We start from the raw sequence: 57,671 nt of genomic DNA, 5'->3' as shown, positions 1-57,671 counted from the left end.
CCGATAGACCGTTTTGTTATAAATGGATTTATTAAGAAGGTTGAAATCTACATCTTTACTCCGCCGCTCTTTTTTACAGTGCGGGTAGGACGTTGCGTTTCCTTTTGCTTCTCAGCCTGCTGTTGTGTCGGAGAAGTTTGGCCCTGCTTTATCGGTTCTTTTACATTTTTCAGACTCTCGCTGGTCTTACCCTGTGAATTGACAGCGACTTGTGTTTTGCTTTCTTCGGCAGGTTTAACCTCGGCTCCCTGTTTCTGAGCTTTATCCGGATTCCATCTGAAAAAGTCGAGCTTGCCCTTTTCATCATTTACTTTTACATAGGCATTGAAGGGTTGATCCTGCCCGTCTTTCATCATACCCTGAACATATACGGCTTTTCCTTCACGAAGTGAGTTTTGTTGTTTTTCATCCAGATTCACCCCCAGTAGTTTGTCAGGGATACGTACTTGCTGCTTTGGTTCCTGCTGTTCCGGTTTATTATTCTGCCTATATTTATTCCGGTCCAGTCCGTCATAGGAGAAATCAAGAGATCCTTTTGCCGCATTAAACTGGACATAGCCATCGAAGGGCCTGTCGTTTCTGGATGTCATGCCTTCCACTAATGTCTTTTTGCCTTCATACAGTGATTGTAATTGTTCTTTAGAAAGAGGGGCTTCTTTCAGAGTATCCTTAAAAGCAACGTTAGCCACAGGTATTGCTTCAAGTTGGTTTGTTAACTTATCCAGAGAAACGAAGGATGGAATTTGCTCACCTTTCTCTCCTGTAAGCTCAATGATTCTTCCGGCATTGGAGGTTTCAAGCAGGTTCTTTTTGTCTTGGTCGGTCAATGTCGCTCCGTGAAAGGGAATATCCAAAGTAGGAGCAGGTTGATAACTGTCCGCTTTCAAACGGATACTGCCATCGGGATTTTCCTCAAAGGATAATCGTACCTGTACCTGAAATGCAATCCCTTCGTAAGTTGGGTTTACCTGTATCAGGTTCGGTGATTTATGCCAGTTAAGCATAGCTTTAAGATTTCCCTGCTCTTCCAGCATCTCGCGGGTAACGCCGAGTTTTTCCAACTGTCCCCAATTGATACGGCTTTCATCCACAGGTTTGTACTCTTGGGACTGATCTTGTGTCTTTTGCTGTTTGTTGAAGTCCTCCGGATTGACACGGCTTTGGGATAAAAAAACGGAATTACCATCTTCATCTTTAAACATTTCCTTTAAAGCAGAAGCGATATTCTCAATTTTCTCGATAGGAGAACGGAAGAAATTGAAATGAGTCGGGTCTTGAAATTCCCTTTTGAGGTTAGAGAAAAAGTTTTCCAGAATACCTGCTTTCTCATCAATTTGAATAAATTCACCTTGATTCGTTGCTTTTGGATCAACAGATTCGAGATTACCCTGATTATCTACTCCCTTGACTGCTTTTACTTTATTGCCGTCACTTTTATTGACGACCAAAAGTGTTTCTTTGTTTTTTAATTTTTCGTCCATAATTTAATTGTTAAATTATTGCATCAATATAAATGCAGGACGAAAATAGTCAGATCGGATGGGGCTTATCCGATATATTAATTTGGTGGTAGTGAGTGGCTTCGAAATGGTAGGAAGTGGCGTTTAATCATTATCGTGCTTGAAAGGGAGTTTATTCAGTTTATTGTCTGGATCTAAACAAGTCACAAACGAACAAATGCAAAATGCCTATGGGTGCTTTATGGAAGGGTTAAGAACTGTCAGTCAATCCGAAAATAGCCTTTCGGAAACCTTTCGGATGCTGAATATTACTCGTGTTGAGTTAGTCGGTATGGAACCGCTTTATCGATATGGGCAAGGGGAAAAATGCCCTAGAATTTGCCTATCATAAAAAAGCGTTATCCCTTATTAATGCTGAATTAGAACTTCTGAACCTAAAAATTCGCTATCCTGAACAGTTCGAACAATTTGAGCTACAAACATTTCAATCCGACCTTTATATTCTCCCTAAGTCCAAAGATTTGGGGATTGTTGCTTTGGCGAAAATTGTAATAGCTCTTTTCTTTTCAAAAAAAGTATTCCAACGGAACAGTAAACCCGGACACCTGAACCAAATTGCAGATGCTTTTGAAAAAATATTCAATTGTTGTTTTGGGAGTATTTACGACCATCAAGAAAAAGTATTCGACCGTAAACCGTTCAATCGAATGAAAGCCCTTGACTTCTTACGAAATCTCATAATCCGAAAGGATAAAGAGGGTAAGAATAAACAAGATGAAAAATAATCTTTTTGCAACAAACTAAATAATAGGTCGTTATCAAAAACTTTCAGGGGAGTAGTTAACTACTCCCCTTTTTCTGCTTCTTCATTCTTCCATCCTTTGCTTCATCAATACATTGAAAATAAATAGTATCAATTAAAAAAATAAAGCAATATGTATATCAATATCTAATCCTTAAATCATCTCATCGTAAATCGGATAATCTGGCCACTAACATCTCAAAATGACGCTCTACGGTGGCTGCATCTGCATCCTTGAGCAGTATCCGTTTTTCCTTATCCAGCAGGTACAGATTTGGAATGGCTTTCAGGTCGTAAAGGGATTTACTCCTTACCGCATACTCCTTGTCATAGCCGTTGATCCAGGAAAGGGGCATTCCCTGCAAATGTTTCCGCCATAGCAGGTTGTCGCTGTCCGTGTACAAAGCCAGTATATCCAGTTTCCCGGTAAAGAGCAAATCATTTATCAGGGAGGACTCACGCAGGTAAGCCGTTGTCTCCCTGCAATTGGGGCAATCCGGGTCATAAAAGTAAAGCAGGGTATATTCGTTTTTCAATGCCTGCAGGTTGCCGCTGCTCCCGTCTGCAAAGGTATAAACGATATCGGCTGCAATGTTTCCTTTACGGTTTTTAAGCATCATCGACAGGTCGAACTTAGCCCGCTCTTTTGCCACCATATCACTGACAATATCAGTCGTAAGATATTCCGTCACCGGAATATAATACTCTTCATCGCGCAGCGGGGAGTTTGGATCATACAGGTAGTGCCTGTATAATGAAAGGAAATAAGGATATACCTTTCCGCCGGCATCCTCTTTCACCGCCCTGTCAAGCATAGCGGTAATGGACGCATATGCTTTCTCTTTACCGGCACGGGGCAGTATGTCCACATAATCGGCAAACGCCTGTTCGGTAACTTCCGGCAGGTGGATATAAGCAGTATCACCGAAATCGAAATGATCCCAGTAATGTGCGACCAGATAATCTGCCCTTTCAGCTGAAGTTTTCAATCCGTCGGGAACAGTAACCATTTGAAATTCTTTTTTTACGGGAGTATTTCCTGCCTCCTTCAGGTATGTTTCTTCCCGTTTTTTTTCGTTACAGCCGCAGCATGTGGAAAGTGTATAAATAAAACCCACAAAGAAAACGCACGGATAAACCACCCATATCAAAACTTTAACCCAATCTAATCTTTTTAATATATTCATAAATGATAACGATTTACGTTCTTATTCCTTATCCACGGTTATAGCCTTGTACCAATCCAGTCTCCGATAGGCTTCGTTGAGCGCCGGAAACCGTTCCTGCACGATATAGGCGGTCATTCCCGAATGTTTCCGGATGGTGAAGCCGTTATATCCATCCATAAAAGAAGGCGTGGATGCTTTCCACACCACACATCCGCCTATCAGCCGCAAAAGATATTCTTTTTGCATTTCCGTTTCAAGCAGGCCCGTATAGTATTCCCCGAAATCGGAAAACAAGCGGTAACTGCTCCGGTCGAAATGCTGAATATCCATTGCATTAATTTCTTTCTCTGAATTGCAATTTTTCCTGATATAATCAGCCAGGACGTCAAGAGCATCCGTTTTTATTACCGAAAATGTGGCAGAACGCATGTAGCCTTCCTGTTTATCGAAATAGTCGAATGCCGCTTGGATAAACTTTACGGGGTCGCCATATACCAGTTCGTTTGTATGCTGCCGGTAAATATCCGTAAAACCGGGTGAGACGATCTCTGCCGACGAAGCCAATACGTACTCCGCTTTATCCCTGAGCTGGTAAGCCACTTCCACGCCCGCCATGAAACAGGTTTCGAAAATGATATGCCTGAAAGCCCCGTCGGGTATGGCCCCGGCAAAATCGACCAGTTCCATCTCGTTACTGCCGTCAGTAATTACAGACCGGGGTTGCACCGCCGACCGGGGATTAATCAGCATACCCGCAGGCAGCCAGCCCGAAGCATGGGAAAAAACCAGCAGGTTGAAAACCGCTCCGGGATACATCGCTTTTGCTTCGGCGACCACACGCCGGAAAACAGTCGGGTCTGCCGAGTTTTCCGCTTCGTATTCCCTCAGAGGCACGGCGGTTGTATTACCGCTTATTTCAAGCAGTCGGGGAGCTGAGTTCCGCATATCGTGATAAACCAGCACTTTCGTTCCATACCGGCCGTCATAGCCTTGTTTAATGGCTTCAAGTTTTTCATTACTTTCGCCGGACAAGCTATTGTCGCCACCCAGGTAAACCAGCAATACCCGGGTTACAATATCCGGTTCCTGTTCTTTCCCGCACGAAACAAACAATAAGGCTAACGAAAGAAACGCCACCCGGAGCATTGCTTTTGTAAGGCTATCTTTTCCATGCATCCTTACTTGTCCTCCGCATAACAGGGCAATATGCTTTCTGCATGAGGAAACTGGTGCATCACCCGGCTCGTTATCAGCTATTACCCTGTATGTTATAATTTCCCTGTCCATATATTTTTCTGTATTTGCTTGAATAAATAAAAAAACGGGCCAGGCCGGCTTCCCAGCCAACATGGTCCTTAAGGAAAATCAAAAAGTATATATTGGGGAAATATATATTCCTCATAGCCGAATTCATACTGTTGATATTTTTTCGACTTGTGTGGGTATTTCTCTCTCTGCTCCTTTCCCATTATCCATTCATTCACCGGTAAACAATTCAAGGCTGCTGCCTGTTGTTTCTTCATCCCTCGCTGCACATAGGTAGGATGCACCCGATCCGGCGAGAACCTGCAAAATATTTTCGGCATATAATTTAAATCGTACCATGAATCAGATATATCGTTTCTTTTCGCTTTTATCATTGGTTTATCGTTTCTTATATTCTGTATAGTATCCGCTGGGGTTACTGTTTGCTTTATCTTGTTATTCCTTTATGCTAAAAAATGGCAGCCGGGCGAATTATCGCAACTCACAGGGCTGCCCCTTAACACAAACTTTACAAAACTACACTTGTATTTTTTTACTTCTTTATTCCACCACACAGCGCACGGCGTGAGCCCTGCACCGCCCTTCTGTATTATGGTAGATATTAATACCGCCGATCCAGCCTCCCAAGTTCGGGGTAAAACTCATTAAATATGAGTTCGTAACTCCCGGAGAAGCCGTCCAGTAATAGCTGCCATCATTAGTAGTATTACTCTGAACACTACTGCTACAATTACGCCAGTAAGAAGAAGGGAAAAAAGCTGCGCCTGTTTTATTGACACCTCTCTCCACAAGACTTGTTCCATAGGCATTATTAGCGGCATCCCCGGTTTGCAGGGAATAATCGCCGTTGAATTCACGTGAAGTGGGCATGCGCCATTTTTTTCCGGCAGGTGCGTAGCCCTTCTTCGTTAGCCACCTGCATATGTCTCCTTTCCCTGAGTTCCCATCCGTAACTTCGTACAGATAAGCCCTGTCCCTGTTATCAGATATATTCGTTGCATCGGAGATAAAAGGTATATCACCATATGCATATCCTCCTGTTGTTGTTCCTCCTTCAGGCGGGTAAAGCCTTGTGCCGGAAGAAGTATTGGTAGAATAACTGCCGTTTGGAGAAATGCCCCATAGGCTACCCCACTTGAAAACGACGCCATTGTAATACTGGTGGTCGGTTACGCCTACGTCATCGAAGGTCAGGCGTCCCAATCCCTCGTCGTAATAGATATTGCTGCCTGCCCAGCCTTTGTGTGCCGGTGGAGATATGATTTGTCCCATCAGGTTAAAGTTGACGGTTACATCATTGAACTTTTTTTGGGTTTCCGAGCTTTCGAGCACGACGGTTACCGTGCCGGATACAGCATCAGTGGGTCTGTTTTTTACTGTAAAACGTATCGGAGTATAGGTCAGGGAGATATTATTCCCGCCGACGGTTCCCGGTATTAAATTATCCTGCCCTTGCAGGGCAAGCAAGCCGCTGTTATCCGTCACCGACTTGATCCGCCATCCGGTATTACTTTCTATTGCAAACATATAATTGCTGCCGTCGAGGTGGTAAAACCCGTCGGCTGCAGTTACGATCAGGTTGTAAGTTGCCTGGCGCAGGAAGAGGCTCTTCATCATATAGCGTTGCCCGTTGGTTATCGTGAAATCGAACCTCGAGATCTTTTCCATAAAAGGATCATCCGCCACATCCGCACTGGTGATAGCGGTAGGAAAGATTGTGTTGTACCATATTTCACCGGAAGCATTACTGAATGTGGCCGGTACATCCGATTCCGGGGCAAGGGGAAAGGACGTCGTTCCTACCATCTGGCTACTCACCGTTACATCCGATGTTGCCGGGAACCAGAACAACGCGAATTTCTGCGCATCAGGCTGTACGCCGATCGGTTCCCGGAAGAACAGCTCGGAAATTTCATTTCCACCGGCATCTTTAATATAGAGGTCGATACCCGCCTCAGTGGTCTGCGTCACGGTTACTTTGTAAACCAGACGTCCTGCTTTCAGGTAGATATACGCCGTCCGGTCTGATCCCGTATTTTCCTCCAGGATCAGTTTTATATCCGTGGAACCGGAATTCCCCCCGGCAGAACTGACCGAAAGCCAGCTTACCGGATTGCCGCCATCTGTGATTTGCTCTACACTCCACCCCCCGGGGTAATCGGTTTTCACCGTCAACGTATTGTCTTTGCCCAAAGCCGTACGGTTGTCACGCGAAAAAGTGAAGGTTTCCCGGGATACGGCCAGCCTGTATTGCCCGTCGGATGCGATCCCCGTGATTTCCGCCTCATCCCAGGCAATGACTTCGGCTTCCATATTCACGGCTTTGGCGTTAAAGGCTTCCTCGGCCGTTTGGCATCCCTGTCCTTTTACTTTGGTAATCCTGACGGTATACCTGTGATTGCGCAGGATGTCCCGGGGAACGTTGTTGTCCTCTTGTTTCACAAAGTCTATCCTGTAATAAGTCGGGGTGGCGTCAGTGCCGTAAACACCACCGACCACCAGGCAGGTCATTTGATTGGTTACGGGAATACTGTTTTCATAAGGAACCTCCGATTCAAAAGTATAGATGCTGCTTTCGAGCGATACGTCATTCGACACGGTATAATCCAGGGGCCCTTTGACGACATTGCTGCCCGCAGCAAGCGTGGGCTTTTCCACTTTCGACAAAGAACCTGCCGCCAGGTTAACCGGATCGGGTGCGATACGCGCCTTTTGATGGCTGTTGTATAAGTGTACCGTTTTAAGTTTGAAATCCGGCTGGGCCTGATCGCCCACCATTACCTCTATCCCGGCTACCATACGCAATAGCTTCAGGCCTGTGACGGTCAGCCCCGGGGTAATTGTCTTGTCGCCCGAAGCTTCACCCCACATCGGGATGTCGCGGTAACCGTTGCTGCCCGGATCGTTGTTCCAGCGGGTAATGCCCGACAACTGCAACTGCGCAAGCATGGTGTTTTTTTCCACACCCTCTCCGGTACCGCCTTCAAACAGGGCGTCGACTTCCGGTTTCGCATTGCCCAGGAGGACGAACCTGTAAGCCTCATTCTGTTTCAGGCGGGTGAATGTTACCGTAAATTTCTTTTTGCTGATCTCTCCGTTATCCTGTATCGTGCCGGTTTCAGCCCAGTCATACAGCTTGTATTGACCACCCTCCGGTTTGAAGGCCAGCACGTATACGTGTGCAAGTTTGTTTTCGTCCGTTGCCGTCAGGGCATACGTCCCGGGTGAGGAAGCGGGAAGATTCACGCTGAAAGCCAGTTCTGTATTGTTCCTGCCGGAAATAGGGGTGATGTCCTGCTCTTCCGAGCATGAAGGCAGCATGCACCCCGCCAACAGGAATGCCAATATATATAAAATATGAATTCTTCTTTTTCTTTTCATCGTTATACGAGTGATTTCTTTGTATTGAATCTTGATACTTATTCCACCACACAGCGCACGGGGTGAGCCCTGCACCGGCCTTCTGTTTCATGGTAGATATCAGCGCCGTTGAATATACCTGCAAACTTATTGGAATATTTCATTAAGTATGCGTTTGTACCTCCCGGGGAAGCCGTCCAGTAATAACCGTTACCCGTACTGGCGCTCTCCTGTAGAGCTCCGGTACAATGGCGATAGTGAGACATGGGGAAGAATGCAGCAGTGCCCGTTTTGCTCACACCACTTCTCACAGCGCCTGTTCCATATTCATGATTACCGAAAGTTCCGGTTTGATATGTATAACTACCGTCGAACTCCCGCGATGTGGGCATGCGCCATTTCTTTCCGGCAGGCGCATAGCCTTTCTTCGTCAGCCACCTGCATATGTCTCCTTTCCCTGAGTTCCCATCCGTAACTTCATACAGATAAGCCCTGTCCCTGTTTGAGGGTACATTCGTTGCATCGGAGATAAAAGGTATATCATCATATGATCCTCCTGTCGTTGTTCCTCCGTCAGGCGGGTATCTTTTTGTGAGAACAGTATAATTTTGGATAGGTGAAATGCCATACAGGCTGCCCCACTTGAAGATAACGCCGTTGTAGTACATGTGATCGGTTACACCTACGTCATCAAAGGTCAGGTGTCCCAATGTCTGGTCATAGTAGATATTACTGCCTGCCCAGCCTTTGTGTGCCGGTGGAGATATGATTTGCCCCATCAGGTTAAAGTTGAGGGTTACGTCATTAAACTTTTTTTGGGTTTCCGTGCTTTCGAGCACGATGGTTACCATGTCGGATACAGCATCAGTGGGCCTGTTTTTTACTGTAAAACGTATCGGAGTGTAGGTCACGGAGGTATTATTCCCGTCACCGACTCCCGGTATTAAATTGTCCTGCCCTTGCAGGTTAAGCAAGCTGCTGTTATCCGTTACCGACTTGATCCGCCATCCGGTGTTACTTTCTACTGCAAACATATAATTGCTGCCGTCGAGGTGGTAAAACCCGTCGATTACAGTTACGACCAGGTTGTAAGTTGCCTGGCGTAAGAAGAGGCTCTTTGTCATATAGCGTTGACCGTTATATATCGTGAAATCGAATCTCGAAATACATTCCTTAAAAGGATCATCCGCCACATCCGCACCGGAGATAGCGGGAGGAAGGATTGTGTTGTACCATATTTCACCGGAACCATTATTGAATGTGACCGGTTTATCCGATCCTCCGGTAATGTCAAAGGTAAAGGGCGTCGTTCCTGCCATCTGGCTACTCACCGTTACATCCGATGTTGCCGGGAACCAGAACAAACCGAATTTCTGTGCGGCAGGCTGTACGCCGATCGGTTCCCGGAAGAACAGTTCGGAAATTTCATTTCCCCCGGCATCTTTAATATACAGCTCAATACCTGACGTAATGGTCTGCGTCACGGTTACTTTGTAAACCAGGCGTCCTGCTTTCAGGTAGATATACGCCGTACGGTCTGATCCCGTATTTTCCTCCAGGATCAGTTTTATATCCGTGGAACCGGAATACCCCCCGGCAGAACTAACCGAAAGCCAGCTTACGGGGTTATTGCCGCCATCTGCGATTTGCTTTGCACTCCACCCGCCGGGGTAATCTGTTTTCACCGTCAACGTATTGTCTTTGCTCAAAGCCGTACGGCTGTCACGCGAAAAAGTGAAGGTTTCCTGGGATACGGCCAGCCAGTATTGCCCGTCGGATACGATTCCGGTAATATCCGCCTCATCCAAAGCAATGACTTCTGCTTCTATATTCACGGCTTTGGCGTTAAAGGCCTCTTCGGCCGTTTGGTATCCCTGTCCTTTCACTTTGGTGATCCTGACGGTATACCGGTGGTTGCGCAGGATGTCCCGGTACGAGAGGGTGTTGTCATCCTCTTGTTTCACAAGGTCTATCCTGTAATAAGTCGGGGTGGCGTCGTTGCCGTAAACTCCGCCGACCACCAGGCAGGTCATTTTATCGGTTACGGGAATACTGTTTTCATAAGGAACCTCCGATTCAAAGGTATAGATGCTGCTTTCGAGCGATATATCATTCGAAACGGTATAGTCCAAGGGTCCTTTGACGACATTGCTGCCCGCAGCAAGCGTGGGTTTTTCCACTTTCGACAAAGAACCTGCCGCCAGGTTAGCCGGATCGGGTGCGATACGCGCCTTTTGATGGCTGTTATACAAGTGTACAGTTTTTAGTTTGAAATCCGGTTGGGCCGGCTCACCCACCGTGACATCTATCCTGGCTGCCATACGCAGGAGTTTCAGGCCTGCGACGGTCAGCCCCGGGGTAATTGTCTTGTCGTCCGAAGCTTCACCCCACATCGGGATGTCGCGGTAACCGTTGCTGTCCGGATCATTATTCCAGCGGGCAATGCCCGACAGTTGCAACTGCGCAAGCATCGCATTTTTTTCCGCTCCCTCTCCGGTACCGCCATCAAACAGGGCGTTAACTTCCGGCTTCGCATTGCCCAGGAGGACAAACCTGTAAGCCTCGTTCTGTTTCAGGCGTGTGAAGGTTACCGTAAATTTCTTTTTGCTGATCTCTCCGTTGTCCTGTATCGTGCCGGTTTCAGCCCAGTCGTAAAGCTTGTATTGGCCACTTTCGGCTTTGAAGGCCAGCACGTATACGTGTGCAAGTTTGTTTTCGTCCGTTGCCGTCAGGGCATACGTCCCGGGTGAGGAAGCGGGAAGATTCACACCGAAAGCCAGCTCCGTATTGTTTCCGGCGGAAGGGTGGAAAGTTTCCCGTTCTTCCGAACATGAAAACAGCATGCACCCCAGCATCAGAAATGTCAGAGTATGCAAAAAAGATATCATTTTTAATCTTTTCATTATTTTACAGTATTATATCCTGTGTGTTTATATTCCCAGACCGTACGTCGCCCGTTTGCTTATTAACCACGCAGATTATCTCGTCCCGCCTGGTTTTATACATACACACACTTTTACTTATAATGCTTTCTTTTTATATTTCATTCAGTGTTTCGTTAATTATCCATCCGTTGATGGAAACCTGCACATCCATGTCCGTATCCGATACTTTCATGAATTTCAGGTGGATGTCGTAGGTATGAATATCCTCCAGATCGACGGTTATCCCTTGCTCCCTGAGCTTGAGGATCAGTTCCACCAAATTTGCCGAAAAGAATATTTTACCGGTAATTTCGTTTGTCAGTACCAACTCCGGCGTGGGCCGCTGCTCGTTCAGGGAGAGTACGCGCAGAGAGCCGTAGGGTTGCCCGTCCTTATCTTTCGAGCAAGGTGATATATAGCGTAGCTTCGTAAGCGAAGCACAGGAATTGTCGAATGTATGGTCGCCGTTATCGTCTTCGATATACAGGCTGTAAGTATGTTCCGGGAAATCGATTCCCTCGGTGGTCACGTTGATCGTGTTGGTAATTTGTTTCAGGTCGAGTGTAAAGTTCATGCCCGGCCTGATTACTTCCGCAATGTCCAGCCTGGCGTAGAAAAGATGGTTCGGATGATGGTCTATGATGTTGCTTTCCGTCCTTTTCAGGCGCAGCATACACTCATTAATATCGGTCTGGCCCGGAATGAATGCTTCCGGATTTGCCTGGTAGCAATCCTGGGTGAATCCGCCCCAGCAGACAAAAGAATATGTTCCGTAGTCCAATGGAAGCTCCATATAATACAGAGGACTTAACGAGGGGCTTTCGTCTATCCATTCCCCGATGAATTTGCCATTCCCGTCGAAGACGAACAGGTTGAAGCGGTTCACTTCAGCCGGATCAAGCAATCCGGGAGAGTAGGTCGTCCGGTAAGCAAAATACACCCGTACGTTTTGGGGAGGGCAGTCCGTATTATCTTCACCGATACAGGAATGCAGCAGCAACAGGAGTACCGTGGTAAGATAAGAGAAAAAACGGAATACTCGTTTCATCAGTTTGTTCATTTCGTTATCTACTGGCATATATGGTTCCAGCGGTAAATATACCTGGCAAGGTCTGGCCCGCCATGCATTGGATTAATAGAAAATCGTATCAATAAAACGTCCGGCCCGAACAGCCTCCTGCATTTTACAAGGTTCGCCGTCAGCAGGGGAAGACTGATGGCCGGACAGTATTATTTGTTTGTTCTTTAGATTTCGTTCTCCTGAGTAACTATTGTCCAGGGTTCGATATCCAGTGTAACTGAGATATCGGTCGGCTCATCGATTTCTTCAGTGGGGTCTGTGATGATGTCTCCCGGTTTTCCCAGCCCGTTGATCTTGGTAATGGTCACCTTATAGATGTTATTACGCAAAACATCAAACTTATTTTCCTGGCCGCTTTGAGGCGCCGGATTCAGGAATATATTGTAATATGCCAATCCGTTGGTATATGTTATTGCGGATGTACCTTTGTCTGTGGCATAGGCAGCAGCATCTGTCGAGCTCTTAAAGAAATACTTTTGTCCACCGGCATTTACCAGATAGAATGTCTCTCCTGCATTGTACGAATCATCAGCAGTAAACCCTGAAGCTGCATCTCCGGCAGTGTTCAGCTTGACAATACTGGAAGGTGTGTATGTTGCACGCACGGAAACATAGGTATGATCACCCTGGGCATTTCCCTGTGAAGTATTCTCCGTCGTATAAACGGCGTCAGCAATAGTGATGGCTGTTGCATTGGGATTGATTGTCTTATAGTCACTGCTTTGTGCCGGGATAAAGTCCGTCAGTACACTCCAGGGGGATGTCCAGTTCGGGTCTCTGAAGGTTGACGACGGATAGGGGAAGAATTTCTTGTTGACATTGCTCACTGCAAACTGAAGGCCGGATACCGTACCTCCGGTTACGGATGAGGAGAATGGGTTCCCTTCCTGCACCACCACTTTTGCCAGGAGGCGGGCAACCGTTACCGTTACCGTATTTTCCGTGGCATAATCCGGATCGCCGGTCGTTACCAATGTGGGCGTTTTTACCAGGCGGCTGAACATGGCAAAGCCGGTGGTCGTATTACCCAGTTCGGTTGCTGCAGCGGTAATAGCCTGCTCAACAGCGCCTGGATCGGTATTGACAATCGCAGTAGCCAGCGTTGCCGGCAGGTTAACCCCCACATAGATATTCTTAGCCCCGGTAGTGGTGGCAATTTTTTTAGCATCTTTCAGTTGCCATTTGTTATCGCCCAGGTCATCGAAATCCGCAACAACCAGAGACTGCCTTTTGATAAACGCATTGGAGGCATCGTAGATATACACGTCCACGGTCTTTATGGTCACCTCATCGGCAGTGGCATTGGGATCGGCCGCATAAGTCACGGGCTGTGAAATACTCAGTGAAAAATTGGTAGGCGTCCCGGTTTCCGGTGTTTTGCCTGTTACTTCATCATCGCTTGAACAAGCGGTAAAACCTAGTAGCGAAGCTACTGTGAGTAATGTTGCATACTTAAATTTAGTTTTCATTTTCATTTTCTTTATTTAATTTTAAGAATAAAAAACTGGTTCTCAATATATTAAAGGTAACACCTGATCATATCCGTCTTATCTCATTTTTATTTTACAAACGTTTATAAGTTTTTACTATTCATTTATTTCTTCTTTGCCTTCCCCATATACCTTCACTTCATAATCGATCCGGTATTCGATCCGTCTTAAAGCCGGAAACATTTCTTTTAGCATCCTGAGGTAAGGAACGCCCTTGTCTAACCGCATTAAGGCCGACTCCCTGCCTTCGGCAACCGGTACAGTAGCTATTATGTCCAATATCCTGTCTTTTTGCGGCAAACTGCTTGCCCTGACCTGTTCCGTCAGGCCTTCCCAGTCTTCACCATGGGAAGTAACCCGCAAAAGGTTATCATCAATGGAAAATCGGCTTTTAATATACTCTTTCAGAGCATGGGCTCTCTCCCCGGCAAGGCGTTCATTGTGGATATACAAACCTTCAGGGGAAGCATAACCCTCTATATACAGGCCCAGCAAACGGGCATCCGGATTATCCTGAACTTCGCGGAGATTACATTCAATCTTTGCCAGTTCTATGGCGTTACGCATGAATCCCGGCAGGATCACAGAGTTATCAGCCGGAAAATCCATATACGCCTTGTCTCGACGGCGTTTTATGGCATATTTGTGAGAGGTGGGATGGACTGCAAGTGGTATATCTTCCGGGTGGAACACCGCATGTTGTTTTACTCCATTATTTAAGCGGTAAGCGATCAGGGTGTTTCTGCCCCGGTAGCCCGATGTCTCCTGCAGTACCTGCAAGCGGGCCGAATCCATCCATGAGGTGTAGGGAACTTTTGCCGCATAGGACAATACCGTGTCGTTGCTTATACGCGCAGATATGGAATTATCCGCCACATCCCGGTTAAAACGGGCTATCACCCTCCGTTTATTCTCACCCAGTACGATAACCGGCGGCAACGAAAGTAAGGAATCGCCTGCTTCTATTTGCGGACTGATACAAAGCCCCTGTCCTGCTTCTATCGAAAGGGGATTGATCCTGATCAGAAGATCGACTGAAAGACTGTCATCCCTTTTTCCGAACTCCCGTGCATCTACTATAATCAGACCCTGGGAAAATCCGGATAAGGAAATCAAAAACGAAAAAACAGTTAAAATATATTGCTTCATAAATCTATGCTTTTAAGTAAGCTATTATCTGTTTTCGAGGCTATCTGACCTCATTTGACGATATAGATTAGTGAAACACCCGCTTTGGTGGGGCCGAACCAGTGTTTGCTTCCCTCACTTGTTTTACGTCCGCAGGTGTGGCATTCGTATTTGCTGTAATCGGTATATACATACCCGAAACCAAAGGTGGCTTCCAGATTCCAACGACGGGAGAGTATCCACTGGTAGCCGTAGGAGAAGCCTGCGCCCCAGGCATGGCCCTGGAAACGGTAGTCTTTCAGTTCGGGAAATATATCAAGCGGCAAATCCAGGTTGCCGATATTGTAGTTGTTGTAGAGCAGGTGTGTTCCCAGATAATGCCCGTTGAACGGTTCATGAATCCAGTAGCGAAGCTCCGGTTGGATCAGCAGATGCTTCCATTTGCGGTTATCACTGAATGTCCAGGGATTGTAGCTTGCCGACAGATCCAGGGTCAGGTAGTCCGACAGGCGTGCCTCAGCCCCCAGGTTCATCGTTGCTGCGAGATCATGCAGCAGGTTGGTCTTGATACTCAACACGGGTAGCCTTGCCGGCAGTACCGTTCCTTCCGGCAGAAAAACATCCCGGCGCATTTCCTGAGAATACAGATTTGTTAAAATGGTAACTGATACTGCCAATAGCAATACGGTTTGCTTGAACATCCTATGTGAAGTTTTATATCTTTAGTAAATGCAATAAAAAGTACAAATATACTGTTTTGCAAAAGTATGTAAAAGGGATGATATAGGAAAGTCTAATGATAGTATATAGTAGTAAACTATCATCTTAATATCGTTGTAATCAGTTTGTGATGAAATACTTATTCGATTTATTTATTCATGTATTAGGGAACAGTCGCTGTGGCCTGATCAAATTTATACACATCCTTTTTTAGTATGATCATACTTTATTCAAAAGTTTTAGGAAATAAACCATATCGCCCGGATGAAAAGCTTTTACAGAAAATATCAAAGAATTACGTCCTTGTCAATGGGAACCTGCTCTAATCGCTTTAATATCAGATACCGTAAACGTTCCTGATGTTCATCTCCCCATTGCCCTAGCGCTGAAAGAACGGGAATTAATGTTTCGCCAAATTCAGTCAGGCTGTATTCAACCTTTGGCGGGACTACCGGATAAATCGTTTTCGTAATCAGTTCATGTTCCTCCAGCTCTTTCAACTGTATATTGAGGACTCTGCGGGAAGCATCAGGGATTTTACGTTGCAATTCACTCGGACGTTTATACCCTTCATGGATAAACCACAATAGGCGGATTTTCCATTTGCCGTAGAGGACTTCGCCAATCAGGTCGAGCCCGCAATTCAAGCTTAACGGTATCTTTCTTTCATACATGGTACAAATATATTCATATGTCCAAAATTGTACAATAGGAGAATAATTTATCCCTATCCGATTCGTTTTTCCGTACTTGTATAAATTCGGCATACATCCTAATTTTGTATCAAAAAAAACAAAGTATGAAACAGGAATTTAATTTTAAGAATGAGTTGTCTGGCAAAATAGCATTGGTAACAGGTGGAACCAAAGGTGCAGGAAAAGCAATCGCGGAACGGTTGCTAAAAGCAGGGGCAACCGTTGTCATTACGGCAAGAAATGAACCGGAAGAGGAAAACTCCAACCTGTATTTTATTCCCGCTGATTTAAGTAGGCCGGAAGGGACTCAAAAAGTGGTGGAAGGGGTTTTATTGAAATTCGGCAGACTCGATATTTTAGTAAATAACCTTGGTGCCTCAGAAACTCCGGGAGGAGGCTTTGCCGCTCTAACAGATGAAGATTGGGAAACGGGGATCAAGACCAATCTACTTGCGCCCGTCCGTCTAGACAGAGGCTTTTTACCGCAAATGATAGAACAGGAAAATGGCGTTATCATTCATATCGCATCCATTCAGGGAAGATTACCTCTGCATGAATCCACTCTTCCTTATGCAGCAGCCAAAGCCGGGTTGATTAATTACAGCAAAGGTCTGTCCAAAGAGGTTTCTTCCAAAGGAGTGCGTGTATTGACGGTTTCCCCCGGTTGGATTATGACCGGTTCTGCTACCCGGATGATGGAAAGAATCGCAGAAAGTTCAAACATCACGGTAGAGCAAGCCACACAGAGTGTGATGGATGCATTGGGAGGAATACCTATCGGAAGGCCTGCCCAACCCGAAGATATTGCGGAATTTGTCGGCTTTTTAGTCTCGCCCCGAGCCGGATACCTGACAGGAACAGAATATATAATTGACGGAGGGACTATTCCCACTATATAATAACTTAAAAAAACAAGAACAATGCATTTAAAATTACCGAAAGTCATATCAGACTTATTAGCAGCACAGAAAAATTATGACAGCGAGGCCTATGCCGACTGTTTCTCAGAAACAGCACTTGTCATTGACGAAGAAAAAGAATATAAGGGTCAAAAGGCCATAAAGAATTGGATTGAAGACGCCAATCAACAATTCAAGACAAGAATGAAGCCAACGAAATATTCAGGAACCGATTCAAAGGCTATTCTTACGGCTGTTGTCTCAGGAGATTTTGACGGAAGCCCGGTTGCTTTGGACTATCATATGGAAACAAAAGACAGCAAGATTACTCGTTTAGAAATTATTCTCAGCAATGAGTAAGACATGAATAAATTTAACAAATCCCCTGTGGCATCTAATGAAAATAAACAAGGCTGATATCCCATCAACCTTGTCTCAAAAAGTAGTGTTTGCATATAAAAACAAACTTCTTAAATGTTTTTATATAATATCTCAATGATCTTAGGGATTATTGTGTGCTTATTTTTGTACTAAATGCTGTTATGTATATTTTGAACAGATATTATTTTCGAAAGAGTATACACATACTGTCCGACAAAAATATGGAAAGGGATGAAAAAGGAGAGTCTTATAATAGTATATAGTAGTAAGCTATCATCTTAATATCGTTATAAGCAGTTTGTGATGAAATACTTATGCTGCTTGTTGTGTATATCAAAAGATACGGTATGCAGTCTTGTGAAATTTACACGCTCCGGATTGAAAACCTGAACCTTAAATCAGGTCAGGCTTTTATCGATTCATAAATGTGCAAGAACCGCTTCCTTAAAAATGGGATATCAGCCCCATCGGGACGGGCTAATCCCGTGAAGGCGGTTCCGTAATATGTGTCCTGGAGATTATGGGCGATAAAAGGAATGTCGATGTCTTTGCGAAGCTCTCCCGATTCAATTCCGCGCCTTAGGATATAACTCCAGATTTCCCTCTCTTTTAAAGAGAATTCGGACAATTTTTGCACCATGCCGGGATAGAAATAGGATGCCTGCATAGCTATGTTAACCACGGCGAGACTGTAGTTTTCCACTCCCATACTCCTGAATTCCCTTTTCCGGTTTTCCACCCAGTCACAATATATATGGATAAAACTCAGGAAACTCATCCCTATTTGTTCATTGTAGAGGTCGAATACCGAGTTGTTCTTGAAGACGTATTTGTCAACAACCTGTTCGAGAAGGGATAGTTTTGTCTTGAAGTGGTGCAGTATGGCGCCCCTGCTGAAGCCGGTGGCTTTTTCCAGATCCGTATAAGTTACCTTATCGTATGGTTTTGACAGGAACAGCCTGAAAGCTTCTTCCTGGATTGTTTCTTTGATATTCCTGCCTTTGGTCATTTTGTTGTATACTGAAAATAGAAGATACAAATATACTGTTTATTTTATATTTTTTATAATCGGCATGTATTCCGGCCAATAACGGGGTTTAACCAATCACTTGTCTTTCAAATAAACGGATTTACATATACATAGACTTGAAAATAAAAAGGATAACAGATTTTATCGAACTCCGCAAGGCTGTTATAAATCCGGGATTATGATGTAAATTTACTAAAAAATCTATCAAAGTACTTGTATAAACGAATAATTTTATATTTTTGCAAACAGTATATACGTACTGTTTTTCTTTTTTTTTGTATCTGTAATGCTTTCCGTGGTTATACCATAAGGCATGATATGGCCCAAGCATATGTAATTATGCTGCTTATAAAACGGTATTTATGAATTAATACATGTGCTTTATGGAATATCTTTTAGAAAAACTCCGGCACCGTATCAAAGGGGCGGCCATATACCAGTCGCCGTCAGGAACAAGACTATATATCCCGTATAGCCTTGATTGTCCTTACCCGGTTACTATAAAAGTATTCTTTGAGGTTATAAATGCCAGGTTGCAACTTTTTGTGAGGATACGTTCGGATGTCTATAATGAAAGCTGGTGCGACCGGGAGGCCGAACAGATAAAAGGGAACCTGAATGAACAGTTGTATGAGATCCTCCATGATTGTGAATTGCAATGCCGCAATATTCCGTTACACCTGCGCCTGAGGGATAACACCTCCCCCTTTTTGTCCGGCGCTTCCCAGGAAGAACGGGATGCAGTCCGTTTCCTCTGCACACGGAAAGCGGCAGCCCTGATCTCGGAATCCCGTTCTTTCAGGTGGTCTGCCGCTATCGGACTCGCCGGGAGCAGGCGCAGGGCCGGGCAAATACGCCGGTTATTTATCTTTCTTCCGCATGCCGACATAGAGCCTTTTAAAGAAAAGTTTTTCAGTCTTTGGGAAGACCTTTTCTTTCCGGTGTTTCTTGTCCCGATCGAAAGCCTTAGCCATAACATCCGGCGGTATCAACTCCTGGCTGCGGATGCCGATCCGGCGACGATGGTCATTATTGACAGTTGCCATCTCTTCAAATCCCCGCAGTCCGTGCGCTCCCGCCGAATGGAGGATATTACGGACAGGTGCAATTATAAATTGATCATGACCGAATCCATGATAGTGGGCAACATCCATGACGTGTATATGCAATACAACCTCTTGAGCCGTTTGATTCTCCGCTATTACCGCTGGGAAGATTTCGCCCGAATGCATATTATTTACGGCGGGTATGGCGGAACCCAGATACTCGGATATAAAAACCTTGCATACCTGGTCGAAAAAGTGAAGCCATATACCTATTACCGCGAAATTCGGCCTGAAAGCCAGCCGGATCAGCCGGTGAAAACCATCTGTTGCGAGCTGACCGAAAAACAGCGGTATTATTATTCCCGGAAAAAAAACGAACTGCTCACGATGATCGAGAAAAACGAACTGGGCCTTTATGATGTGTTCCGCATATTCATCCAGTTACAGAAGATCGTGTGCGGCTTTCCCTTAGCCAGGGGTTGTGATGTGCAAAGTTATGACACGAACAAACTCCCCCTGTTAAAGGAGCATCTGGAAGACAAAAGCATCATATTCTGTAAATTCCTGTTCGAGATTGACCTGCTGCGGATGTTTCTGGGTGCGGATAATTGCGCGGTCATCGGTAACAGGGGAAAGGGCTGTTTCACAAAGGAAAAAGAGCAATTTATGCTTGAAGGGAAAAAGTACCTGATATCCACGCTCTATTTCCCGGACTTCAGGTTGAGCGACATCCGGAATTTCAGTCAGATCCTGTTTTTCAGCCTCTCATTCCGTTATGCCGACTACCGCCGGTGCTTCACTTATATTGAGGATTGCGGAATGGCCGGCAATGTACCGGTCAAACGGTTTGTTACCAATTCCGGTATAGACCGGGCTATCGTCAGTAACCTGCAACGGAAAGGGAAGCTGGCCTATGAACTGAAGCAATCGCTTTCAGACAAATCAGAACTTATTCATTTTATAAAAAGCCTATGAGTACAATGATAAATACAGCAGAGGCAACCCTTCAGGAGGTACAGCGCATTGAAAAAATATGGGGCACGGACATACGGTTGCACAACCTGATAGGCCCTTTTGTAATGAACCCGGTGGTGATACGGATGAACGGGGGCTATCCGTTCAAGAACACGGAAGACCACCTGTGGTATGTATCCCTGAAAAACAGGAACCTGGTAACCGGATTCCTGTCTGTTTGCAACGGACATATATGTAATGATTTCACCTGGCAGGATAACGAGGTGCTGGAAATGCTGCTGGAGAAAGCCCTTCCGGATATGGAAAAAGGAATAGTCGTAACTTTCATGGCTGAAGAGCATGAGTTCCCCCTATTGGAAAAACTCGGCTTTACACTGGAAAGGAAGGCTGTCCGGTATGCCAAAATGGTAAAAGTTATCTGATCATGATGCAGGAAAAGGACGTGTATAGGAAAGCAATGGAGCGTATCGGCTATATCTTTTCCCGTTTCGATAACATATACGTATCGTTTTCGGGCGGCAAAGACAGCGGGGTGCTTCTCAACCTGGTGCTGGACTATATGCGGAGCCACCGGATAACCCGCAAAATATCGCTGCTGCATATCGACGTGGAAGCATCTTATAAAGCCACGATGGATTTTGTGGAAAAGATGTACATGGAAAACGCCGACCTGATCGAGCCGTACTGGGTGTGCCTACCCATGACAACCACCAATGCCGTATCCATGTACGAACCGTACTGGATATTCTGGGATCCGGACAAGAAAGAGAAATGGGTGCGCCCTATGCCGGAACATCCTTTTGTCATTGGTGAAGAAAACAACCCTTTCGGTTTCTATAAGCAAAATATGACTTTCGAAGAGTTTATCGCCCGTTTCGGGGACTGGCTCAATAGTTTTAAAAGTGCGGGGAGAACAGCTTGCCTGGTCGGTATCCGCTCGGATGAGAGCCTGAACCGCTACCGTGCTGTCAGCAGGGATGATAAAGTAACATTCGAAGACAAGAAATATTCCACACGCATATCGGATACGGTTTACAATTTTTATCCGGTATTCGATTGGAAAACTTCCGATATCTGGGTATATAACGGGAAATTCCGCAAACCGTATAACCGTATTTACGACCTGTTTTACAAAGCGGGAGTACCCTTATCAAAAATGCGTATATGCGAACCTTACGGGGATGAGCAGAAAGCGGGGTTGAACCTGTTCAAGGTACTGGAGCCGGATACATGGGTTCGGGTGGTGGACAGGGTCAGCGGCGCTAATTTCGGGAATATCTATTGTGGAACCAAAGCCACGGGTGCGCGAAGGATCACCCTACCGGAAGGCCATACATGGAAAAGCTACTGCAAGTTCCTGCTGGATACCCTGCCGGAAGAAACCCGGAATATTTACGTGACCAAGTTCATCCGCTTCATCCGTTACTGGAACAGGACGGGATGCCCGGTTGCCGACGAAGACATTGGAGAGCTTGACCCTGACACCATTGTTAATACCCGCACTTTCAGTAACCGGGGAAAAGGGGATAAGTATGTGGTAAAGTTCAAAACCATTCCCGATGTATTGCCGGGATTAGACAACAAGACGGATTTCCTCTCATGGAAACGCATGTGCATGGCCATATTGAAAAACGATATCACCTGCCACACGCTTTCCTTTTCCATCACCAGGCGCCAGATACTCAGACAAAAAGAATTACTGGATAAATACAGGAATATACTATGAAAGCAAATCAAACTATACAAAATTTAATTACAGAGCTTTGCCGTTTGGTAGCGGAAATACCTGATACGGAGGATAAGATAGACACTCTGAATTATGTGCGTATGATGTTGCACAAGGTTAGTCCGCTCAGCCATCAGCCCGTGGATTTTGTTGCCTGGGAGAAAACGGAAAATGTAGAAGGGAATGATTATAACCCGAACAGTGTAGCCCCTCCCGAAATGAAATTATTGATTACCTCCATTGAAGAAGACGGCTATACAATGCCGGTTGTTACCAGTCCCGAAGAAAACCTGTTCAGGATCGTGGACGGGTTCCACCGCAGGCAGGCGGAAAAATGTTCGAAAAAAATCTCCCAAAATACTTACGGACGCCTGCCGGTAACTTTTATCCGGGAATCACAACGCAAGCTGGACGACCGGATGGCTTCAACCGTCCGCCATAACCGGGCAAGGGGCTCCCATGACATCGACCTGATGGCAGGCATTGTCAGGGAACTGGTATCGATGGGGCGGTCTCCGGCATGGATATCCAAACACGTAGGTATGGATATGGACGAGATTCTCCGGCTGAAACAGCTTACGGGACTTGCTGCCTTATTTGCCGATAAAGACTTTTCATTCGGAAAGGAAGGATAAATGTAAATATATCATTGACAGATAGATCAAGGGAACAGATGAGCAAAGCCTCTCAGGTAAAAATAACATACAAGTTGATTTTTATAACGGATAATCCCATAGAAATCACAATAGAAGCTGATAGCCCGGTTGAATGTCATATAAAGGCGGTCCTCCATGCAAATGTCCATTATCCGGATTGGCATGGAATAAAAGAGATAAAAAAGCATCTGCTAAATGATATCATTATTTAGTAAATACTGGTAAAAACAAATAGGCTATTATTGACAATTTAAATTTATTCAATATGATGAAAACATTATTAGATACAGGATTCTTCTCTTATATTCAAGAGAATATGGAAGGAAATAAAATTTCTAAATCCAATCAAATAAAAGATGTATACGAAGATTTTATAAAAACATTATTTGCTTTTTGTAAATCATCGGGAGACAATATGTCTATTTGCTTTGTATTAAATTATACCCGTATAGAATTTGTATCCATACAGAAAAAAGCAACTGAATGCGAATCGGGGAAAAAATGAGATATTTGATTATATAGCCAAAGCTATCCAAATGCTGGACTGTGTAATTAATTGGGCTAGAACTGAAAATGGATCGATTCCACAAAAGAAGAATTCGAAGAAACACTCAAAATATCGATGGACAGCAGATATATCGAATCTTGTTGAACTTGCATATGCCATACTAGAAGCAGAATGTGTTAATAATGGAGATGCCGAGGTTATAGCTTTTGTCGAATTCTTAGGAGAAACATTCAACATAAAAATCGAACGATGTTCCGATTTTTACTATAAAATGCGTACAAAAAGCGGTAGCCGGACAGCCTTTCTACAGAAATTAATAAAAGCATTAGAGGCAAGAATGGATCGTGATGATGAGAAAAACAATCTAAAGTAACTAGCTATTACATCTTAACAGCAGGGTGATCGTTTGATCACCCTGAGTATTTATTTATCTACTATTCATCCTTCGGCAGTAATTTACTTAATTCCGGATCAGCTTTGATACGAATTAGCTCGTCTTCTACGATTTGTTTCGTTTCGGCTTTAATGCGATTGTAATTCTCTTGTATTTGCTCCTTCATACGATCCACGCCATTCTCATCTACAAAGCTGGTAATAACAGGAATCTTCTTATAGTTTTTCGTTTCTGCTGTTACTTTTTCATTATCGACGACAATTTCAGCATGGAATATTTTCTGCTCTATCCGTTCATCAAAATTATCTGCGACTGCTCCAACAAACATTCCCTGAGTCAAGTTACTAATTTTTGAGGCTGGTATCAGACTATCCATTTGTGTACTGATTGAAGTTGATTTGTCCTGTCGGTTAATTGTCATCGAAGATCGTTTTTGTAATACTTTACCAAAGCGATCCGACAATGTTTTAGCGGTTTCGCCAACTACCTGCCCACTGAAAACATTACCAATCGTATTCATGACTACAGCGGCTTCCCTATCACCATAATCACGCTTTAGCTGCGAGAAATCCTGAAAGCCTAGAAGAACGGCTACTTTATTACTGCGAGCCGTGGCAATTAAATTATCCAAGCCTTTAAAATAAATAGTCGGCAACTCATCAATTACAATACTACTTTTTAGCTGCCCCTTTTTATTCACGAGTTTCACAATACGGCTGTTATATAAACCGAGTGCCGCACCATATATATTCTGCCTGTCAGGATTATTGCCTACCACCAATATTTTGGGTTCATCCGGATTATTAATATCGAGGGTAAACTCATCACCCGACATCACCCAATAGAGTTGGGGGGAGATCATTCTGGAGAGTGGAATCTTAGCTGATGCGATCTGCCCCTGCAACTGTTCCATCGCACCGCCAAGCCATGCATCCATGAAAGGGCTCAGGTAATTTTCTAAATCGGGCTTAGATGTCAGTATCGGGAAAATATCTTCATATCGCTTGTTCAAAAATTCTATTGCATGGGGAAACGTGCAATATTTTCCATCCTCATAAATTCGTAGATACCAAATAATAGCCGCAAATAAAATTATTGGTGACTCTACAAAGAAATCTCCCTGCTTCTGGACCCACGTTTTATTTAAGTTAAGCATTATAGTATAGGCACTTTCGTAGGCATCTGAAATATCATTCATAAAAGAGGGATTGATGGGATTGCATCTGTGTGAACGGGACGGGTCATCAAAGTTTATCACATAGAATTTAGGCACTTTCTTGTATCCTTTCTGATTATTCAATAGATGGTTATATGCAATAGTGGAAAGATCCGGGAACTTGAAGTCATAACAATACATTGAAAATCCCTTTTCAATCTGCTGTTTTATATACGAATTAACGATCGCGTATGATTTACCGGAACCGGGAGTACCTAACACAATACTCGCCCTGAAAGGATTAACTACATTTATCCATCCGCGCCATATTTTCTTTTTATACCAGAATTTCGTCGGTAAATTAACTGAATACTCATTCTCCATCAAGCGGGTTTCCTGCATAAATGATTCGTTTTCTAAATTGAAAACGTCATCCATAAGCGTGTTTTTCAAAAGACGTGACATCCACGTACCTGCTACCAGTAAACACAAATAGCCACAGGCAAGCGTAAAAATATAAATAAGGCTACCGGAAGTGGATGGAAAAGGTAGTTCCAATAGCCACCAGTTCACAAAAAATAACAGGAAGCCGATCACAAGCAGCACATAAATCTTATTCCATGTAATCTTTTCTTCTTTTACTCCTTTGGTTCCCAGACAGGAAAGAGCAAGGAATAAAACAGAGAAAAGCTTTGTGAACAATAATGCTTTAAATAATCCAGTTGTTCGGTTAAAGTTCAGTAGAATTCTATCTACTACATCAATGTTGATTTTCCATTCGACTATTGACTCATAACAGAACCAATAAATATGGATAACGACAAATAAAATACTAATGGCCCGCATAAAGTCCATGACTTTTGCGAGTCCTCTTAAATCATCTTCTTGTTGCATACTATGTACTTTTAATTGGTAAAATGCAAAAATGAGGGATTAACATGCTATTATGCAGTTACTTATAGCTCGCTTGTAGTAAGTGGCGTTAGTATGGCAGTTAGTGGCACAAAAACTGAAAAGTTAAAGTAAAAGCAATCAACTACTTTATTTTAATTATATCTTTACAAAAGTTACATTAACAGAACCTATCATGTATACAGCCGGATATAAAGGAACAATTGTAAGTGTCCCCAAAGGAAAAGAAAAGTTGTTCTTTTCAGAAGGTGGAAAATTCGACCCTGATTTCAAATGTTTCTATTTTACAGACGATGACACTCCCGAAACTTTTGATCATTGGCTCCCTGAAAATACCGTTGCCATTATTAGCGAAGGGTTTTATATCCATGAAGCTCCGGTAATATGCAACCAATGCCGTAACAGAACTTCTGTAATATCTCTAGCTTCCCAATCCCTCCATATAAAGAAGGAACAGAATAAAAAGGGAGAACGTTGGGATGAAGGCGACGGCTTATATTCTTTCGATCATATCCGCTTTATACCGTTTCCCACAGCCCGGCTTATCCAGAAAGTATTTCCTCAATGGGATTATTTGCTGTCCCCGAAAAGACCGATTAAATATTGGAGTAATAAATGCCAACATTGCGGGTCCGTGCAGGATGAAGATTTTCTGGCTCGCACTGTATTTGGTACATTTAATAACGAACGCCCTCAAATGAAATGCCACTGTCATGAAAATAACGGCTATGGTTTTCCCATTATCGCCAGAATGAGCGAAGTTGACCTTTATGGATTTGATGATGGAGATGGAAGATATTCTTTTTATAGAAAAGAGTATAGCGGTTATGCTGTCGGGAGCTTATATCAGAACAAAGAAGGGAAATGGTATGAAGAAGATAGGTTCCGGTGAGTAGAACCTATCGTAAACAAATATTTTCATGCGAAAATTATAGGCTTCCAAGTCTTTACATCTGTCTGCCGTAACGTCTTTTTTTCTTCCTCTTCTTCAACTGTCGATTATTGGCATCCGGGTTAGCCGAGTTGTCAAATACAGGAATATCCAACACCGAATCGACCAGGCTTCCTATACTCTCCAAATTGACCGGACTGTTTATCGTTGACACATCTGCCGGTTGGATAGTTTGTGGTTGTGTATTATCTATATACTCATTGCTACTGAATTTTTCATTCAACACATTGGCAGAAAACTCCTTACCGAGCCGTGATCCATTGAGTACGCATCGGTTGTTATGATTGATAAAGGTAGCACCGTATATTCTTCCTTCATCATTACGCCTCAATACCAGATCAATATTTGAGGATTGGAGTTTTCGTCTGAATTCCCATTCATCTTGTGATGTAGTCAATGCACCGGATACTATTTTACGTGTCTGATCCCGAACCTTTCCCTCTTTTATCTTCAGAGAAGATTCTGTCATACGCTTTTCCAAACCATCAAAGCCAACTGTTTTACCGAAAACAGATGACTTCAAAGGCTTGCCGACTTTATTGCTGTCTCTTTTATGCTTGGAAAAGCCTAGAATGACGGTGCATTGTGTACTGCTTGCATAGTAATCGCTTTGGCTGTCGCTTTCGTCCTGCTTCAATCGGGCAACAATGAGTGCCTGTGCATCATCGGGCAGATTCTCCTGTAGCCATTTGCGACCGATTACCCTTACTGCTTCCCTGCGTTCCTCCTCTTTCTTCTGAGCATCCCTCTTCGCTTCTCTTTTTGCGTCTGCTTTGGCATAAAGTTCTGCTACTTCTGCTTCGGGCATAAATTCGATATTGTTTTCATCGTAATACATCCCGATACCAAACTTTTGGCTCAATGGTTTGATGATTCTTGACTGTTGCATATCAAGGGTGCGGAGGTTTATCAAATGATATTGGTAGCCGTAATCGTTGTGGATAATCTTGTGGATTACATAGCGGTCATAACTGTAGCCTTGCATCTGAACGACTTGGTTTACTTCTACTGCTTTTATGTTTGTATCGGTTGTTGTACCACCGAATAATGAATATAATTTTGTCATGATAATTTGCTTTTTAAGTTTTTAAGGGGTAATTAATCTATTCTGATATATCTCTTTAGTCTGTTGGAAAACCTTTGCTCATAGTCTTTTATCGCTTGCTTTAGCTTCTTGTATTCTTCGACTTCCTTATCATAGTTGAATGATATATCGTTTAGAATAGCTGTGATTTCGCTTATCAGGTAGTTTATTTCTTCGTTAATGGTTTCAATGGTCTTGACACTATCCAACCGTTTGTTTTCATCTGTTGAGATGGTAAAGTCACAGTTGGACTTATCTATATTACCGTTGCCCGGAGTATTCCCACTTTTGTACATCCTTGTCAGGCTATCTACACTAATACTGATCGTGTTACCCGACAAGCTGATATACACACCTTTGATAACTTCTTTTGCTGATTTTACCAACCTGACATTTACCACTTTACCGTCATATTGGGCAATTATGGGTTTAATGGCTTTTAGTGCTGTCACAAATAGTTGATATACTTTCTCCTGCTGTTGGTATTTGGCAGTAAATTCTATTTTCCTGTATGGTTCTGTGTAATACATATCTGTTGGTTTTAAAGGATAAATAATGCGATCAATGAAATCAGAAGAAGTAGAAAAAGGATAGAGAATATCAGTTTGATAATCAGCTTTATTATATGCCATATCAGACGGAATAGGAGATAAAAGGCAAACAGAGCCACCACCCACCCGAAAGACACTGTAACGGAAGCTAAAGCCCACACAAGGACACCTACCAACGCTACCACCAACACCAATTTTATGCTAGATGGAAAGTAGGAAATATTGTTTTCTTTATTTTTTTCTGTTCTTCTCATAATCATCGACTTTTTTTTTATGCCGGGACGGAGCCAGTGAGGTTTCTATTGTTTTATAGGCGGCAAAAGGTCAGATTGGCGGTATGACAAAATTTTTTGGGAATAAATACGCTCGCCCGGAGGGAAGGAAGAGGAAGATTTTTCACAAAACCCTTCAGGGCTTCAGAATTTTAGTTGTACCGGGAATATGGAATACCTTTGCCTATGAAAAATAGAAATCTCAACTGGCCTGTTCCTAGCCTAATGAGGAGATGGTTATTAGAGAAGGGCGGAAAAAATGGCCGTGAAACAAGTAGCTCAGTTTCACGGCATCATTAAAAATACGAAAAGCATTAGCAACCCTTATTAACAGGCTATAGGCAAGTGTACACCTACCGGATGTACTCTTGCTCTCTTATCCGAGAATGTATTTGTAGTGATTGATTATGCGGATGCAGCCGGAAGATATAGTAATAGTATATCTTTCTGCTGTGAGAAAGCATAGCAAGCGGAGAATATTTTCGCAGGATACATTCATATAAATACGAATAACAAGCTCCTTATCTACTTTTTCAGGATAATAAAAATGTAAAAAACTGTATTTTAAAATTAGAAGACTGATATTTTACGATTTCAAATAGTCTTTCTATCTTTGCATAGGTTTAGTCGGTTGACTAAAATTTTCAGCATGAATAAAGAAGTAGAACAGAAACTGATAGACGCTGCCCGTGAACTCTTTTATGAAAAAGGATTTTCGGGTACGACTGTGCGGGATATTGCGGGCAAAGCAGGGGTAAACTTAGCTTTGCTGCATTATTATTTCAGAACAAAAGACAAAATCTTTGAGATCGTTTTTCAGGAAGCCCTTTCATTATTGTTCGGCAAACTTAACAAAGCACTTATTTCTGATAAAAGCCTATTTGAGAAAATAGAAATGATGGTTGAAGGTTATGTTTCTATGGGTATGAAATATCCGCAGTTACCTTCATTCGTCATGCATGAATTGTCCGTAAATACAGACCTGATGCTGTCAATCATAAACAGTCATAAGGATAAATCGACTTTAAATAGCAATTTCGAGCTATTCTATCTTGAACTCGAAACAGCGATAGCCAACGGACTTATTAAGAAGATTAACCCAAGCGATATATGTACCGACATACAATCCCTGTCATTATATCCGTTTATTGCAAGAAATTGCCTGCTTCATTCTATTTATTCAGATAAGCGTTCTTACAACCGGATGCTGAAAGAACGTGTGAAGCATATTACAGAAACTATAGTAAACAATATCAAGTTATAATTTTATTTAATCCTATTTAGTCATTTGACTAAATTATATTTATAAATATCAAAATTATGGAGAAAGAACAATTCAGGACTTTAAATCAGTTTAAAGCATTATTGAGATTTAGCGGTTCATTTAATATCATCGCTGCGGGTTTATTTATATTTCCGGTTCTCTTCGAACATTACCTTCAATTTTGGAATACGCTGAACTCCTTATGTGGATTTGAAAATGCACTAATCACAATTCCTACCGATCCGTTCCATGCACTATTCATCAATACGGCGGGCATTGATCTGGTTCTGATAGGAGCTATCATCCTTTACGTATCGAAAGATCCACTTCGCAATAAGGGGATTATTATTATGAATGCTATAGGACGGACATTATTTACCATATTTACCATCTATTACCACATAACGGCTGATTTACTTTTCCTTTTCGTAATAATAGGCATTATAGATTTGTGTATATCGTTGGGATTTATTTACTTTCTATGGAAAATAAACAAGAACACAGCCAAACAACAAAATATAATACAGATATGAAAAAGGTAACACAAAATCAATATGGGGATACTTCTGTTCTCAAAATTATAGATTGTGACAAACCCCGGTTAACAAGCAAACGACAAGTATTGGTAAAAGTACAATATTCGTCCCTGAATGCGATTGATTGGAAAAACAGGAAAGGCTTGTTCCGTATATTCTCAGGATGGTTTTCTCCTCGCTCTCAACCGGGATTCGATATTGTCGGAAGTATAGTGGACAAATCGGATGATGTTAATGACCTGGAGATTGGAGACAAGATTCTTTCATTGCTGGGAACCCTTAAAGGAGGGGCATTCAGCCAGTATGTAATAATAAATGCTGGATATGCAATTAAGATAGATCCTTCTGCTGATGAAACGATCTTCGCCGGCTTGCCAATGGCAGCCTCTACCGCTTGGATGGCATTGGTAAGTCTCGGTAAAATAAAACAGGGGGATAAAGTCTTGATTAATGGGGGAAGTAGCGGAGTCGGTCATTATGCCGTACAGATAGCTAAATACTACGGAGCGGAAGTTACGGCTGTAACGAGTGGGAAAAATGAGGCTTTCTGTAGAGAATTGGGTGCTGACAATACGGTAAATTACCAAAACGAAAAATTTACCGAAAAAGCGGAACAGTATAATATCATATTCGATGTGGTATCTAATTCTTCATTTCATGCGATAAAGCCAATATTGGCTCCCAATGGCATCTATATAGATACGAACATGTCTTTGAGCCTTATAAAAGACCTATTGATACACAAACAGGTAAAATTCGTATCGGTGCATCCTGACCGAAAGGTATTGCAAGAGATTGTACAGATGGCAGAAACGGGAAAGCTCAAAACCCATATTGCTAAAGTTTATCCGATCAATGATGTTATCGAAGCTCACAAAGAGATGGAGCAATCCCGCACTGTTGGGAAAATAATTATGAAAATAGATTGGTGATTAATGTAATAAGCCTATAATAATCTAATATAAAGCCTTATGGAAAGAATTAACAAGAAAATACAAATGCCTCTTATTGCTTCTGATTTACGTAGCAGATGGAATGGACACTACAGCTTTCTCGATGATTGTACAGATGTTGAAATATTTTATGAATTTGAGGTATGCTTTTTCCCGGAACTAAATTTGTTTATGCCTCCCAGACGTGAAGATGGGCGTATTATCTTAAAATACACGGTGGATTCAAAAGTCAATGAGATTGATAAGAGCTATCTGCCTTTCTTTTTTGAATGTGACTATATCGATTTTATAAACAAGAAGGTCATCATTAGTCTTAAGGAAAAATACTTTGATAACTTTATTCATATTCCGGTAGTCAAAAGAATGCAGCAGTTCTTTGAGGAATATAAAAAGAAGGGAGACGAAAATATGGAAGCTATTTTAATAGCAATAGATCAAGAAGAAAAGTGACTTTTAGCTTATACCTCAATGAAAACAAGAAATTTCTGCAACCAATTATGAAAAAGAGGCTATTCCCAGAATAATAAATTACAAATAAATATGCCCGTTACTCTTTTGGGAGTAACGGGCATAATAACAGAATCGCTAGATTTCATACCTTTTAATTTAAAGAGAAAAGGGATAATTTATGAAGTTGATTAAACGCTGTTTTATTATCGTCCTCAACATTTAACCTACTTTTAACGTATTGCCGAATCACCTGTGCTCCAAACGAACAAATGCGGTAACATAATGCAATAATAACTTCAAAATTATAATAAACCGCAATGCATTCAGTATTTTGCCTTTTGTATCTGTACTCTCTGATAACATCTTTTTCATTCAAAATACCAGCCTTGAAAATTGCCCGTAAATTATTGCTTATGGTATTTTGATAAACCATAAGTAGTCGGGCTATTTCAGGTTTAGACATCCATATCTCTGAGCCTGCATCAGAAATAATCCTGACTGTAGGTGTTGATGCCAAATTTTCGACTATTGTGATGATGCTTCGTTTCATACTATATTGTTTTTATTTTAGTTACTCAATTTTTCATTTCTTCGGCTTTCGTTTTATGGTGTGTTTTACAGAGAGTATCGCAAGATTAAGTTCTACGGTCGTCTCCGTGTCCGTTGTTTCAAAGTCGCTGGAAATTATATCAGCAATGATCTCTCCGCTTTTCTGCAACATGGATTGACGGGTATTGTTGTCTTCCTGCTGATGTAATTCAGAGATATTTCTTGAAAGTTCTCTTACTTTAGCAAAAGTTTCAATGATAGATATTGTTGTTTCGGTTGCCTTTGGCGATTTCAGGATTGTGGCAATCATATATAGAGCCTTTTCTGTAAATGCTTTCGGAGAATATTTAGAATGCCCTCCACGTCCCGGATTCTTTAAGGTCGAAAATTTCGACCTTAAAGAATCTGCTTCATCATTTGACAGGTAAATAATATATCCTTCAGGGAATTTATCCGGATTATTCTTTACAGCTTCATTGACACGCTTTGTTTCAACGCCATACAACATTGCGACATCACTATCTAAAATGGTTTGTTGTCCTCTGACAATGACAATTTTATCTTTTATATTTTCTAAGTCCATAGCTTTTATTCTTAAATTGAATTTGTATTGATTCGCTTAAACAGCTAGGGTAGAACAATCTGGGTCCGGACCTTTAAGCCTCTTTGCCAGTTGATCCATATCATCACTTAGTTTTCTATCAATTATTCGGGCATAGATTTGTGTCGTTTTTATTTTTGTATGGCCCAATAATTTTGAAACGCTTTCAATAGACATTCCTTCTGTTAGACAGAGGGTTGCGAACGAGTGTCGGGCTACGTGGCAGGTGATTTTTTTATTTATACCGCAAAGATTAGCAATTTCCAATAAATATTCGTTCATCTTTTGATTGCTGATTACAGGCAGCAACTTGCCATCTTCCTGCAAATACTCATACTTTTTCAGGATAGCTACAGGTATATCCAACAGGCGTACTTTATAGGGCACTCCGGTTTTATTCCTTGTATCCATAATCCATAAGTTACCGTCAATACCTGTCTTTATTTCTTCTTTTGTCAGATTATACAGATCAGAATAAGATAAACCGCTGTAGCAGCAAAAAAGAAAAACATCCCGGACTCTTTCAAGTCGTTCCGAGCCGAATTTTTTATTGTATAATATTTCCAGTTCTTCTTTAGTCAGGTAGGAGCGTTCGATTTTTTCAAAACTGATTTTAAAATTGGCGAATGGATCTGCAAAATGCTCCCCTGTGTTTTTGATATAAAAAAATACTGCTCTGACATGTTGAATAGTCTTCATTGCATTATTATTTCCTGATTTATATTTATTCCGCAGGAATAAATAAAAGTCCTGAAGGAAAACCGTAGTAATTTCACGGTAAGGCATATCTTTTACCTTGCGTGTTTCTTCCATAAATTCACCCAACCTTTTTTGAGCCAGTTCATATCTCAAATAAGTGGTTCGTGTTACAACTGCTCCTACTTTTGACTTGTACTGTTCATTGAATTTGTTGAAGTAATACATGATCGTTTTACTCTTTTCTTCCAAACCGAACAAGGCATTTTTAATCTTTTCGGGGTGGGCATACCCATTTACATCCATCTGTTTGTTGTAATGCATGGTAGCTTTACCCCGAAAATTGTCTAACGCATTATTTATGCTTACAGCTTTTGCGTTATTGCCTTTTACTTTGCCGGATTTGTTATCCCAGACAGTAGGATTGATTTCTAACTTGGTGCTGAACTGAGAACGCTCTCCATCGATAGTGATACGTCCCATGATAACAACATTCCCATTTTTCTTTGGGTTACCTCTTTTTATATAAAAGAGGATTCTAAAAGTGCTTCGTTTCATACTCATTAATTTAAAATTGCAAAAATAGTTTCAATTTGTCCTGAAAGAAGGACAGATTGACGGACATTATGCGACAAATCAATGACTTAAGTAGGCGAATCGGTACCAATTTTAGGTGAATTCGAATAGGTACCCAGCGAGTACCGATTCGGTGTCTGTTAGTGGCTTTTCTTAGTCTGTTAACTGGAATGGATATTCAAAAAAAATAGCTTCCAATCTGTTGATTTGGAAGCTATTATCCTCATTTTTCTCTCTGATGTCTTTCAGAGGTTGAGCGAAAGACGGGATTCGAACCCGCGACCCCGACCTTGGCAAGGTCGTGCTCTACCAACTGAGCTACTTTCGCAATTGAGAGTGCAAATATATAGGCTATTTTTAATTTTTCAAAATTTTTGCTTATTATTTTCAATTGAAAAGAAGGTTTTTTACACTATAGGCCTGCTATCTGCTCTTATTTAGCAATTATACACCACGCTGTACAGCTTGCTTCTGATATCGATTAAATTCTTCTCTACATCCAAACTTCCGTATGTCATCAACTTCATAGGAATGGCAATACCATCTTTATGATATGCCGGCTGCTGATATTGTACATTTTCCCACAACCTGAATCCGATACGCTGATAAAATCCGATACGGCGCTCCGACAGTATAGTGGTGGGCAATTCCACCTCAAGAATAATGGGTTTGGCGATATCTTTTATAAATAAATCCATCACTTCACGCCCATATCCTCCATTGCGGAACTCGGGCGAAATAGCAAAATGCTCGGCAAATATAAATTCATCTAGATCCCAGTAAGTGAGGAATCCCACTATATTATTGTCTTCGAGGGTTACGGCAATAACAAAAGGCGAATCTCCTTTATATAGGTCCAGCATTGTTTCCACCGGGCGGCGTTCACTTAGTGGAAAGGATTCTATATACAGGTTTTCAATAAATGAAACTTCGTTACCTCTTGTCAGATCTAATTCTCTTATTTCCATAATTCCCTCTATTATATTATTACTCAGTTATCATGGTTATTATGTGACTGTATCTGGTTCCCCATTTTCACATCTTTCAAATATCCATCTTCGCACTTGATGATTCTTCCAGGATATTTTTGCACAACAGCATAATTATGTGTCGACATTATAACAGCAGTATCACCTTGCGATATTGTATGCAGAAGTTGTACGATCTGGTTTCCCGTTTCGGGATCGAGATTCCCCGTCGGCTCGTCAGCAAGTATAATTTCAGGTGAATTAAGGAGGGCACGCGCTATAACGATACGTTGCTGTTCTCCTCCCGATAATTCATGAGGCATCTTATAACCTTTATTCTGCATGCCTACCTGCGTAAGAACTTCCCCGATCCGTATATCTATCAGATCTTTATTCTTCCATCCGGTAGCGCGAAGAACAAATTCAAGGTTCTTGGCAGCTGTACGGTCGATAAGCAATTGGAAATCCTGAAATACAATTCCCACTTTCCGTCTTAAAAAAGGGATTTGCTTCTTCTTTATACTTTCAAGTTCATAATCGAAGATACGGCCATGACCTTTTTCGATAGGTATTTCATGATAAAGACTTTTCAGGAATGTGCTTTTTCCCGAACCGACCTTCCCAATGAGGTATATAAATTCACCTTCATTTATAGAAATGTTGATATCACTGAGGATGTTATTGCCATCCCTGTCCAAATCAACTCCTTCATATTTTATAATTACATCCTTATCCATAACTATGTCAGTACAAAGTGAAAAGTGAAGAACGAAAAGTGAAAAATTAAAAATGAAGATTGATAAACATTTTTCACTTTTCACCTTTAGTTTTTAGTTTTTCTTATGACGTTTTTGAAGCTCCCTTGCAAGGTCTTCGAGACTTAAACCTTTTGATGTTAACAATACAATCAGGTGATAAAGCATATCTGCTGATTCATATATCAAACGGTCGTCGGTACCATTACATGCCTCTATTACCGATTCCAGAGCCTCTTCGCCCACTTTCTGAGCCATACGGTTTATTCCTGACTCGAAAAGTGATGTCGTATAAGAGCCTTCCGGCATCTCTTTGTAACGTTTTTCAATAAAATGCTGAAGATATTTAAAAAACAGGATATCTTCCTTATTCTCTTCTTCGAAGCAAGTATCTGCTCCTGTATGGCAAACCGGGCCAACCGGATTCACTTTAATCAGGAGCGTATCCTTATCGCAATCTTCTTTTATACTGATTACGTTCAGAAAGTTCCCGCTTTCTTCGCCTTTTGTCCAAAGCCGCTGCTTTGTACGGCTAAAGAATGTCACCTTTCCCGTTTCCTGTGTTTTCTGCAAAGCCTCAGCATTCATATAACCAAGCATCAACACTTTATTTGTCTCATTATCTTGTATAATGGCTGGTATCAGTCCGCCTACTTTGTCAAAATCGAGATTCATATTTTTAATTTTAGTCGTGTTTAATTTTCACATTTATTGACAATACATAGTTAAAAAGTAACAAAAGTAACAGTTTTTTAGCTATTAGCTGATAGCTTTTAGCCGTTAGCTTTTTGAGAACCTTCATATTCTGCCATGTTGAGCGGAACGAAGCATCTCTTCCTTAAAAAGTTTCTCTCGCAAAGATGCAAAGTCTAACTCATCACTTATCACCTTGTTTACGTTTATTAACTACGTTTAGTTAAAACCTGACATATCTGACACTTTTTTTACTGTTTTTGTCTTATTATTTTTATATTTATTAACTATATATTGTTAAAAGGTAACAGAAGTAACAGTTTTTAGCTATTAGCTGATAGCTATTAACCGTTCGCTTTTGAGAACTATTATACCCTGTCATGCTTGAGTGGAGCGAAGCATCTCCTTCAAAAAGTAACAAAGGTAACAGATATATCAGTAAACAGTTAACAACTCGTATCTCGTATCTTGTCTACTCGTAACTCGTAACTGCCCACAGGGCGAAATAACTCGTAACTATATCAAAAAAGTTACAAAAGTTACACTTTTTCCACTATTTTTTATCTGTTTTTTTCCCCCTCTCTGTAAGTCCCCTTTGGGGGAGGGCTGTTAAGTTCTGCATTCTTATATCCTCTTTGTCATGTTGAACGAAGTGAAACATCTCTTTAATCGAAAGAGATCCTTCGTTCCACTCAGAAACAACGTTCGGCAGAGCGAAGCGGAGCCAATGACAGCCGAAAATAACAGAACAAAGTGGAGAACTTAACAGCCCTGCCCCTTGGAGGATTGAAGGGTTCATTCTCTTTTCACTTCGGAGGCCAGGGGGCCTTTTCAACTTTTCAAAGAACTATAAGCTAACGGCTAACAGCTAATAGCTTATTATTATATAGATAAAGTTCTCAAATACTGATTCACGTAAACTATCTTACGTTTATATTTTCTTTTTTCAAATAATCCTTTAAATCTTTTATCGCTATCTCGCCAAAATGAAAAACACTGGCTGCCAAGGCTGCGTCTGCTTTACCATTAACAAATACATCGCGAAAATGTTCCATATTCCCGGCCCCGCCGGAGGCAATAACAGGGATATTCAATGTTTCGGACAACCGGCGTAATGCCTCATTCGCATATCCGGTCTTCACTCCGTCATGATTCATACTGGTAAAAAGGATTTCACCTGCGCCGAGATTTTCAGCTTCCTTAGCCCAGGAGAAAAGTTCTTTATCTGTTTTGTTACGTCCACCGCTGGTGTAACATGACCATATCCCGTCTTCAAAGTTAGCATCTATTGCGCAAACACAAACCTGTGAACCGAAGTTTTTGGCTATTTTCTCAATTATCTCCGGATTTCTTATGGCTGTGGAATTTACAGAAACCTTATCCGCTCCGGCATTCAACAAGCGGTCTACATCCGATAATTCATTGATACCTCCACCGATGGTAAAAGGTATATTTATATTTGCGGCAATACGTTTTACCAATTCGGTAAATGTCTTACGCTCCTCGTGCGATGCCGTAATATCAAGAAATACCAGTTCATCGGCTCCCTGTTCGCTGTAACGCACACCGAGTTCCACCGGATCTCCGGCTTCCCGGAGGTTCACAAAATTGGTTCCTTTCACGGTCATCCCGTCTTTTACATCAAGACAAGGTATTATTCTTTTCGCTAACACGTATTTTAATTAAAAATGAAAAATTAAGAATGAAGGATTAAGAATTTATAACTCATAACTTTTAACCCTTAATTCGTCCAACGTCACCCGTTTCTCATAAATAGCTTTTCCTAAAATAACAGCAGGCACACCCGCACTCTCCAAATCGAGTATATCCTGAAAGCTACCGACCCCGCCACTTGCAATTAAACAGAGATCCGGAAAAGATTTCAGGATTTCCTTATACAAGTCGATAGACGGACCTTGAAGCATGCCATCCTTGCTGATATCGGTACAGACAACTTTTTTTATACCCTCCGCTTTATAATCTTTTATAAAAGGAATAATATCAACCGATGTAGACTCCTGCCAACCGGAAACAGCGATTTTACCGTCCTTACAATCAGCCCCCAAGATTATCTTTTCACTGCCGTATTTCGCTATCCAGGAGATAAATAAATCTCTATCCCTCACTGCGATACTCCCTCCGGTAACCATAGAAGCTCCCGAATCGAAAACAATATCCAGATCGGAATCACTTTGTACCCCTCCGCCAAAATCAATGACGAGGGATGTATTTGACGCTATCTTTTCCAGAACAGCCTGATTGACGACCCTCTTTGCCTTCGCGCCATCGAGGTCCACCAGATGAAGACGGCGGATACCCGCGCCTTCAAACATTTTCGCTACCTCCAGCGGATCTTCGTTATATACTTTCTTTGCATTATAATCGCCTTGCGACAGGCGAACACACTTACCGTCAATAATATCTATAGCAGGGATAATCTCTATCATGCTCTGTTTATTTAAGAAAAAAAGGTGATTGATAACGGATACTTCCAATATTCTCCGTTACTGGCCTTTATTGCTGCAATGATTATGAATACGATTTCGAGTACCGCGATGATGATAAGCATCGGAAGCCCTATTATAATCCCTATGATCGTGATACAGAAGATACCGGCTATTGTCGCATAAATAAGCATACTTATCATGAAATTCGCGATATTCTTTCCATGCCTGTCTACTTCCGGATATTCTTTTGCGTTTACCAGCCACAGCACAATGGGAAGGATAAAGCCTAATCCCGGAACCAGGAAGCCTGCAAACTGCGACAGGTGCATCAGCACGATATATGTATCTTTCTGTATACCACCTAATCCCCTTCCATCGTTTCCATAGCTGCCGGGGTTCAATATCCGGTGCTTTTCCTGCTGAAATTCTTCTTCCGAAATTGCTCCCTGAGCCCTAAGCTCCTCCAGCTTCCTTAATTCATCGTACTTATCCATGATAAATTGGTATTAGGTATTCAACAAAAAGTTCTTTAATATTTTTTCGCCCACTCCCCCACTCTTTTCGGGATGGAACTGGGTTGCATAAAAATTATCTTTATGGATGGCCGCGCTAAATGGAAGGATATAATCTGTTGTTGCTGCCGTATGCTTGCAACTGGCTACATAATAGCTATGTACAAAATATACAAATTCCCCCTCCAGTGAATCGTCAAAAACCTCACTTTTCAGATTTGTAATTGTATTCCATCCCATATGAGGCACTTTATCTTCGTGTCTTTCGGATGCAAAGCGCTTTACTTCCGCACCAAATATATTCAAACAATCCACATCGCCTTCTTCGGAATGGGCGCACATCAACTGCATGCCCAGACAAATACCCAGCACAGGCTGCTCCAAATCGGGAATAAGCTTATCCAATCCTGTTTGACGCAAATGATGCATCGTAGAACTGGCCTCTCCTACCCCCGGGAAAATCACTTTGTCAGCAGTCCTTATCAATTCTTTGTCAGCAGATACAATAGCTTCAACGCCCAAACGTTTGAAAGCATGTTCTACCGAAAAGATATTCCCTGCATTATATTTTATAATAACGATACTCATTTTTTAATAAAAAAGTTACGAGTTACAAGTAAACAAGATACGAGATACAAGTTGATAACTGTTTACTGTTTACTGCTCACTGTTAAAGTAAAGAATCAATCAGGGCAACCATTTCGTTGAACTCCTCCATCTTGAAAAGCCGGGTAAGCATTACTATCTTTCCATTCTTATCAATGATGATATTCCTTGTGATCCCCGCTTCTTTTTCCGCGTAAGTGCCAAAGATATCCGCTTGCGGGTCTAAACCGATAGGATAAGTCACTCCTGTCGCTTTGGCAAATTTCAATACTGTTTCGGCAGGCTCTTCGCGGTCTATGCCATATAACGCAAAATTCGGATTATCCTTATGCTTCTGCCATATCTCTTTCTCTATATGAGGCATTTCCTTACGGCAAACTCCACACCAGCTGGCAGTAAACTGTAACATAACAACCTTACCTCTCAGAGAGGATAATTTCACCTTTTGCCCCGAAGGCAAACTCATTTCAAAATCGGGAGCAATATCTCCCACTTTTACTTTATATTGGTAATTTTCTTCCTGAGAAAATATGCTCATTGAGAAAAATAACACGAACAAAATAACGATTGACTTTTTCATATGTCTTCTTCCTGTAATTGCCTGTTTAACATAAAACGCCTAAACCAAAGGGAAATAGGTAAGGATGCCAGTACACCCAGCGCATCAGCCAGAAAATCGTACCAATCCCCACTCCTTCCCGGGAAATATTCCGCTTGTATTATCTCTATTACTCCCCCGTAAATTATTGGGACCAGTATGGCGAAAACAACAAGCTTCAATATAATAATATGCCCTTTTTTGTAAAAGATATAATTGAAAGATGCCACTCCGGCCAGACCGAAATACATCAGGAAATGCACAATCTTATCGGCAGGGATAAAGAACTGAAACCCGACATCAGGTATATCATCCGTAGGGATAAGGCAACATAGATAAAAAATGATAACAGCAATGACCGCAGGGGGCCAGGTATATCTTACAATTCTTTTCAGCATAGCATGAATAAGGTCGCAGACCTATTTATTACATTGATAAGTAAAACAACAACAGCAGGTTAAGACTTGAGAGTATCCCATTGAATTGCATGCATTACTCATATCAGGTATTTCCAATACAGGTTCAAAGATACAGAAAATATCAATATATATATTATTCTGCGTACGAATCGTTAAATACTTTCATCTCACAATTCCGGCAATCGAACCAAAGACGCAATTTCGTATTGTTATATATCAAAAAGAAAGGTTCTTTGTAAGGATGTTTTTCGCTTCCTTCTTTCGGGCACCAACCTAATGACTGTTTGATACAATGACGAGTAAACATCAGAGGGACATCTTTTTGTCCCTGTTTTTCAAACGCAGGCTGTATCACCGACGATTGATGTTGCGTATAAAATTGCCTGCTCTTTTCGTTCATCACATTCCCCAGATATGTAATATCTTTAACAGGAAAAGCATGCGAGGTCCGTTTATGAGGGACAACTTCCTGTTGATATCTGATTTTCCTTACGGATAATAGTTTATCTGTCAGTTGTCTTCTCCATTCCGACAACAGCGACACCGGGACAAACCAACTATCGTTCCAGTTTATATTGACCTGTTCCACTTTAAATATCGTATTACCCGTCTTGCTCAGATTATTCCGGATATTTTCAGTTTGGTCTTTCAGAGCCGTTTGCTTCTCTGTTTCAAAATTGAGGATGGCATAATTGTCGTCTTCATCGGTAATTTCTAAAGAAAAGCCGAACGAAATTTCATTCAGTTCAATAGTCGTGCTTATACGGCGTTCCGCCGATTTCTTCGACAACAACTTTTCAAACTCATGGTCATAATTGCGGTACACAAAAGTACCACGCTTAACATCGGGAATCGTTGCCGGAAAAATAAGCTCTCCTTCTACACGGTTAACATGGATACCCTCCAGCTCTTTTTTATTATTGAAATAGCAAAGGCCATCGCCGTTGTGTATCTTTTTGGCACCATTAACCTTTATATATTTTGTGGTAATCTCAGTAATCTTCCCGATCGGTTCACCTATCGACTTGGGTGAGTCTACCGACCACATATTACGACTGCGTTCGTGCAGAAAGTATCTGGTAAAGCCCCTGTTGAAACTTTTCTCCGGACTGGGTTCGAATGTATAGACAGATTTGCCCGACGAGGCCCTTATATATTGGGGATTTCCCTCCATGACTGCAGCCAGCTTCATACGGTAATAGGCAACGATATTTTTTACATAGGAAACATCTTTCAACCGTCCTTCTATCTTCAGGGAACTGACGCCAGCCTCCAGTAATTCTTCCAGATTATCCGACAGATTGAGATCTTTCATCGACAGAAAATGCTTCTTCTGCATTATCTCTTCTCCGTCAGCGTCAACCAGCGTGTACGGTAAACGGCAATACTGGGCGCATGCTCCTTTGTTCGCACTTCGCCCCGACAAAGCCTGACTGAGATAACACTGCCCGCTGTAACATACGCACAATGCGCCATGCACAAAGACTTCGATAGGAGTTTTTACATGGGCGGCAATTTCGCCTATTTCATCTATTGTCAATTCCCGGGGCAATACGATTTGCTTAAATCCTGCATCTTCGAGAAACTTCACCTTCTCCGCGCTCCGGTTATCCATTTGTGTGCTTGCATGCAATGCAACCGGTGGAAGATTAAGCATAGTGATACCCATATCCTGAATTATCAGCGCATCTATTTTGGCATCGGCATATAACTGCCAGATGAGTTTTTCGGCGTCCTGCAATTCGCTATCTGTCAATATGGTATTCAGGGCGACATACACTTTTGCTCCGAACTGATGTGCGTACTCCGCCAGCGACCTGATATCATCAAGTGTATTTCCGGCAGCTGCACGCGCACTGAATCTCGGTGCGCCGATGTACACCGCGTCCGCTCCGTGATTGATGGCTTCAATACCGCATTCCAGATTCTTAGCAGGAGCAAGCAGCTCTATTTTGCGCGCTTTCAGCAAAGCTTATTTTCTTATAATATTTGTTTATTGATTGAACTTAGATATGGTACATATACCCCTCGTTCATAGGGTCTATATTACCCAAGTCTTTGATTCTCGTTTTATCATACGGAGTTTCCTGATATACAAAGTAGTTGAGCCAATTATTAAATAAAAGATTACCATGCCCCGACCATCGTACCACCGGCCCGTTCTCAGGATTATCATTTTTATAATAATTGAGCGGAATCTTTATAGGTAAGCCTTTTTCCGCATCCCGTATATATTCGTTATGAAGTGTATATGGTGCATATTCGGAATGTCCTGTCAGGTAAAATTCACGTCCTCCGCGGGATGCAACTATTCCGACACCGGAATCATCCGACTCCGACAGTATTTTCAACTCATGATGCCGAAGCACATCTTCCCGTGTTACGGTTGTATGGCGGCTATGAGGTATATAAAACTCGTCGTCGAACCCCCTGAATAACGGGAACTTCTTATCATGGGCAATATGCTTGAATACACCGAACATTTTCTCCGGTAGCGGATATTTTTTCACTCCGTAGAAATGATACATGGCAGCCTGTGCCGCCCAGCATATATATAATGTAGATGTCACATGAGTACGCGCCCAGTCGAATATAGAAGATATTTCGGGCCAGTAAGTCACTTCTTCAAATTCATACAGTTCCACAGGTGCACCTGTTATTATCATACCATCATAGAAATCATCCTTCACCTCACTGAAGTTCTTGTAAAACATTTCAAGGTGCTCTTCCGAAGTGTTCTTAGAAGTATGGGTTTCCAGCTTCAGGAACTCTACTTCTACCTGCAACGGATTGTTTGACAGTAACCTTATCAAATCAGTCTCCGTCATTATCTTAATAGGCATCAGATTGAGAATGAGCACACGCAAAGGACGGATATCCTGTTCGTTTGCCCTGAGTTGGTTCATTACAAAGATGTTCTCTTTCTTCAGAATCTCAATCGCCGGAAGATTGTTAGGTATATTAACTGGCATGGTCTATAGCTTTTACAAATCAAGTATGCAAAGTTATGATTTAGTTATGAGTTATAGGTTATGAGTTATGATTTTTTTAAGTTAACAGTCCCCCAGGGCCCGAAAGGGGGATGCTGTTAACAGTAACCGGTTATCAGACACTTAATTAATACTTACTTCTGGTTACTCTAAAATCAACAAACACTTTTTAAATACTACACCGAGTATATATAAATCTATTCTACAGGCACTTATATCCTTCTAAAAATGCCAGTTAAACCCAAATGCATAAGTCAGTTCTGCAAACCAGAATGCCTGATGAGCTTTGTCGTCCGACGATACGGTCGTCCTTATACTTGGCATATTAATATATCCCTCTTTCACTTCGGAACGTATAAAAAACAAGTTCCACAGATTTAGGTCCAGCCCGGCTTTCGCATTCAACCCGAATCCTGCGAGATGAAAAGCGTCGTGCCGTTCGTTCCCCATCATCATAACATTACTCCGGGGCATAAGAAATCCGGCTCCACCGCCGATCAGACCATTCACGTTAAGAATACCTTTATGGAAGAAATTCTTATAATATTCCAGTTCTGCATTTATATAGTTAAGCCCGTCGGTATGCTCAAATGTGAGGAAGTCGTCAGTCAGTTTTATAGAACCGTCGTCATTCACATGAGACTGGTATTCAGGCTTTACATGTCCGTCTATATCTACGGTCTGATTCTGGTCCATAACGTATTTCATATGATCTACACCTAAAGTTATAGCCATATTATCTTTTATAAAATACCCCAGGCGCAAGTTTGTTTGAGGAATGGTTATCCGATCAAGACGCAGGTAATTGAAATAGCTGATCTTATTTTGTTTATCTGATGCTTTCACTTTATGGAGAGTAAAGTCATAATCATTACCCTTGAAATGAATATCGGAGTTCGTATAGGCATCCCTGTTCCAGCCCCACAGGGCGAAGAATGTTCCTTTCCTATAGGCAGGTCCGGATTGAGCGAGTATCAGGGATGATTGAATAATTGCCAATAAGGCAAGTAATAGTTTCTTTTGCACGTCAGTGTCCTTTATTTGTGATTTTAAGACTAAAAACAAAAACCAGTTGAATTTGTTCAATCTATAACATCAAATAATATATAGAATAAACTAATAACAATAGAAAAGAATGCCGTTAAAGAGAATTACACCGCATCAGGCCAAAGAAAAACTATTGAATCCCGAAACAATACTGGTAGATATCAGAGATGAAGAGAGCTTCCGGCAAGGACACGTAAAAGGAGCGACACATCTTACCCACCTGAGCATACCCGGATTTGTGTCAATGACAAATAAGACCTATCCCATATTAGTCATGTGCTATCATGGAAATAGCAGCCAAATGGTAGCCCAATTCCTTACAGAGCAGGGTTTTGAAGATGTGTATAGCATCGATGGCGGATACGAGGGATGGGAGTGATTTCCGTACAGGTATCTCATTGCGAACGCCAAACGATATAAGATATATTCTTAAGCTCTTCAGACTGGGTACTTCCGTATTCAGTCTTTACGTGGTATTTGTCATAGTACCAGCCAAATGCAGTATTGCTTCCAACCAGATATATCGCATCAATTACCCCTATATCGACCAGCGCCTGCGCAAAATCATGGAATGACTCGGCGCTGCGGCTTTCTACCATTATCACCTTACCGGAACGTGTAGCCAGCGCCCTGCGGATCGATTTATTCTTCGGATTGTTTTCTATCAGTACACCATTATCTACCAATGGGTATTGCCTGAAAAAATAGCCTTTCGATTCAATCGCCTTTTGCAACAATGGAGTATTATCCGAAACCCCGATAGTAACTTCACCGTCAATGACCGCGCAAAATCCTGTTTTGGCAACACCCCGCGATAGTTTTTCCCCGGCAAGGACAAAATCGCCTACTATCTCGTAATTATCACCCCTGATATCGGCAGCCTGTGTGATGAGAACAATCGTTGAATCTGACTTATCCGGCATACCTACAGATAATGACAGTGTTGCATGATGAGGTACGTAAACAAACATAGGCACATCGTTAACCGTTTCTTCCAATATTTCCACATAGCCTTTTATGGTATCACCGGATATAGCCTTTATCGTATCAGGAGTTATACCAGCCGTATGCACAGCCTCTTCCGTTTCAGGTTCGAAATAATAATCGGCATCCGGTTTGCGCAATAGCAATATCAACAATGCTACTATTATTGCTATCACTACACAAGCCACAGCTATGAGCCACCACCTCTTTTTGGAGGCGGGCTTTTTATCCCTACTTTCTTTTGAGCCAAGAAAGTAGACTTCGTTTTCTGTTTGTATATCTTTCTTGCTCATTGTTCGGATCTCCTGCTTTTTATACTATTTTCCAATACTGTCTTCAATGCTTTCAAAGCTTCTTTCGAAGCAGAAAGTGCAAATTTATGAGGAAAGCTGATATCTGAAAGAATAATCTGCTGCTTGGAAACGTTCACGTAATAGATATATTGTGCATTTATAATCAGGCTTTTACCCAGACGTATAAAAGTACCTGCATCGTTGGCCAGCTGTTGCTCAATAACCTTTTCGAAAGTCCCCAGATTGAACGAAAACAGATGCTCTTCCTTATTGACCAGCACCATAGTGGAATAATTCCCGTCGGAAGATATATAGACTATCCTCTCGGGAGAGACCCTCACCAGGTCGTTACTGTTTGCCAATACAAGATATCTCTGCATTACCTCATTAATTTAATACAAAAATAGATTATTCCTGATATAATCCACTATCCAAAGATACTTTATGTATTAAACAGGCGATCTGTTGTATGAAATATATATGTCTAATATGTATCATTGTAATCTTCATACTATTCAAATACAAATATAGGATTTTAATAGTATCAATTGTAAGTTAACAGATCTCCTGCAGTTGTTTTGCGGGATATAAAATATCAAAAAACATACAAGATAAGAGAGCGAAATATAATAATAAATTACCCTCTCCATATTCATTTATCAATTTTGATTTCACAGCAAAAAAAACTATCTTTGAACGAGTTTTGAAATAGCTATGATCGCAGACCTGTTTATTACTTTGGGTAGTAAAGAAACAGCTTGCAATCCGGAATGTATCATTAAATTCTATCTTTTACTTAAAATCAGATATTACACATGTTCCCCGAAGATATTATCGACGAACCAGAGAATTTAGAGAACGACGAACCCGTTATGGATGAGGAATCGGAGAATGACAGCAGCCATTCCGATTATAAGGTACCAGTGAAAGACTCGGGCGACAATCAGCTACATTTGTCAGGCATGTTCCAAAACTGGTTTTTGGACTATGCTTCTTATGTTATACTCGAACGTGCCGTTCCGCATATTACCGACGGGTTAAAACCCGTACAACGACGAATCATGCATTCGATGAAGCGAATGGATGACGGACGTTACAACAAGGTGGCAAATATCATAGGCCACACCATGCAGTTCCACCCGCATGGAGACGCATCTATAGGTGACGCTTTGGTACAGCTGGGCCAAAAAGATTTACTGGTCGATTGTCAGGGAAACTGGGGAAATGTCTTCACCGGGGATGGTGCAGCCGCTCCCCGTTATATAGAAGCCCGCCTCTCTAAATTTGCACTGGAAGTGCTTTTTAATCCTAAGACAACCGAATGGAAACCATCGTATGACGGGCGTAACAAAGAACCCATTACCCTGCCCGTAAAATTCCCTTTATTGCTGGCACAGGGTGCTGAAGGTATTGCCGTAGGGTTATCTTCTAAAATACTCCCTCACAACTTCAACGAATTATGCGATGCTGCCGTAGCGCATCTGCAAGGAGAAGAATTTACTTTATATCCTGATTTTCAGACAGGGGGATATATAGATATAAGCAAATATAATGACGGAGAACGCGGCGGTTCGGTAAAAGTACGTGCCAAAATATCCAAACTGGACAATAAAACACTTGTCATAAGTGATATTCCTTATGGAAGGACATCGTCTTCGGTCGTAGAATCTATCCTGAAGGCAAATGACAAAGGCAAGATAAAAATCCGTAAGGTAGACGATATCACAGCCCAGAATGTAGAAATTCATGTACATTTGGCTGCCGGTGTTTCGTCTGATAAAACAATAGACGCGCTCTATGCCTTCACTGATTGTGAGATCAGCATTTCTCCAAACTGCTGCGTAATTGAAGATAACAAGCCGTATTTCCTCGCTGTCAGCAAAATACTCAAAGATACGACCGAAAATACACAAAGGTTACTCAAACTTGAGTTGGAAATACAAAAGAGCGAACTGGAAGAAACACTCCATTTCTCGTCTCTCGAAAAAATATTTATCGAAGAACGCATCTATAAAGATAAAGAGTTTGAAAACGCCGTGAACATGGATGCCGCTGTCGAACATATCGACAAACGCCTGTCTAAATTTGCCAAACTGTTTATCCGCGAGGTAACCCGTGAAGACATCATGAAACTGATGGAAATAAGAATGGGCCGTATCCTCAAATTCAACTCCGACAAGGCGGATGAACTGATCGCCAGATATAAAGAAGAAATAGAAGAAATAAAGCATGATATCGAAAACATCGTAGACTATACCATTTCATGGTATATGATGTTGAAAGAGAAATACGGCAAGAACTATCCCCGTAAAACGGAGATACGGAGTTTCGATACCATTGAGGCTACAAAGGTTGTGGAAGCCAACGAAAAGCTTTACATCAACCGCGAAGAAGGCTTTATCGGGACAGGGCTAAAGAAAGACGAATATGTATGTAATTGCTCCGACATTGACGATATTATTATTTTCTATAAGGACGGGAAATATAAGATTGTAAAAGTCAGTGATAAAATGTTCGTCGGCAAAAACGTACTGTATCTTTATGTCTTCCGCCGTAACGACAACCGTACAATTTACAATGTGGTATACCGTCATGGAAAGCATGGGCCCGATTATATTAAACGCTTTGCTGTAACAGGTATCACCCGCGATAAGGAATACGATGTAACACAGGGTAAGGAAGGCTCACGGATTGTATATTTCAGCGCGAATCCTAACGGAGAGGCGGAAACAATACGTGTAATACTGAAACCCAAACCACGCCAGAAAATACTCGTTTTCGAAAAAGACTTCAGCGATATAGCCATCAAAGGACGCCAGTCGATGGGTAATATTCTCACAAAAGCAGAAGTGCATAAAATATCGTTGAAACAGAAAGGAGGCTCGACCCTCGGAGGACGCAAAGTCTGGTTCGACCAGGATGTATTACGCCTTAACTATGACGGACGCGGCAAATTCCTCGGAGAATTTCAGAGCGATGACCTGATATTGGTAGTTAATCAAAACGGGGAGTTCTATACTTCAAATTTTGATGTAACCAATCACTACGAAGCAGGTATTATCCGTATAGAGAAATTCGACGCGAATAAGACCTGGACAGCCGTACTGTTTGATGCTGACCAGCAGTTCATGTATCTGAAACGTTTTGCATTCGAAGCCTCAGCAAAGAAACAGAATTTCCTTGGAGAAAATCATGAATCGAAATTACATATACTGACCGATATTGTTTATCCGCGGATACAGGTTACATTCGGTGGTCGTGATAATTACCGTGAAGCATTGGAAATAGATGCCGATGAATTCATCGCAGTAAAAGGCTTTAAAGCAAAAGGCAAACGCCTGTCGACATTCGAAATCGGAGAGATCAGGGAACTGGAACCTATCCGTTTCCCCGAAGTAGCAGAGGAAGAAGAAAAGAAATTCGAAGTACAGATAGATGACGACGATGACGAAATCGACAACCGGCCTATATCGGATATCATAGATGAAATAACCGGGCAACAATCATTGTTTAAAGATGGAGATAAGGAAGAGTAGATATCTGTATTTGACATGCTGCTTACTTCTTTGCAGCAGTATTTCTTCTCAAATTAAAGAAGATACTCTGAAAACTGTAGTCATTGAAGCTGATGCAATAAAACAAGTATCAATAATTATTGATGACTCCGGTCTAAGTATTCCAAAACCTCTTATCACCAACAACACCATCACTGCATCCATTGGCTCTGCCAATATGTACGACACATACTTGTCACCATTAGAATACAAAGGATTTTCCATACATCTGATGTATGAGCAAATGCGCCGTACCACGTGGCTCAATTATAAATTCTACAAACAACAGGTCTTTGAACTGGACTTTTCCAAAGGGGACAATCCGGCAAAGAACGCCACTGAATACTGGGCTTTGGCAAATTACCGTATCGGCGGACATTACAGCCTGTATAATACCGATGCATTCCGCTTCGGTGTCGGTGGGCTGTGGGATATCAATGCAGGCGTACTTTATAATGAGCGCAACGGGAATAATCCTGCCACTGCACGTGGATATACCAATCTGAACCTGTCGCTTACAGCATCCTATAAATTCAAATGGTTTGCCGTACGCTGGCAAATGGATACGCCTTTTATGGGTATGCTGTTCTCTCCCAAATACGGACAATCTTATTATGAGATTTCGTTAGGTAACTCCGTCGGGGTAGTCAATTTCGCTTCATTGCATAATCAGCGGGCGTTGCGCAATTACCTGACAGTAGATGTACCGATACATAAATATACTATCCGCGTAGGCTATCTTGGTTCGTGGTATCAGACGAAAGTACATGATATACAAACCCACCACTATACCAATAGTTTCGTAATCGGCTTTCCTATCGAGAGCGTGAAAAGACCAAGAGAGAAGGCGAAGAATAATTATTGGAACGGATACTAAGCCCCCTCCCAACCTTCCGAAAGGGAGGTGAACAGAGTGGGTAATTTATAAATATAAACCAAAGGCCCCTCCTTTGGAGGGGTTGGGGAGGCCAAATGTTCAGAGAAGTAAGACGACAAAACAGAATACTGGAAGATGAGGTTCGCATTACCGAACTACTGCAAACTTCCGAATACGGATTCCTGAGCTTAGGAACAACAGAGAATGGTTATGCTTATGGGATACCCATCAGCTATGCGTTTGACAAAGAAAGTAACAGCCTCTATTTCCATTGTGCGCCGGAGGGGCAGAAACTGGATATATTAAGAGAAAACGATAAAGTTTCATTCTGCGTCGTAGGTGTTACCAAACCTATTGCCGAACAGTTTACAACCCTCTTCGAAAGTGTTATCGTATTCGGCAAAGCCGGCATAGATATGTCAGATGATGAGAAGCGAAAGGCCTTGCGCCTGCTGGTCCGTAAATATTCACCGGACTATGAAGAACTCGGTGAAAAGTATATGGATAAATCATGGAGCCGGACAGCCACATTCAAAATAGAAATAGAACACATTACGGCAAAAGCAAAATATTAACCGCTCTATTTCACCATAAGAAATCCAAATTTCATACAGTAAACGCCGTATTTGGTACAAACGTACTGAAACAATGACAAAATACGAAAGATAGAATATACTTTTGTATCTGTAAACAGCTATTGTTTTATCTGATCATCGGAACCGGATACGTTGACATAAAAGTAAAATATCACTAAAATATTTTCTCTCATAATATATTTTAGCGAAAAGTAAGTAGCTTTGCACAACTTTAGAAAAACAGTTTCAGAATCAAATAAAACATTAGATTAAATTGTTGATTGTGAGTACATCTAATAATTCGTATTTTGGTAAGGCAATTTTATTCGTAGCCTTATCCATAGCAGCCTTTTTAGTTTTCAAGGAAGTTTTGCCTGAACGCTTGTTTTCGGAACATGTGGAAGCGAACGAAAATATCCTGATGGATAGCATGGCTCTTATGGCTCAGAGCGATACAACAGAAATACATGACATACCGGTTATAGAGCCGGATAGTACAAAAGTTCAGGCTTATGAAGAAGTAGATGCCAACTTTAATCCTGCATTGACAGCTGACGGATACCAAAACCTCAATCGTTTCTACACCAAGCTGCATGAACTGCAAGAGACAAAAACAGGTAAGGTCAGAATCGCCTATTTTGGAGACTCCATGAACGACGGGGACTACATAGTGCAAGACGTCCGCAGTGAGTTTCAGGAAAATTATGGAGGAGAAGGTGTCGGCTATGTGGCCGTATCCTCACTCTCGGCAGGGGCCAGAGGGTCTATATCGCACCAGTATTCTAAAAACTGGTTTTCCCAATCATTTGTAAAAGTGAAGAAACCGATGAAACCATTTGGTATAGACGGGCAGGTTTTCTTTGCAAAAGATCCTGCTCAAACATATTGGGTAAGATATAAAGCACAGTCACAGAAACATTCGACCCAACTGAATAATCCCGTATTATTATACGGCAGGGGTAATAACAGCAAAGCCTATGTAACGGTTGCGGCAGATAAAGATTCGGTATCCAGCAAGATCCTGAATCCTGTAAATCTGCTAAATACACTGTCCCTTTCGTCTCACAATGCCAAATCGATACAGGTCAATTTCCATAATGCAGATTCCATACCTATCTACGGATTCAATTTCGATAACGGAGAAGGTGTGCATGTGGATAATTTTTCTACCCGTGGAAATTCGGGTCTGCCCCTGTCCATCCTAAACCCGGCATTGATGAATGCTTTCGATAAGGTACTGAATTATGATTTGATAATCCTTCACTATGGAGCAAATGTATTAGGCTATGGTTCATTGAATTACAACTGGTACGAACGGAATATGACAACAGTAGTGAACAATCTGCATGAATGCTTCCCGAATGCCGATATATTAGTCATTTCCACAGCAGACAGGGCATTGAAGATAGACGGGACTATGCAAACCGACCCAGCTGTGGTTCCTCTCGCCAATGCGCAACGGAATTATGCACGCAAGACCAATTCCGGCTTTATATCCCTGTATGAAGTGATGGGAGGCAAAGGTTCGATGGTAACCTGGGTAGATAATAAACTGGCCAATAAGGATTATACCCACTTCAACGGCTCCGGCTCAAAGAAAGTGGCCAAACTGATATATAGTGAAATAGATAAAGGATACACGAAATTTAAAGCGAAACAATAAAGAAAATAACCTGCCGATGAAGTTTGCAAAGAAAATACTACCCCTATTCTTCCTGTTTTTATTATTGCCTGCATTGATGCTCTCTGCCAAAGGCAGATACGACAGCAAGGAGACAAAGGATAACGGTGACAATATTTTTGCTAATCAGGCATTACTCTCAGCCATTTTTGAGAAATTATACAATTTAGAGAAAAACAAGCAAGGTAAAGTTAATATAGTGCATATAGGCGATTCACATATTCAGGCTGACTTTTTCACCAATGCAATCCGTGAAGCCCTACAGATCAAGTTCGGGAACGGAGGGTTCGGATTTACATTCCCTTACAGTCTGGTGAGGACAAACGGTCCCCGTTATGTAAAATATGCATGTAATGCCACATGGCAGAGCCTGTTGAATGTATATCCTGTTGCCGATGTAGGTGTGGGACTGAGCGGGATAGCCCTATACACTTCTGCCGAAGACTTCGTTCTGCAACTGTCTACGCAGGAAGGATACGAGTTTAATAATGTAAAAATCATATATCCGACCAAAGAACCCCAATACAGAATGTCCGTAACAGCCGAGCCATTACAGGTTTCTTCATCGGGTACCGTCACGGCATCTACTATAGGGATGAGATACCACACCGTGAAAAGCGGGGAAAGCTTATCGGTAATAGGACGGAAATATGGAGTTACCGTAGCGCAGATAAAGAATGCCAACGGGATGAAGTCGAATATGATAAGACCAAAGCAGAGGCTTAAAATTCCGGTAAAAGCAGGAGCCAGAAGTACCAGGCCTGTACAGACCAAAGCCCAGACATCCAATATAGCGAAAGACAGTATAGACTATGTGAATATGGTAACCAAACCATATTACTCATCCTATACCAGCGATACATTGATGAGCCGTATAACTATTTTACCGGCTGAAAAGCAACCGATGTATAACCTCAACGGGTTTGTCATAGAAAATGACAAGCCAGGTGTCATATACCATTCGATAGGAGTTAATGGTGCAAAACTATCGGATTATAATAAATATCCGTTGTTTTTTGAACAGCTGCCTATCCTCCGCCCCGATCTGGTGATCTTGTCTTTTGGCACAAATGAGTCATTCGGAAAACTATCCGATACGGAGTATATTTATCAGATACAGGAGTTCGCAGAAAATATAAAAAGGTTGAATCCTTTCGCAACGGTGTTGGTTATGACCCCGCCACCATCCATGTTTCGGCGCCGTCGCGTAAATACCTATATCACAGACTACAGCAATGCCCTTATGGGATTAAGTAACCTGCCTGTATGGGATTTATATACACGTATGGGGGGAGCATCAGGTATCGCGCCCAAAGGAGAGTATGCACGTCTGATTGCCCGGGACAAGGTCCACTACACAAGCAGTGGATACCAGGCTCAAGGTCAATTATTCGCTTCCGACTTTATTGACGCATATAATAATTTTAAGAAGAAAAAGATAAATTGAAAACACTATTAAATATAACCGACATATATCTTCCCGATTACATATCTAAACTATTTGGAAATCTGGACATTTATTCGTGGTTTGTATATAACCCCGAGCATCCCCTGTTATTCAACAGTGCGCTGTTCCTTGGGCTTTTCCTTGTATTCTATATTATATATGTGCTCACAAAGTCTCAGAAGCATGAGCTTTTCCGTAAGATATATATTATTGTTTTCTCGCTATTCTTCTATTATAAAGCAGGAGGGAATTACTATATACTGCTGCTTGTTTGCGCTGTTGTTACCCATCTGTTATCAAAAAAGATGTATGAGGTAGAGAAACCTTCTTCACGGAAACTGTTGCTTACACTCATCATTGTAGCCAATCTGGGGATGCTGTCGTATTATAAATACACAAACTTCCTGATTGATAACATTAACGCGATATTTCACGGTGATTTATCTTTCCGGAATATAATATTGCCCATCGGTATTTCATTCTTCGTATTCGAGGCCATCAGCTATGCCGTAGATCTTTACCGCAGGCAGATGGAACCGGCCAGGTCTACCCTCGATTTCTGCTTCTATATCAGCTTTTTCCCTAAACTGGTAGCAGGGCCTATCATCAGGGCAAAGGACTTTCTCCCGCAGATGTACAAAAAATTACATTTGACCAGAGAGGAAACCAGTACAGCCATATTCCTTATACTGATAGGTCTGATAAAAAAGGCCGTCATATCGGACTATATATCTACCAACTTTGTCGACCGTGTATTTGATTCTCCATTGAGCTATACGGCATTCGAAAACCTAATGGCTGTATATGGCTATACATTGCAAATATATTGTGACTTTTCGGGGTATTCAGATATGGCAATCGGGCTGGCCTTACTGATGGGATTCACCATTCCACCCAACTTCCTGACTCCGTATAAATCACAATCCATCACAGAATTCTGGCGCCGCTGGCATATATCTCTATCGTCATGGTTACGCGACTATCTGTACATTTCTTTGGGAGGTAACCGGAAGGGGAAAATAAGAACCTATATAAATCTGTTCCTCACAATGCTTATCGGTGGCCTTTGGCATGGGGCATCATGGAAATTCGTCATGTGGGGCGGATTACATGGGGGAATATTGGTGGTAGAGCGTTTCTTCAAACAATTTATAAAAGTACCGGACAACCGTTTTACCCGTATCATCTGCATATTGCTCACATTCCACTTCGTGGCCTTCTGCTGGATATTCTTCCGCGCGGGTAGTTTCGAACTGGCCGGTGACGTGATTATGAGTATCGGCAACCTGACATTCGCACCACACGACTGGCTGGTTGTTCTCGAAGGATACAAGAATGTATTTATCCTTGTCGCCATAGGATATGTTATGCATTTCTTACCTGAGAAGTTTGTAAATCTGGTAAAAGCCGGGTTCAACAGTACTCCGTTGGTATTCAAAGCAGGATTGGCCGGATTAGCATTCTGGCTGGTGTATGCTACAATGTCGAGCGGCCCTCAGCCGTTTATCTATTTCCAATTTTAAAAGGCATTACAAAAGCCATTAAACGTATATCTTATGTACCGGATCAAACAATACGCCTTCCATAAAACCAAATATGGCGAAGAGCTGTTAATTGATGTTGTCCGGCTAAAGAATATAAAGAAATATTTGAAAGAGGATGCAATCCATAGGTTGGGATACTATGACATTACCCTGATTACAGATGGCTATGGCAAGTTTAAAATTGATGAAAAGGAATATTATGTCCGGAAAGGGGATATCATATTCTCCTCACCCAATCAGATACGCTGGTGGGACATCGATAATATTACAGACGGTTACGCCCTCATATTTGAAAAAGAATTTCTGCTCACCTTCTTTAATGATCCTGATTTTCTGGAGCACTTATCATATTTCAAAGGCTCGCATGCTTTTAATAAATTAAGCCTTAAAGAAGAAGCCGCGCACATTATCCGGCTGATAAATGAGATCAAACAGGAAATAGACTCTTATAAAGAAAAAGATAAGCATATACTAAGAGCGTTACTATATCAGATACTGAAATCACTGGACAGAATTTATATCCTTAGAAATTCATCTTCCGGTAATACCGAAAACGTAAAAAACAGACATGCCGACACTTTTATAAAACTTGTAGACATCGGATATAAGCAAAACCATTCTATCCGTCATTATGCAGACAAACTCTGTATTACTCCAAATTATCTGAACGAACTGATAAAATCGGCAATGGGGATTAGCGCCAAACAAGTTATTCAGAATAAGCTTATACAAGAAGCAAAAAAAATGCTCTTATATACATCCGATTCCATATCAGACATAGCTGCGTCTCTCAATTACGAAAATACATCATACTTTATCCGTTTTTTCAGGAAACAAACAGGCCATACACCTTTACAATACCGAAATACCAATAAACCATAAAAAGTGCTATTTTCCCCAGCATATGCATTACCAGCATTCTACAGCGAGATAATACCTTTGTAATGAAATAATTTAAATCATTACAAACATGAATCACAAAAACATCGCAACAAAGATTATCGCACTGGAAACAGCCGCATTAGAGAAATGGAACAACGGTAATCCGTCGGGCTATCTGGAGCTATACACTCCGGACTTCACTTATTTCGACCCTTTTCTGGAGAAAAGATCGGATGGCTTCGATAAAATAGAAACTCTTTACGAGGAAATGAGAGGTAAGGTGCTGGTAGATAAGTATGAAATGATCGAACCTGTGGTACAGGCTACAGATGAAATGGCGGTCTTAACTTATAATCTGCTATCATACACAGGGGAAACGGTATATAAGTGGAACTGTACTGAGGTTTATAAGTTAGTAGCAAATGAATGGAAGATTATCCATAATCACTGGTCTTTTATAAAACCGGTATAGAACGTTTTCAGTCAAGGGTATTATCGAACTCACGCTCCAGGTCTTCCAGTTCCTTCTTTATCTGT

At 41.8% G+C, this 57,671-nt stretch carries 57 protein-coding genes and 1 tRNA gene (1 of these 58 running past the window's edge); 23 read left to right on the top strand and 35 right to left on the bottom strand.

Going from position 1 to position 57,671, the window contains the following annotated elements:
- Nucleotides 1–47 precede the first annotated feature (47 nt).
- Nucleotides 48–1,481, bottom strand: coding sequence for a DUF3945 domain-containing protein (locus ACYQ3L_RS27725; protein ID WP_379994531.1), 1,434 nt, complete (start codon nucleotides 1,479–1,481; stop codon nucleotides 48–50).
- Nucleotides 1,482–1,810: 329 nt separating this feature from the next.
- Here ACYQ3L_RS27725 and ACYQ3L_RS27720 point away from each other — a divergent pair, with 329 nt between their 5' ends.
- On the top strand, nucleotides 1,811–2,245 hold the full coding sequence (locus ACYQ3L_RS27720; protein WP_379994529.1) for a hypothetical protein: 435 nt from the start codon (nucleotides 1,811–1,813) through the stop codon (nucleotides 2,243–2,245).
- 181 nt (nucleotides 2,246–2,426) lie between these two features.
- On the opposite strand, the gene ACYQ3L_RS27715 is transcribed toward ACYQ3L_RS27720, so the two are convergent.
- From ACYQ3L_RS27715 to ACYQ3L_RS27670, 10 genes are all read right to left on the bottom strand, one after another.
- Nucleotides 2,427–3,449 carry a DUF5106 domain-containing protein gene (locus ACYQ3L_RS27715; RefSeq protein WP_379994528.1) on the bottom strand — a complete coding sequence of 341 codons (1,023 nt, stop codon included), beginning with the start codon at nucleotides 3,447–3,449 and terminating at the stop codon, nucleotides 2,427–2,429.
- A gap of 21 nt (nucleotides 3,450–3,470) precedes the next feature.
- Nucleotides 3,471–4,718, bottom strand: coding sequence for a clostripain-related cysteine peptidase (locus ACYQ3L_RS27710; protein ID WP_379994527.1), 1,248 nt, complete (start codon nucleotides 4,716–4,718; stop codon nucleotides 3,471–3,473).
- 68 nt (nucleotides 4,719–4,786) lie between these two features.
- Nucleotides 4,787–5,071, bottom strand: a complete 285-nt coding sequence (locus ACYQ3L_RS27705) for a hypothetical protein (protein WP_379994526.1) — start codon at nucleotides 5,069–5,071, stop codon at nucleotides 4,787–4,789.
- A 166-nt stretch (nucleotides 5,072–5,237) separates the two neighbouring features.
- A complete protein-coding gene (locus ACYQ3L_RS27700) occupies nucleotides 5,238–8,078 on the bottom strand; it encodes a BACON domain-containing protein (RefSeq protein ID WP_379994525.1) in 2,841 nt (946 codons plus the stop codon).
- A gap of 38 nt (nucleotides 8,079–8,116) precedes the next feature.
- Nucleotides 8,117–10,960, bottom strand: a complete 2,844-nt coding sequence (locus tag ACYQ3L_RS27695; RefSeq protein WP_379994524.1) for a BACON domain-containing protein — start codon at nucleotides 10,958–10,960, stop codon at nucleotides 8,117–8,119.
- Between the two features lie 133 nt (nucleotides 10,961–11,093).
- Nucleotides 11,094–12,029 (bottom strand): FimB/Mfa2 family fimbrial subunit, encoded by a 936-nt coding sequence (locus ACYQ3L_RS27690; RefSeq protein ID WP_379994522.1) that lies wholly within the window; start codon nucleotides 12,027–12,029, stop codon nucleotides 11,094–11,096.
- A 197-nt stretch (nucleotides 12,030–12,226) separates the two neighbouring features.
- The gene (locus ACYQ3L_RS27685) at nucleotides 12,227–13,531 is read right to left on the bottom strand and encodes an Mfa1 family fimbria major subunit (protein ID WP_379994521.1); all 1,305 of its coding nucleotides are present in this window, start codon (nucleotides 13,529–13,531) and stop codon (nucleotides 12,227–12,229) included.
- A gap of 117 nt (nucleotides 13,532–13,648) precedes the next feature.
- Nucleotides 13,649–14,701 carry an OmpA family protein gene (locus ACYQ3L_RS27680; RefSeq protein ID WP_379994520.1) on the bottom strand — a complete coding sequence of 351 codons (1,053 nt, stop codon included), beginning with the start codon at nucleotides 14,699–14,701 and terminating at the stop codon, nucleotides 13,649–13,651.
- A 50-nt stretch (nucleotides 14,702–14,751) separates the two neighbouring features.
- A complete protein-coding gene (locus tag ACYQ3L_RS27675; RefSeq protein WP_379994519.1) occupies nucleotides 14,752–15,381 on the bottom strand; it encodes a DUF3575 domain-containing protein in 630 nt (209 codons plus the stop codon).
- 306 nt (nucleotides 15,382–15,687) lie between these two features.
- The gene (locus ACYQ3L_RS27670) at nucleotides 15,688–16,167 is read right to left on the bottom strand and encodes a winged helix-turn-helix transcriptional regulator (protein ID WP_379994518.1); all 480 of its coding nucleotides are present in this window, start codon (nucleotides 16,165–16,167) and stop codon (nucleotides 15,688–15,690) included.
- A gap of 32 nt (nucleotides 16,168–16,199) precedes the next feature.
- On the opposite strand from ACYQ3L_RS27670, the gene ACYQ3L_RS27665 reads away from it, so the two are divergent.
- Both ACYQ3L_RS27665 and ACYQ3L_RS27660 read left to right on the top strand, forming a co-directional pair.
- Entirely contained in the window at nucleotides 16,200–16,994 is a 795-nt protein-coding gene (locus tag ACYQ3L_RS27665) for an SDR family oxidoreductase (RefSeq protein WP_379994517.1), read from the top strand.
- Between the two features lie 21 nt (nucleotides 16,995–17,015).
- A complete protein-coding gene (locus ACYQ3L_RS27660; RefSeq protein ID WP_379994516.1) occupies nucleotides 17,016–17,354 on the top strand; it encodes a nuclear transport factor 2 family protein in 339 nt (112 codons plus the stop codon).
- A gap of 424 nt (nucleotides 17,355–17,778) precedes the next feature.
- Here the strand turns inward: ACYQ3L_RS27660 and ACYQ3L_RS27655 are convergent, their stop codons facing one another.
- A complete protein-coding gene (locus ACYQ3L_RS27655) occupies nucleotides 17,779–18,384 on the bottom strand; it encodes a TetR/AcrR family transcriptional regulator (protein ID WP_379994515.1) in 606 nt (201 codons plus the stop codon).
- Between the two features lie 404 nt (nucleotides 18,385–18,788).
- Here ACYQ3L_RS27655 and ACYQ3L_RS27650 point away from each other — a divergent pair, with 404 nt between their 5' ends.
- The 6 genes from ACYQ3L_RS27650 to ACYQ3L_RS27625 all read left to right on the top strand — a co-directional run bounded on the left by ACYQ3L_RS27650 (nucleotide 18,789) and on the right by ACYQ3L_RS27625 (nucleotide 23,689).
- Nucleotides 18,789–20,426 (top strand): DEAD/DEAH box helicase, encoded by a 1,638-nt coding sequence (locus tag ACYQ3L_RS27650; RefSeq protein WP_379994514.1) that lies wholly within the window; start codon nucleotides 18,789–18,791, stop codon nucleotides 20,424–20,426.
- A complete protein-coding gene (locus ACYQ3L_RS27645; RefSeq protein ID WP_379994513.1) occupies nucleotides 20,423–20,848 on the top strand; it encodes a hypothetical protein in 426 nt (141 codons plus the stop codon). The genes ACYQ3L_RS27650 and ACYQ3L_RS27645 overlap by 4 nt, the downstream gene beginning before the upstream one ends.
- A gap of 2 nt (nucleotides 20,849–20,850) precedes the next feature.
- Complete coding sequence (locus ACYQ3L_RS27640; RefSeq protein ID WP_379994512.1) at nucleotides 20,851–22,152, top strand: DUF3440 domain-containing protein; 1,302 nt, start codon at nucleotides 20,851–20,853, stop codon at nucleotides 22,150–22,152.
- A 104-nt stretch (nucleotides 22,153–22,256) separates the two neighbouring features.
- Nucleotides 22,257–22,787 (top strand): ParB N-terminal domain-containing protein, encoded by a 531-nt coding sequence (locus ACYQ3L_RS27635; protein ID WP_459952548.1) that lies wholly within the window; start codon nucleotides 22,257–22,259, stop codon nucleotides 22,785–22,787.
- A 286-nt stretch (nucleotides 22,788–23,073) separates the two neighbouring features.
- A complete protein-coding gene (locus tag ACYQ3L_RS27630; protein ID WP_379994510.1) occupies nucleotides 23,074–23,313 on the top strand; it encodes a hypothetical protein in 240 nt (79 codons plus the stop codon).
- Nucleotides 23,264–23,689, top strand: coding sequence for an RteC domain-containing protein (locus ACYQ3L_RS27625; RefSeq protein ID WP_379994509.1), 426 nt, complete (start codon nucleotides 23,264–23,266; stop codon nucleotides 23,687–23,689). The genes ACYQ3L_RS27630 and ACYQ3L_RS27625 overlap by 50 nt, the downstream gene beginning before the upstream one ends.
- A 61-nt stretch (nucleotides 23,690–23,750) precedes the next feature.
- On the opposite strand, the gene mobC is transcribed toward ACYQ3L_RS27625, so the two are convergent.
- Nucleotides 23,751–25,760 (bottom strand): conjugal transfer protein MobC, encoded by a 2,010-nt coding sequence (mobC, locus tag ACYQ3L_RS27620; RefSeq protein WP_379994508.1) that lies wholly within the window; start codon nucleotides 25,758–25,760, stop codon nucleotides 23,751–23,753.
- Nucleotides 25,761–25,953: 193 nt separating this feature from the next.
- Here mobC and ACYQ3L_RS27615 point away from each other — a divergent pair, with 193 nt between their 5' ends.
- Nucleotides 25,954–26,670, top strand: a complete 717-nt coding sequence (locus tag ACYQ3L_RS27615) for a hypothetical protein (protein ID WP_379994507.1) — start codon at nucleotides 25,954–25,956, stop codon at nucleotides 26,668–26,670.
- A 55-nt stretch (nucleotides 26,671–26,725) separates the two neighbouring features.
- On the opposite strand, the gene ACYQ3L_RS27610 is transcribed toward ACYQ3L_RS27615, so the two are convergent.
- The 3 genes from ACYQ3L_RS27610 to ACYQ3L_RS27600 are packed head-to-tail and all read right to left on the bottom strand — an operon-like array spanning nucleotide 26,726 to nucleotide 28,619.
- Complete coding sequence (locus ACYQ3L_RS27610; RefSeq protein ID WP_379994506.1) at nucleotides 26,726–27,796, bottom strand: hypothetical protein; 1,071 nt, start codon at nucleotides 27,794–27,796, stop codon at nucleotides 26,726–26,728.
- 32 nt (nucleotides 27,797–27,828) lie between these two features.
- Nucleotides 27,829–28,344, bottom strand: coding sequence for a hypothetical protein (locus ACYQ3L_RS27605; RefSeq protein WP_379994505.1), 516 nt, complete (start codon nucleotides 28,342–28,344; stop codon nucleotides 27,829–27,831).
- An 11-nt stretch (nucleotides 28,345–28,355) separates the two neighbouring features.
- Nucleotides 28,356–28,619: a hypothetical protein gene (locus ACYQ3L_RS27600; protein ID WP_379994504.1), complete on the bottom strand. Its 264-nt coding sequence runs from the start codon at nucleotides 28,617–28,619 to the stop codon at nucleotides 28,356–28,358.
- Nucleotides 28,620–29,286: 667 nt separating this feature from the next.
- Here ACYQ3L_RS27600 and ACYQ3L_RS27595 point away from each other — a divergent pair.
- The 4 genes from ACYQ3L_RS27595 to ACYQ3L_RS27580 are packed head-to-tail and all read left to right on the top strand — an operon-like array spanning nucleotide 29,287 to nucleotide 31,840.
- Nucleotides 29,287–29,901 carry a TetR/AcrR family transcriptional regulator gene (locus tag ACYQ3L_RS27595; protein WP_379994503.1) on the top strand — a complete coding sequence of 205 codons (615 nt, stop codon included), beginning with the start codon at nucleotides 29,287–29,289 and terminating at the stop codon, nucleotides 29,899–29,901.
- 56 nt (nucleotides 29,902–29,957) lie between these two features.
- Complete coding sequence (locus ACYQ3L_RS27590) at nucleotides 29,958–30,434, top strand: hypothetical protein (RefSeq protein WP_379994502.1); 477 nt, start codon at nucleotides 29,958–29,960, stop codon at nucleotides 30,432–30,434.
- A complete protein-coding gene (locus ACYQ3L_RS27585) occupies nucleotides 30,431–31,369 on the top strand; it encodes an NAD(P)-dependent alcohol dehydrogenase (RefSeq protein ID WP_379994500.1) in 939 nt (312 codons plus the stop codon). Before ACYQ3L_RS27590 ends, ACYQ3L_RS27585 begins: the two co-directional genes overlap by 4 nt.
- Before the next feature lie 39 nt (nucleotides 31,370–31,408).
- Nucleotides 31,409–31,840: a hypothetical protein gene (locus ACYQ3L_RS27580; RefSeq protein ID WP_379994499.1), complete on the top strand. Its 432-nt coding sequence runs from the start codon at nucleotides 31,409–31,411 to the stop codon at nucleotides 31,838–31,840.
- Nucleotides 31,841–31,991: 151 nt separating this feature from the next.
- On the opposite strand, the gene ACYQ3L_RS27575 is transcribed toward ACYQ3L_RS27580, so the two are convergent.
- The 16 genes from ACYQ3L_RS27575 to ACYQ3L_RS27500 all read right to left on the bottom strand — a co-directional run bounded on the left by ACYQ3L_RS27575 (nucleotide 31,992) and on the right by ACYQ3L_RS27500 (nucleotide 45,276).
- Nucleotides 31,992–32,390: a virulence RhuM family protein gene (locus ACYQ3L_RS27575; RefSeq protein ID WP_379994497.1), complete on the bottom strand. Its 399-nt coding sequence runs from the start codon at nucleotides 32,388–32,390 to the stop codon at nucleotides 31,992–31,994.
- 33 nt (nucleotides 32,391–32,423) lie between these two features.
- Nucleotides 32,424–32,972 carry an ORF6N domain-containing protein gene (locus ACYQ3L_RS27570; RefSeq protein ID WP_379994496.1) on the bottom strand — a complete coding sequence of 183 codons (549 nt, stop codon included), beginning with the start codon at nucleotides 32,970–32,972 and terminating at the stop codon, nucleotides 32,424–32,426.
- Between the two features lie 36 nt (nucleotides 32,973–33,008).
- The gene (locus tag ACYQ3L_RS27565) at nucleotides 33,009–34,244 is read right to left on the bottom strand and encodes a site-specific integrase (protein ID WP_379994495.1); all 1,236 of its coding nucleotides are present in this window, start codon (nucleotides 34,242–34,244) and stop codon (nucleotides 33,009–33,011) included.
- A gap of 273 nt (nucleotides 34,245–34,517) precedes the next feature.
- Nucleotides 34,518–34,590 (bottom strand) — tRNA-Gly (locus ACYQ3L_RS27560).
- 109 nt (nucleotides 34,591–34,699) lie between these two features.
- Nucleotides 34,700–35,230: a GNAT family N-acetyltransferase gene (locus tag ACYQ3L_RS27555; protein WP_379994494.1), complete on the bottom strand. Its 531-nt coding sequence runs from the start codon at nucleotides 35,228–35,230 to the stop codon at nucleotides 34,700–34,702.
- 23 nt (nucleotides 35,231–35,253) lie between these two features.
- The gene (locus tag ACYQ3L_RS27550) at nucleotides 35,254–35,967 is read right to left on the bottom strand and encodes a cell division ATP-binding protein FtsE (protein WP_379994493.1); all 714 of its coding nucleotides are present in this window, start codon (nucleotides 35,965–35,967) and stop codon (nucleotides 35,254–35,256) included.
- Nucleotides 35,968–36,060: 93 nt separating this feature from the next.
- Nucleotides 36,061–36,669 (bottom strand): bifunctional phosphoribosyl-AMP cyclohydrolase/phosphoribosyl-ATP diphosphatase HisIE, encoded by a 609-nt coding sequence (gene hisIE, locus ACYQ3L_RS27545; protein ID WP_379994548.1) that lies wholly within the window; start codon nucleotides 36,667–36,669, stop codon nucleotides 36,061–36,063.
- A gap of 929 nt (nucleotides 36,670–37,598) precedes the next feature.
- Complete coding sequence (gene hisF, locus ACYQ3L_RS27540) at nucleotides 37,599–38,351, bottom strand: imidazole glycerol phosphate synthase subunit HisF (RefSeq protein WP_379994491.1); 753 nt, start codon at nucleotides 38,349–38,351, stop codon at nucleotides 37,599–37,601.
- A gap of 45 nt (nucleotides 38,352–38,396) precedes the next feature.
- The gene (hisA, locus tag ACYQ3L_RS27535) at nucleotides 38,397–39,125 is read right to left on the bottom strand and encodes a 1-(5-phosphoribosyl)-5-[(5-phosphoribosylamino)methylideneamino]imidazole-4-carboxamide isomerase (protein ID WP_379994490.1); all 729 of its coding nucleotides are present in this window, start codon (nucleotides 39,123–39,125) and stop codon (nucleotides 38,397–38,399) included.
- An 11-nt stretch (nucleotides 39,126–39,136) separates the two neighbouring features.
- Nucleotides 39,137–39,619: a magnetosome magnetite crystal formation protein family gene (locus ACYQ3L_RS27530; protein ID WP_379994489.1), complete on the bottom strand. Its 483-nt coding sequence runs from the start codon at nucleotides 39,617–39,619 to the stop codon at nucleotides 39,137–39,139.
- A gap of 12 nt (nucleotides 39,620–39,631) precedes the next feature.
- The gene (hisH, locus tag ACYQ3L_RS27525) at nucleotides 39,632–40,225 is read right to left on the bottom strand and encodes an imidazole glycerol phosphate synthase subunit HisH (protein WP_291112840.1); all 594 of its coding nucleotides are present in this window, start codon (nucleotides 40,223–40,225) and stop codon (nucleotides 39,632–39,634) included.
- 82 nt (nucleotides 40,226–40,307) lie between these two features.
- On the bottom strand, nucleotides 40,308–40,781 hold the full coding sequence (locus ACYQ3L_RS27520) for a TlpA family protein disulfide reductase (RefSeq protein WP_379994547.1): 474 nt from the start codon (nucleotides 40,779–40,781) through the stop codon (nucleotides 40,308–40,310).
- A gap of 38 nt (nucleotides 40,782–40,819) precedes the next feature.
- Complete coding sequence (locus ACYQ3L_RS27515; RefSeq protein ID WP_006797597.1) at nucleotides 40,820–41,239, bottom strand: VanZ family protein; 420 nt, start codon at nucleotides 41,237–41,239, stop codon at nucleotides 40,820–40,822.
- Nucleotides 41,240–41,393: 154 nt separating this feature from the next.
- A complete protein-coding gene (locus ACYQ3L_RS27510) occupies nucleotides 41,394–43,229 on the bottom strand; it encodes a peptidase U32 family protein (protein ID WP_379994488.1) in 1,836 nt (611 codons plus the stop codon).
- Nucleotides 43,230–43,266: 37 nt separating this feature from the next.
- On the bottom strand, nucleotides 43,267–44,232 hold the full coding sequence (gene metA / locus ACYQ3L_RS27505) for a homoserine O-acetyltransferase MetA (protein ID WP_379994486.1): 966 nt from the start codon (nucleotides 44,230–44,232) through the stop codon (nucleotides 43,267–43,269).
- Between the two features lie 240 nt (nucleotides 44,233–44,472).
- Nucleotides 44,473–45,276: a hypothetical protein gene (locus ACYQ3L_RS27500; RefSeq protein WP_379994484.1), complete on the bottom strand. Its 804-nt coding sequence runs from the start codon at nucleotides 45,274–45,276 to the stop codon at nucleotides 44,473–44,475.
- 109 nt (nucleotides 45,277–45,385) lie between these two features.
- Here ACYQ3L_RS27500 and glpE point away from each other — a divergent pair, with 109 nt between their 5' ends.
- Nucleotides 45,386–45,676: a thiosulfate sulfurtransferase GlpE gene (gene glpE, locus ACYQ3L_RS27495; RefSeq protein WP_379994483.1), complete on the top strand. Its 291-nt coding sequence runs from the start codon at nucleotides 45,386–45,388 to the stop codon at nucleotides 45,674–45,676.
- 16 nt (nucleotides 45,677–45,692) lie between these two features.
- Here glpE and ACYQ3L_RS27490 read toward each other — a convergent pair whose 3' ends face one another.
- Together ACYQ3L_RS27490 and ACYQ3L_RS27485 are read right to left on the bottom strand one after the other, a co-directional pair.
- Nucleotides 45,693–46,574 (bottom strand): hypothetical protein, encoded by an 882-nt coding sequence (locus ACYQ3L_RS27490; protein ID WP_379994482.1) that lies wholly within the window; start codon nucleotides 46,572–46,574, stop codon nucleotides 45,693–45,695.
- A complete protein-coding gene (locus ACYQ3L_RS27485; RefSeq protein ID WP_379994481.1) occupies nucleotides 46,571–46,954 on the bottom strand; it encodes a LytTR family transcriptional regulator DNA-binding domain-containing protein in 384 nt (127 codons plus the stop codon). The genes ACYQ3L_RS27490 and ACYQ3L_RS27485 overlap by 4 nt, the downstream gene beginning before the upstream one ends.
- A gap of 492 nt (nucleotides 46,955–47,446) precedes the next feature.
- Between ACYQ3L_RS27485 and ACYQ3L_RS27480 the strand changes: the two genes are divergently transcribed.
- The 8 genes from ACYQ3L_RS27480 to ACYQ3L_RS27445 all read left to right on the top strand — a co-directional run bounded on the left by ACYQ3L_RS27480 (nucleotide 47,447) and on the right by ACYQ3L_RS27445 (nucleotide 57,606).
- Nucleotides 47,447–50,110, top strand: coding sequence for a DNA gyrase/topoisomerase IV subunit A (locus tag ACYQ3L_RS27480; protein WP_379994546.1), 2,664 nt, complete (start codon nucleotides 47,447–47,449; stop codon nucleotides 50,108–50,110).
- Entirely contained in the window at nucleotides 50,091–51,005 is a 915-nt protein-coding gene (locus tag ACYQ3L_RS27475; RefSeq protein ID WP_379994480.1) for a DUF3316 domain-containing protein, read from the top strand. Before ACYQ3L_RS27480 ends, ACYQ3L_RS27475 begins: the two co-directional genes overlap by 20 nt.
- A gap of 95 nt (nucleotides 51,006–51,100) precedes the next feature.
- Entirely contained in the window at nucleotides 51,101–51,580 is a 480-nt protein-coding gene (locus tag ACYQ3L_RS27470) for a pyridoxamine 5'-phosphate oxidase family protein (RefSeq protein WP_379994479.1), read from the top strand.
- A gap of 283 nt (nucleotides 51,581–51,863) precedes the next feature.
- Complete coding sequence (locus ACYQ3L_RS27465) at nucleotides 51,864–53,243, top strand: SGNH/GDSL hydrolase family protein (protein WP_379994478.1); 1,380 nt, start codon at nucleotides 51,864–51,866, stop codon at nucleotides 53,241–53,243.
- Nucleotides 53,244–53,259: 16 nt separating this feature from the next.
- On the top strand, nucleotides 53,260–54,708 hold the full coding sequence (locus ACYQ3L_RS27460; RefSeq protein ID WP_379994477.1) for a LysM peptidoglycan-binding domain-containing protein: 1,449 nt from the start codon (nucleotides 53,260–53,262) through the stop codon (nucleotides 54,706–54,708).
- A 41-nt stretch (nucleotides 54,709–54,749) separates the two neighbouring features.
- Nucleotides 54,750–56,231 carry an MBOAT family O-acyltransferase gene (locus tag ACYQ3L_RS27455; protein WP_379994544.1) on the top strand — a complete coding sequence of 494 codons (1,482 nt, stop codon included), beginning with the start codon at nucleotides 54,750–54,752 and terminating at the stop codon, nucleotides 56,229–56,231.
- A 33-nt stretch (nucleotides 56,232–56,264) separates the two neighbouring features.
- Nucleotides 56,265–57,134, top strand: a complete 870-nt coding sequence (locus ACYQ3L_RS27450) for an AraC family transcriptional regulator (protein ID WP_379994476.1) — start codon at nucleotides 56,265–56,267, stop codon at nucleotides 57,132–57,134.
- A gap of 88 nt (nucleotides 57,135–57,222) precedes the next feature.
- Nucleotides 57,223–57,606 (top strand): YybH family protein, encoded by a 384-nt coding sequence (locus ACYQ3L_RS27445; RefSeq protein WP_379994475.1) that lies wholly within the window; start codon nucleotides 57,223–57,225, stop codon nucleotides 57,604–57,606.
- A 7-nt stretch (nucleotides 57,607–57,613) separates the two neighbouring features.
- On the opposite strand, the gene ACYQ3L_RS27440 is transcribed toward ACYQ3L_RS27445, so the two are convergent.
- Nucleotides 57,614–57,671 carry the end of a MerR family transcriptional regulator gene (locus tag ACYQ3L_RS27440; RefSeq protein ID WP_379994474.1) on the bottom strand. Its footprint extends 293 nt past the window's final position, so 58 of the gene's 351 nt are visible here — the last part of the coding sequence; the start codon falls outside the window, past its right edge — the gene reads right to left on this strand; it ends in the stop codon at nucleotides 57,614–57,616.

This window comes from Dysgonomonas termitidis (genome assembly GCF_054657735.1).
This window is presented reverse-complemented; position numbering and strand designations above follow the sequence as displayed.

Coding starts and splice junctions, on each gene's coding strand:
- ACYQ3L_RS27715 (WP_379994528.1), bottom strand. CDS start 3,449: ATGAATATATTAAAAAGATTAGATTGGGTTAAAGTTTTGATATGGGTG.
- glpE (WP_379994483.1), top strand. CDS start 45,386: ATGCCGTTAAAGAGAATTACACCGCATCAGGCCAAAGAAAAACTATTG.
- ACYQ3L_RS27565 (WP_379994495.1), bottom strand. CDS start 34,244: ATGAAACGAAGCACTTTTAGAATCCTCTTTTATATAAAAAGAGGTAAC.
- ACYQ3L_RS27610 (WP_379994506.1), bottom strand. CDS start 27,796: ATGACAAAATTATATTCATTATTCGGTGGTACAACAACCGATACAAAC.
- ACYQ3L_RS27695 (WP_379994524.1), bottom strand. CDS start 10,960: ATGAAAAGATTAAAAATGATATCTTTTTTGCATACTCTGACATTTCTG.
- ACYQ3L_RS27670 (WP_379994518.1), bottom strand. CDS start 16,167: ATGCCGAATTTATACAAGTACGGAAAAACGAATCGGATAGGGATAAAT.
- metA (WP_379994486.1), bottom strand. CDS start 44,232: ATGCCAGTTAATATACCTAACAATCTTCCGGCGATTGAGATTCTGAAG.
- ACYQ3L_RS27680 (WP_379994520.1), bottom strand. CDS start 14,701: ATGAAGCAATATATTTTAACTGTTTTTTCGTTTTTGATTTCCTTATCC.
- ACYQ3L_RS27725 (WP_379994531.1), bottom strand. CDS start 1,481: ATGGACGAAAAATTAAAAAACAAAGAAACACTTTTGGTCGTCAATAAA.
- hisH (WP_291112840.1), bottom strand. CDS start 40,225: ATGAGTATCGTTATTATAAAATATAATGCAGGGAATATCTTTTCGGTA.
- ACYQ3L_RS27550 (WP_379994493.1), bottom strand. CDS start 35,967: ATGGATAAGGATGTAATTATAAAATATGAAGGAGTTGATTTGGACAGG.
- ACYQ3L_RS27690 (WP_379994522.1), bottom strand. CDS start 12,029: ATGAAACGAGTATTCCGTTTTTTCTCTTATCTTACCACGGTACTCCTG.
- ACYQ3L_RS27685 (WP_379994521.1), bottom strand. CDS start 13,531: ATGAAAACTAAATTTAAGTATGCAACATTACTCACAGTAGCTTCGCTA.
- ACYQ3L_RS27675 (WP_379994519.1), bottom strand. CDS start 15,381: ATGTTCAAGCAAACCGTATTGCTATTGGCAGTATCAGTTACCATTTTA.
- ACYQ3L_RS27460 (WP_379994477.1), top strand. CDS start 53,260: ATGAAGTTTGCAAAGAAAATACTACCCCTATTCTTCCTGTTTTTATTA.
- ACYQ3L_RS27575 (WP_379994497.1), bottom strand. CDS start 32,390: ATGAAACGAAGCATCATCACAATAGTCGAAAATTTGGCATCAACACCT.
- ACYQ3L_RS27665 (WP_379994517.1), top strand. CDS start 16,200: ATGAAACAGGAATTTAATTTTAAGAATGAGTTGTCTGGCAAAATAGCA.
- ACYQ3L_RS27595 (WP_379994503.1), top strand. CDS start 29,287: ATGAATAAAGAAGTAGAACAGAAACTGATAGACGCTGCCCGTGAACTC.
- ACYQ3L_RS27650 (WP_379994514.1), top strand. CDS start 18,789: ATGGAATATCTTTTAGAAAAACTCCGGCACCGTATCAAAGGGGCGGCC.
- ACYQ3L_RS27570 (WP_379994496.1), bottom strand. CDS start 32,972: ATGGACTTAGAAAATATAAAAGATAAAATTGTCATTGTCAGAGGACAA.
- ACYQ3L_RS27520 (WP_379994547.1), bottom strand. CDS start 40,781: ATGAGCATATTTTCTCAGGAAGAAAATTACCAATATAAAGTAAAAGTG.
- ACYQ3L_RS27705 (WP_379994526.1), bottom strand. CDS start 5,071: ATGATAAAAGCGAAAAGAAACGATATATCTGATTCATGGTACGATTTA.
- ACYQ3L_RS27655 (WP_379994515.1), bottom strand. CDS start 18,384: ATGACCAAAGGCAGGAATATCAAAGAAACAATCCAGGAAGAAGCTTTC.
- ACYQ3L_RS27615 (WP_379994507.1), top strand. CDS start 25,954: ATGTATACAGCCGGATATAAAGGAACAATTGTAAGTGTCCCCAAAGGA.
- ACYQ3L_RS27480 (WP_379994546.1), top strand. CDS start 47,447: ATGGATGAGGAATCGGAGAATGACAGCAGCCATTCCGATTATAAGGTA.
- ACYQ3L_RS27445 (WP_379994475.1), top strand. CDS start 57,223: ATGAATCACAAAAACATCGCAACAAAGATTATCGCACTGGAAACAGCC.
- hisA (WP_379994490.1), bottom strand. CDS start 39,125: ATGATAGAGATTATCCCTGCTATAGATATTATTGACGGTAAGTGTGTT.
- ACYQ3L_RS27580 (WP_379994499.1), top strand. CDS start 31,409: ATGGAAAGAATTAACAAGAAAATACAAATGCCTCTTATTGCTTCTGAT.
- ACYQ3L_RS27700 (WP_379994525.1), bottom strand. CDS start 8,078: ATGAAAAGAAAAAGAAGAATTCATATTTTATATATATTGGCATTCCTG.
- ACYQ3L_RS27515 (WP_006797597.1), bottom strand. CDS start 41,239: ATGCTGAAAAGAATTGTAAGATATACCTGGCCCCCTGCGGTCATTGCT.
- ACYQ3L_RS27635 (WP_459952548.1), top strand. CDS start 22,257: ATGTTGCACAAGGTTAGTCCGCTCAGCCATCAGCCCGTGGATTTTGTT.
- ACYQ3L_RS27530 (WP_379994489.1), bottom strand. CDS start 39,619: ATGGATAAGTACGATGAATTAAGGAAGCTGGAGGAGCTTAGGGCTCAG.
- ACYQ3L_RS27720 (WP_379994529.1), top strand. CDS start 1,811: ATGGGCAAGGGGAAAAATGCCCTAGAATTTGCCTATCATAAAAAAGCG.
- ACYQ3L_RS27660 (WP_379994516.1), top strand. CDS start 17,016: ATGCATTTAAAATTACCGAAAGTCATATCAGACTTATTAGCAGCACAG.
- ACYQ3L_RS27490 (WP_379994482.1), bottom strand. CDS start 46,574: ATGAGCAAGAAAGATATACAAACAGAAAACGAAGTCTACTTTCTTGGC.
- ACYQ3L_RS27450 (WP_379994476.1), top strand. CDS start 56,265: ATGTACCGGATCAAACAATACGCCTTCCATAAAACCAAATATGGCGAA.
- ACYQ3L_RS27605 (WP_379994505.1), bottom strand. CDS start 28,344: ATGTATTACACAGAACCATACAGGAAAATAGAATTTACTGCCAAATAC.
- ACYQ3L_RS27645 (WP_379994513.1), top strand. CDS start 20,423: ATGAGTACAATGATAAATACAGCAGAGGCAACCCTTCAGGAGGTACAG.
- ACYQ3L_RS27585 (WP_379994500.1), top strand. CDS start 30,431: ATGAAAAAGGTAACACAAAATCAATATGGGGATACTTCTGTTCTCAAA.
- ACYQ3L_RS27710 (WP_379994527.1), bottom strand. CDS start 4,718: ATGGACAGGGAAATTATAACATACAGGGTAATAGCTGATAACGAGCCG.
- ACYQ3L_RS27555 (WP_379994494.1), bottom strand. CDS start 35,230: ATGGAAATAAGAGAATTAGATCTGACAAGAGGTAACGAAGTTTCATTT.
- mobC (WP_379994508.1), bottom strand. CDS start 25,760: ATGCAACAAGAAGATGATTTAAGAGGACTCGCAAAAGTCATGGACTTT.
- ACYQ3L_RS27485 (WP_379994481.1), bottom strand. CDS start 46,954: ATGCAGAGATATCTTGTATTGGCAAACAGTAACGACCTGGTGAGGGTC.
- ACYQ3L_RS27600 (WP_379994504.1), bottom strand. CDS start 28,619: ATGAGAAGAACAGAAAAAAATAAAGAAAACAATATTTCCTACTTTCCA.
- ACYQ3L_RS27475 (WP_379994480.1), top strand. CDS start 50,091: ATGGAGATAAGGAAGAGTAGATATCTGTATTTGACATGCTGCTTACTT.
- ACYQ3L_RS27640 (WP_379994512.1), top strand. CDS start 20,851: ATGATGCAGGAAAAGGACGTGTATAGGAAAGCAATGGAGCGTATCGGC.
- ACYQ3L_RS27470 (WP_379994479.1), top strand. CDS start 51,101: ATGTTCAGAGAAGTAAGACGACAAAACAGAATACTGGAAGATGAGGTT.
- ACYQ3L_RS27630 (WP_379994510.1), top strand. CDS start 23,074: ATGATGAAAACATTATTAGATACAGGATTCTTCTCTTATATTCAAGAG.
- ACYQ3L_RS27590 (WP_379994502.1), top strand. CDS start 29,958: ATGGAGAAAGAACAATTCAGGACTTTAAATCAGTTTAAAGCATTATTG.